This window comes from Streptomyces sp. NPDC005576 (assembly GCF_042871745.1).
GTDB lineage: Bacteria > Actinomycetota > Actinomycetes > Streptomycetales > Streptomycetaceae > Streptomyces.
The window spans coordinates 345,235-402,905 of sequence record NZ_JBIAJC010000003.1 but is presented as its reverse complement, the minus strand read 5'-3'; the positions used below and the strand labels follow the sequence as shown (position 1 = coordinate 402,905).

The 57,671-nt window shown below is 69.6% G+C and carries 38 protein-coding genes (1 of these 38 running past the window's edge); 23 read left to right on the top strand and 15 right to left on the bottom strand.

Translation table 11 applies throughout. From position 1 onward, the window contains the following. The first annotated feature begins 205 nt into the window (after positions 1 to 205). Together ACFYPN_RS07890 and ACFYPN_RS07885 are read left to right on the top strand one after the other, a co-directional pair. Entirely contained in the window at positions 206 to 1,735 is a 1,530-nt protein-coding gene (locus ACFYPN_RS07890) for a UDP-N-acetylglucosamine 1-carboxyvinyltransferase (RefSeq protein WP_358763301.1), read from the top strand. A 662-nt stretch (positions 1,736 to 2,397) separates the two neighbouring features. After that, positions 2,398 to 4,656, top strand: a complete 2,259-nt coding sequence (locus tag ACFYPN_RS07885) for a helix-turn-helix domain-containing protein (protein ID WP_358763299.1) — start codon at positions 2,398 to 2,400, stop codon at positions 4,654 to 4,656. Between the two features lie 270 nt (positions 4,657 to 4,926). Here ACFYPN_RS07885 and ACFYPN_RS07880 read toward each other — a convergent pair whose 3' ends face one another. Further along, on the bottom strand, positions 4,927 to 9,036 hold the full coding sequence (locus ACFYPN_RS07880; protein WP_389297285.1) for a carboxypeptidase regulatory-like domain-containing protein: 4,110 nt from the start codon (positions 9,034 to 9,036) through the stop codon (positions 4,927 to 4,929). Between the two features lie 1,165 nt (positions 9,037 to 10,201). Beyond that, positions 10,202 to 10,807: a hypothetical protein gene (locus tag ACFYPN_RS07875; protein WP_389297283.1), complete on the bottom strand. Its 606-nt coding sequence runs from the start codon at positions 10,805 to 10,807 to the stop codon at positions 10,202 to 10,204. A gap of 685 nt (positions 10,808 to 11,492) precedes the next feature. Between ACFYPN_RS07875 and ACFYPN_RS07870 the strand changes: the two genes are divergently transcribed. The 16 genes from ACFYPN_RS07870 to ACFYPN_RS07795 all read left to right on the top strand — a co-directional run bounded on the left by ACFYPN_RS07870 (position 11,493) and on the right by ACFYPN_RS07795 (position 33,651). Continuing rightward, the gene (locus ACFYPN_RS07870) at positions 11,493 to 12,548 is read left to right on the top strand and encodes a helix-turn-helix domain-containing protein (RefSeq protein ID WP_389297282.1); all 1,056 of its coding nucleotides are present in this window, start codon (positions 11,493 to 11,495) and stop codon (positions 12,546 to 12,548) included. Positions 12,549 to 12,568: 20 nt separating this feature from the next. After that, on the top strand, positions 12,569 to 13,534 hold the full coding sequence (locus ACFYPN_RS07865; protein WP_389297325.1) for a helix-turn-helix domain-containing protein: 966 nt from the start codon (positions 12,569 to 12,571) through the stop codon (positions 13,532 to 13,534). A gap of 802 nt (positions 13,535 to 14,336) precedes the next feature. After that, the gene (locus ACFYPN_RS07860; RefSeq protein WP_389297280.1) at positions 14,337 to 14,606 is read left to right on the top strand and encodes a WhiB family transcriptional regulator; all 270 of its coding nucleotides are present in this window, start codon (positions 14,337 to 14,339) and stop codon (positions 14,604 to 14,606) included. 397 nt (positions 14,607 to 15,003) lie between these two features. Next, on the top strand, positions 15,004 to 15,558 hold the full coding sequence (locus ACFYPN_RS07855; protein WP_389297278.1) for a DUF1275 family protein: 555 nt from the start codon (positions 15,004 to 15,006) through the stop codon (positions 15,556 to 15,558). After that, on the top strand, positions 15,555 to 17,264 hold the full coding sequence (locus ACFYPN_RS07850) for an MFS transporter (protein WP_389297276.1): 1,710 nt from the start codon (positions 15,555 to 15,557) through the stop codon (positions 17,262 to 17,264). The genes ACFYPN_RS07855 and ACFYPN_RS07850 overlap by 4 nt, the downstream gene beginning before the upstream one ends. A gap of 1,312 nt (positions 17,265 to 18,576) precedes the next feature. Then, entirely contained in the window at positions 18,577 to 19,659 is a 1,083-nt protein-coding gene (locus ACFYPN_RS07845; RefSeq protein ID WP_358764832.1) for an MBL fold metallo-hydrolase, read from the top strand. A gap of 95 nt (positions 19,660 to 19,754) precedes the next feature. After that, complete coding sequence (locus ACFYPN_RS07840) at positions 19,755 to 20,564, top strand: alpha/beta fold hydrolase (RefSeq protein WP_358764830.1); 810 nt, start codon at positions 19,755 to 19,757, stop codon at positions 20,562 to 20,564. Then, positions 20,561 to 21,391 (top strand): SDR family NAD(P)-dependent oxidoreductase, encoded by an 831-nt coding sequence (locus tag ACFYPN_RS07835; RefSeq protein WP_358764828.1) that lies wholly within the window; start codon positions 20,561 to 20,563, stop codon positions 21,389 to 21,391. Before ACFYPN_RS07840 ends, ACFYPN_RS07835 begins: the two co-directional genes overlap by 4 nt. An 87-nt stretch (positions 21,392 to 21,478) precedes the next feature. Beyond that, positions 21,479 to 22,471: an alpha/beta hydrolase gene (locus tag ACFYPN_RS07830; RefSeq protein ID WP_358764826.1), complete on the top strand. Its 993-nt coding sequence runs from the start codon at positions 21,479 to 21,481 to the stop codon at positions 22,469 to 22,471. A gap of 82 nt (positions 22,472 to 22,553) precedes the next feature. Beyond that, complete coding sequence (locus ACFYPN_RS07825; RefSeq protein ID WP_389297273.1) at positions 22,554 to 22,739, top strand: cupin domain-containing protein; 186 nt, start codon at positions 22,554 to 22,556, stop codon at positions 22,737 to 22,739. A gap of 299 nt (positions 22,740 to 23,038) precedes the next feature. Continuing rightward, on the top strand, positions 23,039 to 23,911 hold the full coding sequence (locus ACFYPN_RS07820) for an alpha/beta hydrolase (RefSeq protein ID WP_358764823.1): 873 nt from the start codon (positions 23,039 to 23,041) through the stop codon (positions 23,909 to 23,911). A 128-nt stretch (positions 23,912 to 24,039) separates the two neighbouring features. Further along, positions 24,040 to 24,231, top strand: coding sequence for a hypothetical protein (locus ACFYPN_RS07815; RefSeq protein ID WP_389297272.1), 192 nt, complete (start codon positions 24,040 to 24,042; stop codon positions 24,229 to 24,231). Between the two features lie 423 nt (positions 24,232 to 24,654). Further along, entirely contained in the window at positions 24,655 to 25,269 is a 615-nt protein-coding gene (locus tag ACFYPN_RS07810; RefSeq protein WP_389297270.1) for a sigma-70 family RNA polymerase sigma factor, read from the top strand. A 1,474-nt stretch (positions 25,270 to 26,743) separates the two neighbouring features. After that, positions 26,744 to 29,527 (top strand): AAA family ATPase, encoded by a 2,784-nt coding sequence (locus tag ACFYPN_RS07805; RefSeq protein WP_389297268.1) that lies wholly within the window; start codon positions 26,744 to 26,746, stop codon positions 29,525 to 29,527. A gap of 197 nt (positions 29,528 to 29,724) precedes the next feature. Beyond that, the gene (locus ACFYPN_RS07800) at positions 29,725 to 32,514 is read left to right on the top strand and encodes a BTAD domain-containing putative transcriptional regulator (protein ID WP_389297266.1); all 2,790 of its coding nucleotides are present in this window, start codon (positions 29,725 to 29,727) and stop codon (positions 32,512 to 32,514) included. A 570-nt stretch (positions 32,515 to 33,084) separates the two neighbouring features. Further along, positions 33,085 to 33,651: a sigma-70 family RNA polymerase sigma factor gene (locus ACFYPN_RS07795; RefSeq protein ID WP_358764815.1), complete on the top strand. Its 567-nt coding sequence runs from the start codon at positions 33,085 to 33,087 to the stop codon at positions 33,649 to 33,651. Positions 33,652 to 33,676: 25 nt separating this feature from the next. Here ACFYPN_RS07795 and ACFYPN_RS07790 read toward each other — a convergent pair whose 3' ends face one another. The 4 genes from ACFYPN_RS07790 to ACFYPN_RS07775 form a co-directional block, all read right to left on the bottom strand. Next, positions 33,677 to 34,321, bottom strand: a complete 645-nt coding sequence (locus tag ACFYPN_RS07790) for a LuxR C-terminal-related transcriptional regulator (protein ID WP_358764813.1) — start codon at positions 34,319 to 34,321, stop codon at positions 33,677 to 33,679. A gap of 252 nt (positions 34,322 to 34,573) precedes the next feature. Continuing rightward, positions 34,574 to 34,711, bottom strand: a complete 138-nt coding sequence (locus tag ACFYPN_RS07785) for a hypothetical protein (RefSeq protein ID WP_389297263.1) — start codon at positions 34,709 to 34,711, stop codon at positions 34,574 to 34,576. Positions 34,712 to 35,418: 707 nt separating this feature from the next. Continuing rightward, entirely contained in the window at positions 35,419 to 36,066 is a 648-nt protein-coding gene (locus ACFYPN_RS07780; protein ID WP_358764809.1) for a response regulator transcription factor, read from the bottom strand. Positions 36,067 to 37,383: 1,317 nt separating this feature from the next. Next, entirely contained in the window at positions 37,384 to 38,085 is a 702-nt protein-coding gene (locus ACFYPN_RS07775) for a hypothetical protein (protein ID WP_389297261.1), read from the bottom strand. A gap of 192 nt (positions 38,086 to 38,277) precedes the next feature. On the opposite strand from ACFYPN_RS07775, the gene ACFYPN_RS07770 reads away from it, so the two are divergent. Then, positions 38,278 to 38,520, top strand: a complete 243-nt coding sequence (locus tag ACFYPN_RS07770) for a hypothetical protein (RefSeq protein ID WP_389297259.1) — start codon at positions 38,278 to 38,280, stop codon at positions 38,518 to 38,520. Between the two features lie 31 nt (positions 38,521 to 38,551). Continuing rightward, positions 38,552 to 39,202, top strand: a complete 651-nt coding sequence (locus ACFYPN_RS07765; protein WP_358764803.1) for a hypothetical protein — start codon at positions 38,552 to 38,554, stop codon at positions 39,200 to 39,202. Between the two features lie 139 nt (positions 39,203 to 39,341). Here the strand turns inward: ACFYPN_RS07765 and ACFYPN_RS07760 are convergent, their stop codons facing one another. The 3 genes from ACFYPN_RS07760 to ACFYPN_RS07750 all read right to left on the bottom strand — a co-directional run bounded on the left by ACFYPN_RS07760 (position 39,342) and on the right by ACFYPN_RS07750 (position 46,558). Further along, on the bottom strand, positions 39,342 to 43,742 hold the full coding sequence (locus ACFYPN_RS07760) for an FtsK/SpoIIIE domain-containing protein (protein ID WP_389297257.1): 4,401 nt from the start codon (positions 43,740 to 43,742) through the stop codon (positions 39,342 to 39,344). 73 nt (positions 43,743 to 43,815) lie between these two features. Next, entirely contained in the window at positions 43,816 to 44,109 is a 294-nt protein-coding gene (locus tag ACFYPN_RS07755) for a WXG100 family type VII secretion target (RefSeq protein ID WP_358764265.1), read from the bottom strand. A 235-nt stretch (positions 44,110 to 44,344) separates the two neighbouring features. Beyond that, positions 44,345 to 46,558: a hypothetical protein gene (locus ACFYPN_RS07750; protein ID WP_389297256.1), complete on the bottom strand. Its 2,214-nt coding sequence runs from the start codon at positions 46,556 to 46,558 to the stop codon at positions 44,345 to 44,347. 157 nt (positions 46,559 to 46,715) lie between these two features. On the opposite strand from ACFYPN_RS07750, the gene ACFYPN_RS07745 reads away from it, so the two are divergent. The 3 genes from ACFYPN_RS07745 to ACFYPN_RS07735 all read left to right on the top strand — a co-directional run bounded on the left by ACFYPN_RS07745 (position 46,716) and on the right by ACFYPN_RS07735 (position 49,547). Continuing rightward, positions 46,716 to 48,140 carry a hypothetical protein gene (locus tag ACFYPN_RS07745; protein ID WP_358764263.1) on the top strand — a complete coding sequence of 475 codons (1,425 nt, stop codon included), beginning with the start codon at positions 46,716 to 46,718 and terminating at the stop codon, positions 48,138 to 48,140. Between the two features lie 182 nt (positions 48,141 to 48,322). Continuing rightward, positions 48,323 to 48,898, top strand: a complete 576-nt coding sequence (locus ACFYPN_RS07740) for a TetR/AcrR family transcriptional regulator (RefSeq protein WP_358764261.1) — start codon at positions 48,323 to 48,325, stop codon at positions 48,896 to 48,898. Between the two features lie 262 nt (positions 48,899 to 49,160). Next, the gene (locus tag ACFYPN_RS07735) at positions 49,161 to 49,547 is read left to right on the top strand and encodes a methyltransferase (RefSeq protein ID WP_358764259.1); all 387 of its coding nucleotides are present in this window, start codon (positions 49,161 to 49,163) and stop codon (positions 49,545 to 49,547) included. Positions 49,548 to 50,004: 457 nt separating this feature from the next. On the opposite strand, the gene ACFYPN_RS07730 is transcribed toward ACFYPN_RS07735, so the two are convergent. The 6 genes from ACFYPN_RS07730 to ACFYPN_RS07705 form a co-directional block, all read right to left on the bottom strand. Then, the gene (locus ACFYPN_RS07730; protein WP_358764257.1) at positions 50,005 to 50,634 is read right to left on the bottom strand and encodes an NAD(P)H-dependent oxidoreductase; all 630 of its coding nucleotides are present in this window, start codon (positions 50,632 to 50,634) and stop codon (positions 50,005 to 50,007) included. Positions 50,635 to 51,159: 525 nt separating this feature from the next. Next, positions 51,160 to 51,954 carry an SDR family oxidoreductase gene (locus ACFYPN_RS07725; protein ID WP_358764255.1) on the bottom strand — a complete coding sequence of 265 codons (795 nt, stop codon included), beginning with the start codon at positions 51,952 to 51,954 and terminating at the stop codon, positions 51,160 to 51,162. An 805-nt stretch (positions 51,955 to 52,759) separates the two neighbouring features. Beyond that, positions 52,760 to 53,800 carry a helix-turn-helix domain-containing protein gene (locus tag ACFYPN_RS07720; protein WP_358764253.1) on the bottom strand — a complete coding sequence of 347 codons (1,041 nt, stop codon included), beginning with the start codon at positions 53,798 to 53,800 and terminating at the stop codon, positions 52,760 to 52,762. 166 nt (positions 53,801 to 53,966) lie between these two features. After that, on the bottom strand, positions 53,967 to 55,220 hold the full coding sequence (locus tag ACFYPN_RS07715) for an extracellular solute-binding protein (protein WP_389297252.1): 1,254 nt from the start codon (positions 55,218 to 55,220) through the stop codon (positions 53,967 to 53,969). A 203-nt stretch (positions 55,221 to 55,423) separates the two neighbouring features. Further along, complete coding sequence (locus ACFYPN_RS07710) at positions 55,424 to 56,161, bottom strand: alpha/beta hydrolase (protein WP_358764249.1); 738 nt, start codon at positions 56,159 to 56,161, stop codon at positions 55,424 to 55,426. Positions 56,162 to 56,250: 89 nt separating this feature from the next. Continuing rightward, a protein-coding gene (locus ACFYPN_RS07705) for an AAA family ATPase (RefSeq protein WP_389297250.1) crosses the window boundary here: on the bottom strand, positions 56,251 to 57,671 show its 3' portion. The gene runs 1,324 nt beyond the window's last position; only the last 1,421 of its 2,745 coding nucleotides appear in the window; the start codon falls outside the window, past its right edge; its stop codon occupies positions 56,251 to 56,253.

Here is a 57,671-nt window from a genome sequence, read left to right as displayed (position 1 = left end):
TGGCCATGCGTTCATGGAGCGATCGTGCAACCCTGACGTCAGGTCACCGCCACGCCCGGGTGACCGCACCCGTGCGGCCGGACCCCGGAAACCCTGGCCCGCTCGCCCCCGTGCCACGAACGGTCGCGCGGCATCCAGGTTGCCCTTTCACCCGAACGCACCGCCCGAACGCACGCACATCTCATATGTGAGATAGCCTGCCGGTATGTCAGACGACTACCTCGTACGCATCGGCAAGCTCATCCGTGACGCCCGTCAGCACCGGGGCTGGACACAGACGCAGTTGGCCGAGGCTCTCGCGACCAGCCAGAGCGCCGTCAACCGCATCGAGCGCGGCAACCAGAACATCAGCCTTGAGATGATCGCCCGCATCGGCGAGGCCCTCGACAGCGAAATCGTGTCGCTCGGCTATGCCGGCCCCATGCACCTGCGGGTCGTCGGCGGTCGACGCCTCTCGGGCGCCATCGACGTCAAGACGAGCAAGAACGCCTGCGTCGCCCTGCTCTGCGGCTCCCTCCTCAACAAGGGCCGCACCGTGCTGCGCCGCGTCGCCCGCATCGAAGAGGTCTTCCGGCTCCTGGAGGTCCTCAACTCCATCGGTGTACGCACCCGCTGGATCAACGAGGGCGTGGACCTGGAGATCGTGCCCCCCGCACAGCTGGACATGGAGGCGATCGACGCCGACGCCGCGCGCCGCACCCGCTCGATCATCATGTTCCTGGGTCCGCTGCTGCACCGCATGGACCAGTTCAAGCTGCCGTACGCCGGCGGTTGTGACCTCGGTACGCGCACGATCGAACCCCACATGATCGCGCTGCGCCGCTTCGGCCTGGAGATCGCCGCGACGGACGGTCTCTACCACGCGCAGATCGACCACTCGGTCTCCCCCGGCCGCCCCATCGTGCTGACCGAGCGCGGCGACACGGTGACCGAGAACGCGCTGCTCGCCGCCGCCCGTCACGACGGCACCACCGTCATCCGCAACGCCTCTTCCAACTACATGGTCCAGGACCTCTGCTTCTTCCTGGAGGCCCTGGGCGTACGGGTGGACGGGGTCGGTACGACGACGCTGACCGTCCACGGCGTGCCGCAGATCGACGTGGACGTGGACTACTCCCCCTCCGAGGACCCGGTCGAGGCGATGAGCCTGCTGGCCGCGGCGGTGGTCACGGAGTCGGAGCTCACGATCCGCCGGGTGCCGATCGAGTTCCTGGAGATCGAGCTCGCCGTACTGGAGGAAATGGGCGTGGACTGCGCCCGCACCACCGAGTACGCGGCGGACAACGGCCGTACCCGGCTGGTGGACCTGACCGTGCGCCCCTCCAAGCTGGAGGCGCCGATCGACAAGATCCACCCGATGCCGTTCCCCGGCCTCAACATCGACAACGTGCCGTTCTTCGCGGCCATCGCCGCCTCCGCGCACGGCCAGACGTTGATCCACGACTGGGTCTACGACAACCGCGCCATCTACCTGACCGACCTCAACCGCCTCGGCGGCCGTCTCCAGTTGCTCGACCCGCACCGCGTCCTCGTCGAGGGCCCGACCCGCTGGCGCGCCGCCGAGATGATGTGCCCGCCGGCGCTCCGGCCGGCCGTCGTCGTCCTGCTCGCGATGATGGCGGCCGAGGGAACCTCCGTGCTCCGCAACGTCTATGTGATCAACCGCGGTTACGAGGACCTCGCGGAGCGGCTCAACTCGGTGGGCGCGCAGATCGAGATCTTCCGCGACATCTGACATGAGGATGCCGCCGCACCCATCCGACCTGCGACTTAGTGGGTCAGGGAGGGGTGCGACGGCATCTCTGGGATTTCTGTGGGCCTTTGGGCCCGCGGTGGGCTGCGAGCCACGCTCCCCAGGTCCTGCCGACCGGCCACGGCTACGCCGAAATCGCGTCGATGGCGGGACCGATGGCCGGTGGGAGGCCGACCGGGGGCCGAGCCGGTCCCCGTGCGGCTGGCGTACTCACGTGGAGCAGGAATCAGGCACCCGAAGCACCGTCGGACGCACCCTGATCGCGTACCGCGAGAGCCCGGACACCGACCCGTCGGTGCCACACCGCAACCGCGACGAAGGTTCGGGCACCCGTGTACATTCCCCTCCTTCTGCGCATACCCTGTACCCGCGTACCAGCATGATCGTTACCGCCGTCCGTCTTTCACGCCTCAGGGCCGCCCCGCAATTCCTGGCGGATCGGCGCGCGGCGTCAGATGGGGTGCATCGCCGGCGGAGAGACGTCCATGCACGGGATGCAGGACGTTCCGGCGACGCGTCGCGCGGTGCAGTAACCGTCGTCGCACGCCCGACGGAAATCGCGTAACAGCTCTGGCAGTTGTACGGGAAGCCACGTGTCACATCGAGCTGATTCAGGCGCAGAGGGACGGGACACAGGGGGTCGGGTGAGCAACGTGAACGGGGTGGGGTTCGGGGTTCTGCTCAGGCAGTTCCGTCTGGAGGCGTCGCTGACGATCGAGGCGCTGGCCGAGGTTTCGGGCGTGAGTGGTCGCGGGATCGGGGATCTCGAGCGGGGCATCCGGGCGACCCCTCAGAGAGGAACGGTCGCCGCACTGGCGAGTGGGCTGAACCTGCCCGAGGCCGAGCGGGAACGGCTGCTGGCCGCAGCCAGGATCGGACGCAACCCCCGCCACAGTCTCGCCGACACGCGCGCCTTCCCGCGAGGCATCGACGACTTCGTCGGTCGGGAGGAGGAACTCGTACAACTGGCTGCGCTGGCACAGCAGGCGTCCTTGGGACGATCACAGGTGGTATCGGTGTCCGGGCCTCCGGGGGCGGGCAAGACCACCTTGGCGCTGCACGCGGCACGCGGGCTGGCAGATCGTTTCTCCGACGGACAGCTGGTACTCGATCTGCGTGGCATGGACGACAACCCGCCCTCGCCGACAGAGCTGATGCTGCGCATACTCAAGGCTTTCGGCGTGGCTGACGTGGACTTGGCCAAGGTCGGTCCGCAGGGGCACCCGGAGCTCTACCGGCAGGTGCTGGCCGAACGTCGCTGTCTGCTGATGCTGGACAATGCCCGTGATGAGGCCCAGGTCCGCCCACTCCTGCCGAGCACCGGGGCGACGATGGTCCTGATCACCAGTCGAAGGATGCTCACAGGGCTGGAGGATGTCGAGCGCCTGCCCATCGGCGAGCTCTCCCCCGCTGAGGCCGACGTCTTCCTGGCAGGTGTGATCGGCCAGAACCGTGCGGACACGGATCCGCACGCGCTCTCCGAGGTCGCCCTGCGATGCGCGTACTTGCCCCTCGCCCTGCGGGTGGCGGGCAACTGGCTGGCGACGCGCACGGGCTGGACCGTACGCCGCCTGGCCGATCGTCTGGCTCTGGAGGAACGCCGTCTGGCCACCTTGGCCGCCGGAGATCTGCGCCTCGCCGCGGCGTTCGACCTGTCCTACCGCCAGCTCACCCCCAACGCTGCCCGGCTCTTCCGCTTCCTCTCGCTGGTCGACGGTCCGGATGCCGGCGTCGCGGCCAGTGCCCAGCTCACCGGACTGGAGTTCTTCGATGCCGAGGACACTCTGGAGGAGCTGGTCGAGAGCGGGCTGCTGGGATCCGACCGAGATCGCTACCGGCTCCACGATCTGCTGAAGCTCTACGCCCGCGATCGGCTGAAGGCCGAGGAGTCCGAGGAGGCGGCTGCGGCGGCCCAGTCCGCGCTGCACCGCTGGCTGCTGGATACCGCGGTCGTGGCCGGCCGCTGGTTCGAGCCCGACTACGGTGCGCCGCCTTCCACCTGGCAGGGGACCGTCGATCTGTCCACTGCGGAGCACGCCCGTCGATGGCTCCAGGCAGAGGGCGTCAACTGGCTCGCGGCCTTTCGTTCCGCCGCCCGCGACGAAGACCATGCCTCCGTGATCGAGGTCGCGGAAGCCCTCCACTGGTTCTCCGACCAGTGGATCTTCTGGGGACACTGGTCGGAGGTCTCCGCCACTGCCGTCAAGAGCGCTCAAGCTCTTGGCGACCCCCGTCTCGAAGCCACTCACCTGAATCTTCACGCCTGGGCTCTGCTGGTCTGCGAGGGCCGCCACCACGACAGCATGGACCGGGCGGCCGAGGCACTCGATGCCGCCCGGCGTGCCAATGATCCTGCCCAACAGGGCTGGTCCCACAGCTATATGGCCTGGGCCCTCAGCCAGCTCGGTGACTACGCCGCGGCAGCACCGCACAATCACGAAGCAGCTCGACTCTTCGAAGCGGCGGGTGACCTGCCCGGGACCCTCCACGCCATGGGCAGCCACGCCGACACCCTGCTGCGAGCGGGCCGTTACGAGGAGTCCGTAGCCGAGCACCTCCGTACGCTCGCCTTTCTCGATCGGGCCGGGGATCGCATCGAACCTCACAGTGCCGCTTTCAACCGCACCAATGCGCAGACCTCCATCGGCCAGGCCCAGACCCTCCTCAAGAACTGGGCAGAGGCTGCCGACCACCTGCGTACCGCGGTGAGCCTCGCCCGTGCGAGCGCCAACCCGGGGCTCGAGAGCCGCGCGCTGATCCACCTCGCTGAAGCCCTGGGTGCCGGCGGCCATCAGGAACAGGCCCGCGAGGCCTACACCCAGTGTCTGAACCTCGGGAAGTCCGCCAACCCCCAGCATCTGGCGACGGCCCGGGAGCGCCTGGCCGACTTCGGTCTCCGTTGAAACTTCCCTCCCTGTCCCGATCGCGCCCGTGCCGTCTCCGTTCCGGCACGTACCGCGGGACGCGCGGATCAGGTGGCAGCGGTCGAGTGGGAGGCCGGACGCGCTCCATTCCCACTCGACCACAAGGGGAACGTTAGGGGTTCGAGCCCCGTACTTCGCGTCCCTCAGTGCACCTCGAATGTTCCAGGAGTGCACTCGGCCGAAGCTCCGAGGCGCGGAGGCGATGGCCGGCCGGCCATCGCCTCCGCGCGTCGGACAGATGATCGGCGGTCACGGAGCCTTCCGCAGGGTGAAGTCGCCGAGAGTCGACTTCCCCTTGGCCGGCTTCACCCGCGTGGTCACCGGCTCGTAGCCCTCTTTCGACACGGTGACGCTGAGCGGGCCGCCACGGGCATCGAGCCACAGGGCGAAAGTGCCGTCCTCGGCGGTCGTCACGGTATGGCTCGACTTCTTACCCTCGAGCCGAACGGTGGCTCCGGCGAGGGGTACGGTGCCGCCCGTGCCGTCGGCACCACGCACGGTGCCGGTGTAATTGCCCCAGCCCTTGGGCGGTCTGACCGTCATCGTCACCGGGATTGCGGCAACATGGTAGGGCGTGTCGGTGTGCACGCCCACATGCGCGAGATAGTCGCCTGCCCGAGTGACCTCGGAGACGGTGGCATCCAGCGAGACCGTCACCGTGGCACTGGCCCCGGGAAGCAGGGTCACCTTCTGGCGGTCGAGGCCGAGCCAGATGACGTCCTCGGTGCTGTCACGCTGGTCGTATCCGGGTAGCACCTGGACGGTGGCGACCGGCGCGGCACCGACCTGGTTGCTGCGCTTGCCTCCGACGCTGTAGAAGCCGGGAGCTCCACCACCGCGCATGACCGGCAGGTCGGCGTTGGGCAGCGCCATCCACGTGCCGGCCCGGGGATCGAAGGCGAAACTCTGGTTGGTGACACCGAGCGCGACCCTGCCGCCGACGGTCAGAAGCATGTCGTTCGCCGCCGCATGGGCCGATCCCCACAGAGGGATGGGCATGTCGGCGACCGGCGCCCATGCGTCGGTCATCGGATCGTAGGCGTACGTGTGCCGTGTGGTGCCGCTTTCCGTCAGGCCGCCGGCGCAGTAGAGCACGTCGGCAATCGCACCACAGGCGGTCCAGGAGATGGATTCGGGGTACGAGGCCATCGCCGACCACTGGTCGGTGGCCGGGTCGTAGGCGTACACGTCCCTGGTGACGCAGGCCGTCGCGGTGCAGCCGCCGACGACGTACAGCTTTCCGTCCAGGACCGCGCTCCCGGAGGCCGCGTACGGCTTGGGCGAGGGCGCCCCGGTGGTCCAGGCGTCCGAAACCGGGTCGTATATCTCCAGCTTGGCATCGGGTGTGCTGTTGATGTCCCATCCACCCACGGCGTAGAGCTTGCCGTTGATGAATCCCTTGGCCGGTGCGTCGCGGCCGTCGACTGCCGAGGCCAGCTGCGACCAGGCACCACTGTCGGGGTCGTAGACGTGGAGGTCCGAGGTGTAGGTGCTGCCGTCGAAGCCGAAGGCGGAGTAGAGCTTGCCGTCGTCCACGGCGACCGCGCTGTCCATGATGCCCGTCGGCAGGTCTGCCACCGACTGCCAGGCGTCGCCGCCGACGGCGCTCGTCACAGCAGTTGGTCCCACCGACCGGGTCGTCAGTGGACCGAACTGCTCGCGCAGCGACGAGGTCGTACTGGGGGTCACCTGGAGGGGGGCGCCCTCACGTGCCTGCGTCTGAGGAAGGCCGGACTGTTCGGCGAGGGTGAACGTGGCGGGGGCCTTGCCGGTGTTTCTCACCTTCAGCGTCTTCGTACTTCTGGCGCCCCGGGCCACTGTCTTGTCGACAGCTGCCGGGGTGATGGTGAGTCTTCCCGCCTGGAGGCTGCGGTCGGCCTCGGTCACCCGGTCCGGTGCCACCCGCACTGCCTTGGTACCGGAGGCGTACCTGATCTTGCCCGCCGTGAAGGAGTGTGTACCAAGGGTGTTGGAGAAGAGCCAGTAGAAGCCGTCGTCCAGATGGGGGTCGTCCGGCGTGGGCGCCGATATGGCTGTCTGATCGGTGGCGTCCGCGTTGCGGACGGCTGCGCCGACGACTCCCTCACCGGTGTTGGCGTCGGTGACGGTACCGGCCACCAATCCGCCGCTCACGGGAACGTACGGGCGGTCGCCGATGAAGATGTTGTCCAGTTCCCACCAGTAGCCGAAGACGCCCACGAAGCGGAATCGCAGTTGGACGGCCTTGGATCCGGAGTAGGCGGCGAGCGGGATCTCCATGTGTCCCGTCTGGGAGGCGGTCCACGTCCGCAGTGTGGTCCAGGTGGCGCCGCCGTCGGTGGTGATGTCGGCTGTACCTCTCTGGCCGGAGAAACCTCTGTAATCCGTGTCGAAGGAGATCCGGGGTCTCGTGTAGTCGCTGAAGTCGTAGACCGGGCTCATCAGGGAACTGTCCTGGTATTTGCCCGCACCTATGTGGTCGCTGTCGACCATGGCGAAGCCGCCGTCGCCTCCGGTGCGATTGGTCCGGTTTCCCGGGTCCGAGAACTCCCAGCCGCCGTCGGTTCTGTCGCCGTTGACGATGCTCCAGCCGTCCGGCTGAGAATCCGTGAAGTCGAACGGTTCGGTGGGGCCGATCGTCCTCAGTTCGTAGCCCGCGGCGGTGTCCGTCTCGGCGTCGACCGGGACGGCGACCTTGACCGCTGTTGGGGAGGATCCGACAGTGACGTTCTTGGTCACCGTCCGGTACCCGGGGTACTGGGCGACGATGCTCAGTGTGTAGTCATGGCCTTCCGGCAGTCTCAGCTTGAAAGTCCCCGTGTAGGGGTCCGTGTATACCGGTACGCCAGGCACGTCTTCGACGGAGACCGAGGCGTAGAGCGGCCAGCCGTGGCCGGAGCCGTCGGTGACCTTGCCCTTGACCGTCTGGGAAGGCGCCGGGTCCAGCGAGAAGTCCTCCGTGACCGAGTCACCTTCGGCGACCTTCACCGCCGGGGTGGTCTTCCCGCGGTAGCCGTACGCCTCGACGGCCAGATCGTAACTGCCGGGCGGCAGCGTGAAGGAGTAGTGCCCGCGCGAGTCGGTGGTGACCTGGTATCCGTTGGCCTTGACGGTGGCCGTGGCCAACGCGGCTCCCTGGGCGTCGGTGACGGTGCCGCTGAGCTTGCCGTTCGGGTAGCTGCGGAAGGCGTCCAGGCCGTTGGGGCTGCCGAGTCCGGTCGGCCCGTCGTAGCCGGCCCCTGCGGTGCAGAGGTAGTCCGGCTCGCAGGTGCCGTTGGCTCCGCCGGTGACGTCGTTGAGAGCGGACGGCTTGAAATAGGGGTAGGAATTCGGGTAAGTGTCCTTGGCGGGGACGCCGGCGGACGCGTACACGCCCGTGATGATGGGAGCGGACGCGCTGGTGCCGCCCATGACCGCCCAGCCGTTGTATCCGTACGTCTGGTAGACCGCGACACCGGTGGCGGCGTCGGCGACCGCGGACACGTCCGTCACCGACCGCTTGTCGCAGCCGGTGTCCGTCTGGAAGCCAGGTTTTGGCTCGTACGCCGAACAGCCCGACCCCGGGGCGCCCAGGCTGTTGCTCCACACCGACTCGGTCCAGCCACGCGCGGTGGTCGCGTTCCGTCGGAGCGTCGTGCCGCCGACGGCGGTCACGAATTGCGAGACGGCCGGGTAGCCGACGCCATACCCGCGGTCGCCGGAGGAGGCGACCATCACGACGCCCGGATGGTTGTAGTGGGTGTCGAACTGAGTGGTCTGCTCCGGATACTCACCGCCGGCCGCGCTGCTGTAGTCGCTTCCATAGGAGTTGGAAACGTACTGGGCCCCCTGCGCGACGGCCTGATCGACGGCTGCGAACAAGTCTTCAAAGGCAGTGCTGTCCGCCTCGACCAGCAGGATGTGAGCAGCGGACGCGGACGCGGAGACCATGTCCAGGTCGAGCGAGGCCTCACCCGCCCATTCGGGATCCGGTTCGGGGTAATCGGTGCCGCCCCGCTGATCGATCTTGCGGAAACAGCCGTTGGCGGTGGTGCACTCGGGCAGACCGTACTGCGAACGGTAGACAGCCAGATCGGATTCCGCGGTCGGGTTGTCGAAGGCCACGACGACGGCTATCGTCCGGCCTTCCCCGCCGCCCGTCGGCAGGTTGTACGCGCTCTGCAGGTCCGCCGGCCCGTACCCGTCAGGTGTCTCGGCGGCCGACAGTGCCTGCTGACCGATACGGGCAGCGGGTTCGGTGCGCCGTAGGGCAAGACATCCGAACGTGCCTGGCTGCGGCAAGTCGCACACCGGCTCGGCGGACGGCTTGGTGGTCTGCACCGGCGCGGCGCCGCCGGACTCGGCCGTCGCTACCGCGGCCAGAGGCAGACCGGCACTCATCACCCCCATCACGAGGGACGCGACAACCGTCAGGCGCAGGGGTGTTGGTGTGGGTCTTGTAGTGAACAGCTTAGGTATTCGCAACGTACGACTCCTGTGCGCTTGCACCTGGGACCAGCCCTCTGAGCAGCCGGTCGACGCCGAACTCTCATTCGTCACAGATGTTTTTGCAGATGAACCGATGAATGGTCAAGTAAAATACGCTTTGACGCGTATGCCGGACATGGGTCACCTCATCGGCAGCCTCTTCGCGTGCGGGACGCACCGTCGGGCGGCGCGCACCTCTTCATCACACCCGTGAGTGGTGTGGTCTTGGCCGCCGGGGTGGCGTGCGTCGCCGGTGGCGCGGTTCACGCCATCCGTAACGCAGACGGCAGTGTCGCACACGGCCAGCGGGATGCGTGCCCCCAGACCATCGGCCCACGACATCCCTCGTGCCGTCGAGTTGGCCGGTAACCTGCTCAGCTCGGCGCCACGTCCGTCTCCGGATCCGGATCGGTCGTGACCTCCCACCGGCACACGCGGCCGCGTCGTCCCGGTCGGCAGACAACCTGCCCGCCGGGGTGCGTGTCGGCAGATCGTCGGTGCCGAGCCCGCTCGTCCCGGTCGGCCGGGCCTCGTCGGCACGGTCGTGGAAACGCTGGTCACAGACGATGCTGAGCGACGGAGCGGGCGTGGCGCATTCGTCGCCTTCACCGATGGCCGTCGGCGGTCCAGGTCCTCACCGAGCCGTGGGTGCGGTGGGGTGCGGACCCGGTCCGCACCCGTCAGCGGGCCATGCCGGTGCGGGGGATTCCGCTCCGCCGATCCCGGCTCGGCCCGGCGCCCGACCCTCCCGCTTCGCGGCACCAGGGCGGTTGCGGCCGTACGACCGATGCCGGACGGTCCTGCTGCGGCCCGGGGCGTCGGCAGCCGCCGGAACCCGCCGGCCGGTTCAGCCCGGCTGAACTCGTCTTGGCCCGTACCGCCAAGGTCACGCGGGGCCTTCAGGGCCCGCACCAGCCGGTTCGGCAACCGCGGGGAAGCCGGGGTCCGGCAGGGCCGACCCGGTCGGGCCGCGGGTGTTGACGGATCTCAGGGGAGGTCGACAACGGCTTCCGAGCGCGACCACACGTCGGGGCACCGCACCTGCGGGAAGCGTCCCGACCCCGGAGGCATCCGTCGCTCACGCCCTTGAGGGAACTCGGTCGCCAGAGTTCCGCTGTGCCATGAGAAGTGGAATCCGGCGAATTTCATCCAGTGTGAAGACCGCTCCTGCCAGGGCGCAGGCAGCACGCATGCCGATCAGACTGTCGACCTCGCCGGGTTCAAGGTCATCCCAATCGGCGATTCCGGCAGCCTCGAACGCGGTGGCCAGTTCGGCGGGCATGTCGGGAAGCCGTTCCTCAAGACTCATATCATCGATGATGACCTCTTCGAGTTCCTCGCCGTCCACCGCGTAGTGGAGGCTGGCGTGCCCGTTGATGGTGTACACCGTCGTGACGGCCGTTCGCCCCTCATCGGAAAGGGCATCCGCCGTACCGTCGAAGGTGTACCCCAAATCGTCGTAGACGAAGGTCCATTCACCGATGCGTCCGGCCAGCAGCGTTGCCGCATTTTCCGCGTTGCCTGCGAAGGCTGCACTCGGAAGCGACGTGTACGGGTCCGGCTTTTCGTCGGGCAGGACGCACGGTTGGATCGAACCGGGCTCGACGCGCAGCACCCTCAATGCCTGAACGGGATCGATGCCTTTGACGAAATGCAGGCTGTGGTTCGGATCTTCGCACGCCAAGTCACCTATCCATACCGGCAGCCCTTCCGAGTCGAGCGTATTTCGTGGAAATCCAGGCATAACCATTGCAGTCCTCTTTCCCGCTCTCTGTCACGTTCCGACTCACTCCGAATGGTGCCGCGGGTCGCCCTGGAAGAGAGGGTGCGCAGGATATTCGTGAGTAGGTTTGCTGGGGGGTATGGTCTGCAGCAATGTGATCGCGATCCTTACTCAGGTGCGGAATTCCGTCAACGCCAGGGGGCGAGATCTGCTCGAAGACGCAACCACGGTGGCTCGGGGAGCAGAAGCTGCTCCGCCTGACCATCCGCCGACCGTCCTCGGCTCCCGGGGTGCGAGCCTCTGCTCCCGATGAGGAAGTCGGCAAGGACGCCGGGGATGTGAGCGGGTCCTCCTGTACCGGTTGCGGGGCCCTGCGGAGCCTGTGGGACAGCGGTGCCGGCGCGCTCACGGGCCGGACACGCGGCGGGGGTGGACCGAGTTGACTGAAATGCCCGCAATGAAGAGCGCTCCGTCGATCCTTCCTGCATTTCTTCCTGGTACGCCCCGTGAAGCTGCGATGTGCTGGCACAGCTCGTTGTGAGCCCTCGAGCTGCTGCGTTCGTCGACAGGCCGGACGGCCTGAAACCGGCCCGCGCTCGACGGCCACGTCGGCTACGCGTCCGCACCGCCTCGTCAGGGAGTTGCCATGCCCGTGGTCCTGTCCACTGCTCTGCTACCCGTCTCGGACAGAGCCGACTTCTGGCAGAACGCCGTATCGAGAACGTTCGTCCCGCTGGATGTCGTTCTGCACGAGGAGGCGCCGACGTCAGCGACGATCGTCAGCCGGCAGGTGGGCTTCATGCAGGTCTCCACCGTCACGGCGGGGCCACAGACGGCTACCCGAAGCCCTCGGATGATCGCGAGGGACGGCAAGGAGACCCTCACTCTCACGCTCCAGCACCGCGGGGTCGCCGAACGCTCGCAGGACGGCCGGCACGCGGTCGTCCGCCCTGGGCAGTTCTCGCTCTCGGACTCCAGGCGCCCTTTCAGCAAGGCGCTGAGGCAGGAGTTCAGCCTCACCTCGTTCCAATTTCCCAGATCCGCCCTTGGAGTGACCGACGTCGAATTGCGAGGGGTGACCGCCACGGCCTTCGGGCTGGACGAGCCGCTTTCCGCCCTTCTTGCCGGGCACCTGGAGCGTCTTGACAGCGGTGCGGAATCGGTCGCTGTCGCACAGGCCCACAGACTCGCCACAGTCACCTGCGATCTGCTGGCCTGCCTGATCCAGGAAAGATATGGGCGGCTGCCCCCCCAAGAGCCGGCGGCGGTCCAGGCAATGCTCCTTCGCATCAAGGAGTACACGCTGCGGCATCTGTCGGATCCGGACTTGTCCCTCGTGGCGATCGCCTCCGCTCACCGGGTGTCGCTCAGGTATCTGCACAAGCTCTTCGAGACGGAAGGCCTCACCGCAGCGCGGTGGATCCTGCAACAGCGTCTGGAGCGATGCCGAAGAGAGCTGGTACGGACCGCGTCCTACGCACCGCCCGTGGCGACGGTGGCCCACAGCTGGGGCTTCGCCAGCGCCTCCCATTTCAGTCGCGCCTTCAGGCTCGCCTACGGAATCTCTCCCAAAGAATTCCAGGCGGCTGTCCGCGAAAAAATCGAGATGAATGAAGCCATGCGAATTCTTGCGTCAGCTCGCACGGTAAAGAAAACCAGCCCGACGACCGACAGACGGCCCATACGTCACCGCGTCCACTGATTAAGGCGCCCGGGGTGCTCATGAAAAGTCTCTGCGAAACCTCGTTGATACCTGTTGAAGAACCAGATGAATGCTGGCGTCAAGATCTGTACCGAACGCTTGGCGCGGTTGATTTCGTGGCGCCTGGAGCGCAGTACACAGGAGCCATCCAGGCGTCTCGACTGAGCCACTTGAAGCTCGCCACCATGGCGGGAAGCGCGATGCGGCTGTCGCGGGCTCACTCATCCGTCATGGAGGGTGACGAACTCCTGGTCATCATGCTGATGGTCACCGGATCCGCCACGGTCGAACAGTACAACCGCCGGATCGCCCTGAAGCCCGGGGAAATGGTCTTCTGCGACATGACACGGCCCATGTCGCTCGGATTCCCCGGCCCGTACCGCGTGAAGCTGCTCGCCTTCCCGCGCCGCCTCCTCGGTCTGCCGGAGGAGCGGCTACAACAACTCACCGCGACGCCGATCCGTCCCGACACGACCATGGCCTCGCTGGTTGCCGCACATCTGCAGCGCCTCGTCGACATTGCGGCGCGCTGCCCTTCCCCCTCCGGGGCGCCTCTGGCGAGCAGCACTCTCGATCTTCTGAGCCTCTTGGCGGAGGAGCAGGTTCCCCCGAGGCCCACGACCCCGGTCGGCCTCGACCGGCTACAGGAGATCAAGAGGTTCATCGAACAGAACATTGCCGATCCGGACCTCACACCGCAGTCAGTGGCCCACGCCAACTCGATCTCCGTCCGGTACCTCCACAAGCTCTTCCTGGCCGACAGCGGTACGGTCGGCCAGTGGATTCAGCAGTGTCGGCTACAAAAATGCCGAACTGAGCTGGCCCGGAGGGATGCTACGAAGCGCTCCATTGCCGGGGTAGCCCGTCAGTGGGGATTTACCAGTCCGTCCCACTTCAGCAGGGCGTTCCGGTCCCTCTACGGGGTCTCCCCCGCCGAGTGGCGAGGCTCCGACACAAAAGAGCCCACGAAGGCCGTCCGGGGTTGAGTCCTGCGGTGCGGTGGGGCGACCGCTTGGCCGCCGGACATCTGCCGCGGGCGCCGGCCGCGGCAGATGTCCGGCTGGAGGGCACCACCGGACGCCGGACGCCCCGAGGCGTCGATGACCACCAGGGCTCTCACCTCGTTCTGCGGTCGTGGCCGTCGGTGCCGGGCACGGATGTCGGTGACACCGATGACGAAGCTCCGTGCGCGCGCACCGAGACAGGCGACGACGCCGACGAGTGGGCGGAGCCGGATGCGCGTATGTGGTCGGGCCGGTGGTCCGCCGGCCGCTGACGAGCGCCGAACGGGCGACGTTCCTCATGTGCCCTCCACCCCCTGCCGAGGCGTGGATGCTCTGACCAGCGGCCGGAACATGCGCAGAGGTCCTGGTGCTCCGTCGTGGCCTCATGCCCTCATGCCCTCATGCCCTCATGCCCTCATGCCCTCATGCCAGGGAGTCTGGGCCAGTCTGGGCCGATCTGCAGTTCGGTGTTCGGAGAGCGGACGCGCCATACGTATCTGTGACCGCTGGGCCGTCGCAGGTGCACGCCGCACCTCGCGTCTCGCACCTCCAGGGTGCCGGTGCGAGGCGACAGCAGGGCTGGCCGAAGGTTCCGGCACCGTGACCACACCCTCCGCGGCGAGATCACCCCGTCCCGTGACCTGCGGTTACGAGGCGTCCTCTCCGGCAGACGTGCGGTGGTGCCGTTCGCCGTACGTCTCGCCGCGCCGGGCCGGCAGCCGACTGGTGCTCAGACCCACAGTTGGGAGACAGCACCTTCCAGCTCCGCCGATCTCGAGGAGACATGACCGTGAAGACTTCCATCAAGCCACTCCTTCGGATGTGGGCGTGGCAGAACGATGCCGCGTGCCGAGGCATGAACAGCTCCGTCTTCTTCTCACCTTCGAGCGAAAGAGGCCCGGCTCGCCGGCAGCGAGAAGAAAGAGCGCGAGCAGTCTGCCGGGAGTGCCCCGTGAGCGGTCCCTGCGGCCGATTCGCCCGGGCGTCACAGCAGGAGTACGGCGTTTGGGGTGGTCACACAGAGAGTGAGCGGCGTTGCTCTGCGGAAGCGTAGAAGTCGGCTGAGGACGTTTCTCCGACGGCGGGCCGTCCAGTGCGCTGCTGGGCAAGTGCCAGTGCGCTGAACAGACGTGACGGCGAAGCAGCCGTGGAACGCTCGTCGTGCACCGCGCCGCATCGCCTCGGGTCCGGACGCTGCCCGTGCATCCCACGTCGCACGCACCGCAGCAGGTTGTCGGCGCCCGCACCGCGGTCGCCGCGGGAGGCTGCCAGATCGACCCCGGCCCAGGCCGTGTCCGGCGCGGTGGTCGACCAACGCCCCGGACTGCCCGCGGGGCCTGGCTGAGTCGCCGTCGCGACGATCGTGATCGGCCCGAACAGTGGACTGCTCACTCGCAGGGTGCTGCGGCATCCCTCCGCACGCAGCGAGAAATCGAAGGAGAAAACGCCTCATGCAGAGTCTGCTGGCTGACCCCGCCCGGACCCTGGCCCCGCCGAAGGGAGACCGGCACGGGCCCCTGCCGCCGTTGCTGCTGGTGCTGACGGTGGTGACCGGGCTCCTCGATGCCGCGAGCCATCTGGCGCTCGGTCGGGTCTTCGTCGCGAACATGACCGGCAACGTCGTCTTTCTGGGCTTCGCTCCGGCGGGGGCGCCGGGCCTGTCGGTGACAGCTTCTCTGGTCGTTCTTCTGGGCCTCGCCATGGGCCTGCAGAACGCGGTCGTCCGACGTCTCAGCGTCCCGGACCTGACGACGACCGTTCTGACCCTCACCCTGACGGGCCTGGCAGCGGACTCCTCGCAGGCCGGCGGGGCGGCTCCCCGGCCCGGTCGGCGGATCCTCGCCGTTCTTGCCATGTTTCTCGGGGCCCTCGCCGGTGGCCTGCTCCTGCGGCACACCGAACTCTCCCACGTTCTCGGGGTGGAGCTGGGGCTGCTCGTCGTGATCTCGACAGCCGCCTACCGCCTGTCGGTCTCCGTCCCCGCCTGGACAGGGCCGCAGTCATGAGCTCCGTCAGCAGTTCGGCCTGGGCGCCGCTGGCAGCACGCGTCTTCCGCGCACTGTGGATCGCCCAGTTGGTGTCCAACACCGGGACCTGGATGCAGACGGTCGGCGCACAGTGGCTGCTCGTCGGTCACGGCGCTGCGCTGGTGACGCTCGTGCAGACGGCCTCCAGCCTGCCGGTGGTCCTGCTCGCCCTGCCCTCCGGGGTGCTGGCCGACCGCTACGACCGCCGGTCGGTACTGCTCGCCGCCCAGTGCGCCTTGCTCGCCGTCTCCACCGTGCTGACGGTCTGCGCTTTCCGCGGCGCGCTCACCCCCGAGCTTCTGCTTGTCCTCACCTTCCTGCTCGGCTGCGGCACCGCGCTGATGGGCCCGGCCTGGCAGGCCATTCAGCCCGAACTGGTGCAACGCGAGCAGTTGGGGCAGGCGGCCGCGCTGGGGGCGGTCAACATGAATCTGGCCCGCGCCGTGGGCCCTGCCCTCGGCGGCGTCGTGGTCGCGGCGGCGGGCGCCGGCTGGGTCTTCGCCTTCAACGCCTTGTCCTACCTCGGCATCGCCGCCGTACTGATGCTGTGGCGACGGCCGTTGACACCGCGGCCCCTGGGCAGGAGCGAAGGGCTGCTGGCGGCCGTGCAGGCGGGTCGCCGCTATGTCTGGCACGCGCCCGGTGTCCGCCGGGTTCTGCTGCGCACCGCGTTGTTCATACCCGGCGGGGCCGCGCTGTGGTCGCTGCTGCCGCTCGTCGCGAGCCGGTCGCTGGGACTGGGCTCGGGCGGCTACGGATTCCTGCTCGGCGCGGTGGGCGTCGGCGCGGTGGGCGGCGCCTTCGCCCTGCCGGCGATCCGCCGCACGCTCGGTGTCAACGGCACACTCGCCGTGGCGCCGGTGGTCTTCGCGGGAACGCTGGCGGTGCTGGCCACGACTCATCTTGCCTGGCTCGCCGGGGCAGCGCTGTTGCCTGCGGGCCTGGCATGGATCGGTGTGCTGTCCACCCTCAATGCCGCCGTCCAGCAGCGGCTGCCCGGCTGGGTCAGGGCTCGTGGACTCGCCGTCTACCTGGTGGTGTTCCAGGGAGGGCAGGCCCTGACGGCACCGCTGTGGGGCGCGTTGGCCGACGGGCTGGGCCTGACCACGTCTCTTCTGGTCGGCAGCGGCCTGTTGGTGGCCGGCGCCGTGAGTGTCCGCCGGTGGCCCCTGCACAGCGCGGACGGGATCGATTCGAGCCTTTCCGACCACTGGCCCGTGCCGCCGCTGACGTTCGAGCCCGGGCCGGCAGACGGTCCGGTCCTCGTCTCGGTCGTCTACCGGATCGCGGAGAAGGATTGGGCCGCCTTCACCGAACGCATGGCACACGTGTCCCGTTCCAGGCGACGCACCGGGGCCCTCACCTGGGGCCTGTACCAGGACGGTGGCGATCCCGGCCGGTTCGTCGAGAACTATCTGGTCGCGTCCTGGTCGGAGCATCTGGCCCAGCACCACAGCCGGCTCACGGCCACCGACCGCCGTTTCGAGAAGCGGGCCCGTCGACTGCAAGTGGCCGGTACCCAGCCGCAGGTGACTCATGCCTTCGATGCGGCTGCGGGGCCTGTGGTGACCGCCGGAGCGCCGGTTCCGGACAGCCATGGAACCGGGTCGTCACCTCGAGGACCCGTGCTGCAGCCCGACGTGAAGGATCCGGCCAGTTCCGGGCCGACACCGGCCAAGGGATGAGAGGCGGCAAGCCGAAGAGGAGTGCAGAGGTGCGGTACACAGCACGGCAGGGCCGCCCCGCTGCTTCTTCCGGTGCGTACGGCCTGCGGACGGGCCCGGGAAGAGGCGTGCCGGGCGGGGCCCACGTCCGCGCGAAAAGGGGGCGCCCCGACCGGCCCGCCGGGGGCCGACCGGCGTAGGACCGGCAGCGACCACCAGGTGGTGTGCGGCGGGAAGGGCGCCCCCGTCCAGGGTCACCCCCACGGGGCGGACGTGGACGGTGTCAGGCGGGCCCTCGCCCGTGGCGACGGCACCCCACCGGCGGTCGGGCACGCGCGCCGTCCCGACACGAGGCCGCCCCGCCCACCGGAGGGACCACCCCACTCGCCGTTCCGCCGGCTCGCACCCCAGCCCGCGACGCCCTGACCGGGCCCTGCCACGTGCTGCGGTGAAGCGTGAAGCCTGCCCGGTGCCTCACGAGCCGCCGCCGGGCGTTCCGCCGACCTTTCGCTGGGGCGGGAACGCCCACAGGGCCGTGGCCCCGAGGGCGAGGGCCCTCTTCGCGATGCCGTTCCTGCGCGCCCGCCCGCTGCGCCGGTCTCCGGCTCCGTCCTGAGACGTGGTCTGCGCGGTCCTGGCACTTCCAGGGCCTGTACCGGGAGCACGATGCCGACCGATCGATCCCGCACAGCACCCGATGGCCCAGGAGAGGGACGGGCGGGCTGCCGCCGCGAGGGACCAGTCGAGGTCGGGTGCGCCACGGCGCAGGCGCAGGCATGCCGGCAGCGGCGCGTTCCGTTCCTGCGTCGGGCGCAGGCTTGCCGGCCTTCTGCGACCCGGACGCGAGTGGTCCGGCCCCTCGGTCTCCCGGCCGCGCCACCCTCCTGGGCCAGGCCCTGATTTCGTGCAGCCTGTCATCGTCCAGCGGGAGTTGGCGCTCTGCTCCGGTGAGCGCTGCCCGGAGAAGCGCAGGTTCGACAGGTCCTCCGTCGAGGTTCACCCCAGTCCCCGGGGCAGTCGGTGGGCACATACCACTGGGGTACAGCCCCAGTGCGAACACCGCTCGTGCCGTGCTGTTCTGAAGTCGTCGGCGATGGACCGCGCCGGACACCGGCCGCTGATCCGACGCGACTTGTCAGACACGACCCAAGGGCTGCCCCGCAATTTTTCGCGGGTGCGCGACGCATTGCGGGACAGCCCCAAGCCCTTCGGGGAGTCGGGCCGCAGTCAGCGCTGAACGTTTCTGCCGTCCACGACCTCCGCGGCCCGTCCTGTCCGTCCTCTTCCGTTCTCACCACACGAAGTTCTCAAGACGAAAGGCGACCAGATCCTCATGTATCCCGAACTCCTGCCTCCGACCGGCCGCCGCAGGTTCCTCAAGGGTGCTGCCGGGGCCCTCGCCGTGCCGGCCGCCGCCGCTCTCCTCGGCACGCTGGCCGAGCCCGCCCACGCCGCCGAGGGGGATGGCCTGCCCGACTTCGCGCCGGTCCCGGCCGGCTCCGTCGGCCCCACACCGAACGAAGACGGCTACTACGTGGGCCGAATCGCCGGGAACCTCTACTGGGTCACCGACTCGTATTACCAGTCGATGTTCCTGACGACCACACGGGGCGTCGTCCTCGTGGACGCACCACCGACCATCGGGCACAACCTGCTCCGCGCGATCGACGACGTCACCCGGGCCAATGGCCGTCCGAGCAAGGTGACTCACCTGGTCTACTCGCACTCGCACGCCGACCACATCGGCGCCGCCGGTCTGTTCGGATCCGACGTCATCCGGATCTCGCACGCCGCGACGGCCCCGTTGCTGGCCCGTGCGGCGGATCCCAACCGGCCCGGGCCGACGGTCACGTTCCACGACAAGTACCAGCTCAGGTTCGGCGGAGAAACCCTGAACCTGGCCTACCACGGGCCGAACCACTCTCCCGACAACATCTTCATCTACGCGCCCGAGTACGCCACCTTGATGGTGGTCGACGTCCTGTACCCGGGCTGGGTCCCGTTCAAGGGCCTCGCGGTTTCCCAGGACATCCCCGACTGGATCGAGGCCCAGAGCATCGCGATGAGCTACCCCTGGCACTCGTTCGTCGGTGGTCACCTCGGGCGCCTCGGAGTCCGTGCGGACGGCGCCCTGCAGATTCGGTACATGGACGACCTGGAGGCCAGTACCCGCTCCGCGATCGACTCCGTCGACCCCACTCCGTACTTCGCCAAGTACGGCCCCCAGGGCAACTCGTGGGCGATCTTCAAGACCTTCCTCGACGCGGTCGCGGACACCGCGGCCGCTCCGGTGGCCGCTAAGTACGCCGGAGTCCTCGGCGCCGCCGACGTCTTCACCAAGGACAACGCGTGGGCGCTGCTGGAATCCCTGCGCATCGACGCGGGTGTCCTCGGACCGTTCGGCGTGCGCCCCTGAGACAACTGGGGTGCCACCCCGGTGCGAAAGGACCGGGGTGCGCGGTTCTGTGAGTACAGGCCGCGATGCCCCGTCCGTACGAGAAAGGCCTCATCATGAGCCTCACCCCTCCCGTGGTCTTCATCCACGGCCTCTGGCTGCACAGCAGTTCCTGGCAGCCCTGGATCGACCTGTTCCAGACCGAGGGCTACGCCCCGACCGCACTGGGGTGGCCCGGCGACGCGGACACCGTCGAGGAGGCGCGTCAGAACCCTGAGAGCGTCGCCGATTACGGCATCGACGACGTGGTCGAGCATTACGCGGCCCTGATCGCGGAGCTGCCGGCGCCGCCCATCCTGATCGGTCACTCCTTCGGCGGCATGATCGCGCAGAAGCTGCTCGGCCAGGACCGCGCCGCCGCCGCGGTCGCGATCGACGCCGCGCAGATCAAGGGCGTTCTGCCCCTGCCGCTCTCCGCGCTGAGGGCGACGTTCCCGGTCTTCAGGAACCCGGCCAACAAGCACCGGTCGGTCTCGCTGACCGCGGAGCAGTTCCGGTTCGCGTTCGGCAACGCCATCGCCGAGGAGGAGTCGGCGGACCTGTACGAGCGGTGGACGATCCCCGCGCCGGGCAAGCCGCTGTACGAGGCGGCCGCCGCGAACTTCAACCCTCATTCACCGGCGAAGGTGGACACGCACAACGGCGGGCGCGGTCCGCTGCTGCTGATCTCCGGCGGCAAGGACCACACGGTGCCCGAGACGGTCACCCGGGCAACTCTCAAGCAGTACCGACACTCCGAGGCCGTCACCGACATCCTCGGTTTCCCCGGCCGCGGGCACTCTTTGACGATCGACGGTGGCTGGCGCGAGGTCGCGGACACGGTACTCGGCTGGCTGCGGAAGCAGGATCTGGGGGGCGGCCGATGAGCTCACGTCCTCACGGGCCCGCGGCACCGGCCGGCGCCGACGCGGGTCTGGCGGGTCGGACCGTCGTGGTCACCGGGGCCGGGCGCGGCATCGGACTGGCCGTCGTGGAGGCATTCCTCGCAGCCGGCTCCCGTGTGGTCGCCGGATCGAGGGAACGTACCGAGGCGCTGGACGAGCATGTGAAGCGGGGGGCCGAACTCGCGGTGGTGGAGGTCGACCTGGCGACGCCCGGCGGTCCGGCCGCTCTGATCGCCGAGGCCGTCGCGCTCCACGGCGGTGTCGATGTCCTGGTGAACAACGTCGGGGCGGTGCGGCCGCGCGTGGGTGGATTCCTGAGTGTGACGGACGAGGACTGGGAGTGGACGTTCACGGTCAACTTCCTGGCCGCCGTCCGCGCCACCCGGGCCGCGCTGCCGCATCTGCTCGCCACCGGCGCGGGACGCATCGTCACCGTCTCGTCCGTCAATGCCCGCCTGCCCGACCCGCTGGTCATCGACTACGGCGCGGCGAAAGCGGCTCTGACCAACTTCTGCAAGGCCCTGTCCAAGGAGGTGGGGCCTCACGGTGTGCGGGTGAACACCATCGGCCCGGGTCCGGTCGAGACGGCGCTGTGGCAGGGCGCGGGCGGTGTCGCCGCGACAGTGGCCCAGTCCCGCGGCGTCGACCCGCGGGAAGTGGCCCGCGGGGCGGCGGGCCAATCCGTGACCGGCCGGTTCACCCGGCCGTCCGAGGTCGCCGACCTCGTGCTCCACCTCGCCGGTCCTTCGTCGGCGAACATCACCGGCGCCGACTTCGTCATCGACGGCGGCCTGGTCGACTCTCTCTGACCCCCAGCTACGACCCGGTGCGGCGGGCCCAGTTTCCGCCGCACTCCCCTTCCCCTCCCCTCCCCTCCCCGCTCTCATGGAGAACCTGTGAAGATCCGCTTGTCCACGTCCCACCGCATGGCAGCCGCGTTCTTCGCCCTGGCCGTCGGCCTCGGCACGACCACTCTCACGGCCTCGGCCTCCGAGCCCTCGGCCGCGGCCCAGCCCGCGGAGAAGATGCCCGCCGGTTTCAGCGAACACAAGACCCAGGCCGGCGGGATCGGCATCAACTACGTGATCGGCGGCCACGGTCCGACCCTGGTCCTCATTCACGGCTACCCGCAGACCTGGTACGAGTGGCACGACATCATGCCCGCGCTCGCCCAGCACTACACCGTCATCGCGCCCGACCTGCCCGGAGCCGGCCGCAGCGACGCCCCGGCGTCCGGTTACGACAAGAAGACCATGGCGAAGGAACTGCACGCGCTTCTGGAGAAGATCGGCAAGGCCCAGGACGTGAGAGTCGTCGGCCATGACATCGGCACGATGGTCGCCTACTCCTACGCCGCGCAGTACCCGGACAGCGTCAAGAAGCTCGTACTCAGCGAGGCGCCGATCCCGGACCGGAGCATCTACCAGTTCCCGGCCCTGTCGGCCAAGGGACCCGGGGTGTGGAACTTCGGCTTCTTCTCCGTGCAGACCGGTCTCCCCGAGAGCCTCATCCAGGGCCGCGAGTTCACCTGGACCTCGGGCTTCATGCGGAGCATCGCGGTGCATAAGGACGCCCTGCCCCAGGAGGACCTGCAGGTCTGGTCCTCCTACCTGCAGGACCCCGCCCACCTGGAAGCGAGCTTCGCCTGGTTCCGGTCGTTCCCGCAGGACATCGCCGACAACGCGAAGCTGCGGAAGACGAAGCTGACCATGCCGGTCCTCGCGATCGGCGCCGACGGCAGCCTCGGTGAATCGATCGGTACGCAGGCGAGCCGCTACGCCACCCACGTCACCCCGGTCGTCGTCCACGACTCCGGCCACTGGATCTACGAGGAGCACCCGGAGGAGATGACCGCCACGCTGCTGGACTTCCTGGCCGACCGGCGGTGACAACCGGTGCGGAACCACCCGGTTCTTCCCGGCCTTCGCCGCGACGGCCGAGCGTGAACCCTTCTGGTTCCTCGGCGGACAGGTGAGAGTCCTGTTCTCCGGGGCGGCGACCGACAACCCGCTCTCCGTGTTGGAGGTCGCCGCCCCCGCAGGACACACGCCCCCGCACCGCGTCCACGAGGACGAGGAGCAGATCGTGTTCGTCCTGGCCGGCGAGATGACGTTCTTCGTCGGCGACCGGCGCCACTACGTGGTGCCTGACAGCTAACCCACGGACCGCGCGGGGTCCCGCACAGCTGAGCAAGCGCTCTCCCCCGGGGCCCGGTTGGCGATGCTCTTCGCCCCGGCCTGCCTCGATGAGTTCTTCAGAGCCGACAGCACCCCGGTGGCAGAGGCAGGCGAGCTGCCGCCGCCATTCGATCTCTCGATGGTCATGGCCCGGCCGAAGCCTTCCACCTGCGTATCGCCCGACCGACGCGGCCGGCTGTCCGTCGTCGGTCAGGCGATGTGTACCGCACACGCCCTACCGCTCCGACAGGAGCGGCCGAGAAGTAAGGAGAAAGAGTTGTGACAGGTATCGAACGGGCCTGGTTCCGAGAGGGCGGGCACCTCCGCAGAAGGCTCGTGCTTCCGGCGCTGGTGGCCGGGACACTGTTCGCGGTCCCGGCGCTGTCCGCCGCCGCAGCCGCCGGCTCGGCGTCCGCCGACGGCACTACGAAGACGTCCAGCACCCGATCCGCGCCCAGGCCGACCGTCGTCTTGGTGCACGGGGCCTTTGCCGACTCCTCGAGCTGGGACGGGGTGACCTCTCGGCTCGAGCGCCAGGGGTACCCGGTGCTCGGTGTCGCCAACCCGCTGCGTGGTCTGAGCAGTGACTCGGCCTACGTGTCCAGTGTCCTCGACAGCATTCCCGGGCCGGTCATCCTGGTCGGCCACTCCTACGGCGGTGCCGTCATCACCGACGCCGCGGTCGGCCACTCCAATGTCAAGGCCCTCGTGTACGTCGCCGCGTTCGCACCCGGCGAGGGCGAGACGGGTCTGTCGATCCTCGACACGTACCCGGGCAGCGGGCTCCCGGCCGCGCTGACGGTCAGGGCGTTCCCGGGCGGGCAGGACGCCTACGTCGACCCGGCCGACTTCCGGCACATCTTCGCCGCCGACGTACCGGCCGGAAAGGCACGGCTCATGGCGGCCGGGCAGCGACCGGCGTCGCTGGCCGCGTTCGCGGAACCCAGCACCACGCCGGCATGGAAGACCATTCCGTCCTGGTTCCTGGTCGCGGGCGCCGACCAAGCCATCCCGCCGGCCGCCGAGAAGGCCATGGCGGACCGCGCCGGGTCCCACACGGAGGTGGTCCGGGGCGCTTCCCACGCGGTGCTCGTCTCGCACCCCGACACGACCGCGCGACTCATCGAGTCCGCTGCCCGCGCCACTTCCTGACCGGGCGTCATGCACGGTGGGTGCGGTTTCCGCCGAGTGACGCGGTACCCGGGTCAAGCAGGCCGGGCACCCGGAGCCGGCGGGTCCGCACCCCTCAGCGGCGAGCAGCTGCCGCCTCCGTCGCCGGCATGACGGGCACCATCGTGCTGTTCGTGTCCGCGGGCGCCCGGGCCGGTGGTGTCCCCTGGCAGGTGACGCTTCCAGCGGTCGGCTGCGGCCGTCCCCCGGGGCACCTCTGCGTGCCGGTCATGTCGACGAAGGCTCCGGTCACCTGCGCCGATCTGGTCGACGGGGCGCGGTTCGCCTTCCTGAACGCCTAGGCAGTGTTTTGGAAGTAGCACCGTCCGCCCGGCGGGCGGGGCCGGCGGTCTCTGGTGCGTGCGATCGCAAGGCGGAGGGTCGCCCCGATATTGGATGTATCGGGAGGATCCCGACAACGCGGCGAGCGTGCGTGCCAGACACCGCCGGACAGGCGGGACTTTCAAAACACGGCCTAGCCGCCCTGTCCGGACACTTCGGGTGCCGGTCCATGGCCCCGGTGCAGGTCCTCGCGGCTCCCCCCGCCCGACCTGCACCGGGAGTGGACCGCCGAGGCTCGCCGGAGGGGGTCGGCGGCCCCTTCCAGGCGCCGCGGGCCGGGTTGAGCGGATTCCACATGTGGGGGCGTACCGGCACCGGCCGCCCCGTCCTCGACAGCGGGGCGCCGCCTTCTGCTGCCGCCCCTTCGAGCAGAGGATCACGCCATGCCGATCGGAATCACCGAAGCCGCGGACAACGCGGCCGCCGTGGAGGGGCGTTTCGCCGCCACTGCCCCCGCCGGGCGCCTCCTGCGGGTTCTGACGGACGACCATGCCAAGCCGCTCCTGGCCTACGTCGAACGCATTCTGGGCGACCGCCACCTGGCGGAGGACATCGTGCAGGAGACCCTGATACGCGCCTGGCGCCATTCCGTCAGGCTCAGCGCCAACGAAGGCTCCACACGCGGCTGGCTGCTCACCGTGGCCCGCAACCTGGCCATCGACCGCATTCGCAGCGCCTATGTCCGTCATGAGTCCCCGGGCGCGGAACACCGCGGGCCGGTGCAGAGCGATCACGCCGACACGGTGACGAGCGCGGTCGACACCGTCAGCCTGCTGGGGCGTCTGTCACCGGAGCACCGAGAGGTTCTGCTGCACACCTACTTCTACGACAGGACCGTGCAGGAGACAGCCCGCGTCCTGGGCATACCCGCGGGTACCGTCAAGTCACGGCAGCACTACGCGCTGCTCCAGCTCCGCCGCCATGTAGGCACCCGTACGGCGTCCGGGACGGCAGCCGGGGCACATCGCCGGCTGAATCCCCGCACGCGGCAGTCGTAGTCGATGCGTCCGGAAAGCGCACCCGGTCACCGGTCCGTGCCCGCTCTCCGTTCCGTCGGAGAGGTTCCGTGGGCCGTCCGGAGCGCCCGGTTGCCGAGGCCACGATCGGGGCGCCTGCGGAGCGGCGGGACGGTTCGCTGCGGCTGTCCAGGAAGGGGAGGAAGACTTTGCCGAGTCCGTCGCCGGGACTCAGCGCTGTCGCCGTGACACTCCGGAGCTCTCCCCCGGACTGCGGGAGCGGCGTGCGGGGCACCAGCAGGACCTGTGTGCGGAATGGTGGCGGGAAGAGCAGGCGGTAGGGCGGGTGGTGTCGTACCACGCGACTTCCCCGCAGCCCAGTTCGGCACTTCTGTCGTCCTGGGTCACGTGGGAGTGACCGCTGCGCTGGAGGGCGACGTAGAGGGCGCCGGCGCCGGCGCGGGCGATCAGTCGAGGCGTTCGCCGACTCTGCCGCGATCGCAGTCGAGGGTGGTCCCCCGGAGCGCCCGCACTGGTCGCTGGTGATCGTTCGCGTGCAGGGTTCGCCTCGGGGAAGCGTGATCCGCAGGGGGACAAGGCACGGAAGACTTCTTCCTGCCCGTGCTCGAGGTCCTCGCTGCCGGGTGCTGATCCGCGCCGGGAACACACACCCATGCCACTTCCCGTGCTTCATGACGCAGGCACCCGTACGAGGTGCCCCGTCGCAGGACTTCCGCGGAGCCGGGCATCTCCGTACGAAAGTAGCGGATTTCACTGCGTGCCGATGCCGGGTTCCGCTCCGGCCGACCACGGCGAGTACACGGTGCGCACAGCCCCTGTGCACGATGGGGGGAGGCGGCCGACGCCCCGCTTCCTAGTCTGCGGTGTGTGACAGTCCGCAGACCGGGCTTCCGGGAAGGTTTGGCATGTCGTCGCACGCCGCTTCGCAAGGGATGGTCCAGGGACTCGTTTGTTTCCCTGTCGAACGGGACGGGCGCGGTCCGGCCGTCTCCTGGCCGGGGGGCAGCGGGGAGCGGGTGACGGTCCCGGTCCGCCCGCCTGCGTGCTGCCCGTCGCCGTGTGTCCGTGGGGTTCCCGGCCGGGACTTCGGCGTTGTCGTCACGCAGGACGGGCGGGTGGGGGGACCGGCGGGTGCCGGCACGGTGGTGGATGTCGCCGCCGGCGCGCGCTCGCCCGGGGCCCTCTCCCCGGTCGCGGTCGAGGAGCTCCGAGAGATCTGCCACCGGCTGTCCGGCGAGGTGGGAGACCGCCGTCCCGCCGGGATCTGGACGGTGGGCACGGAGCATGCCGTCGGAGGGGGCTGGTCGCCGTGCCGGTTCTGCCGGTCGAGGAGCTCGGCGGCGTCCGTCCCACCCGCAGGCGCCCTGACGGCAGGGTTCCTGCCGTAAAAGGGCCTGCCTCCATGCCTCGCCCTGCTGGACCGCAGCGGCTTTCGCCGGTGGGCTCGGGGCGCCATCCGTGCCGGAGCCGGCGGAACTTGACGAAGGAGAATTCCATGGCGTGGTCCGATGTTCAGCGGCCGGCCGGGCTGCCGATGGTCGGCCGGTTGGCGGAGCGGGCGGCGATCGGGCGGCTGCTGGAGTCGGTCCGTGACGGCTTCAGCGCTGTTCTGGTGCTCAACGGCGACGCGGGGGTCGGCAAGTCCCGGCTTCTGGAGTACGCGGCCGAGTCCGCCCAGGACCTCACCGTCGTGAGGCTGGTCGGTGTGGAGGCCGAGACACGGCTGGGTTACGGAGCCCTGCATCGACTCCTGAGGCCCTGTCTGAGCCGGTTGCCGACTCTGCCGAAGCGGCAACGGGATGCTCTGAGTGCCGCGTTCGGCCTCACCGATGCCCCACCGTCCGACCGTCACCTGGTCGGGCTGGCCGCATTGACGCTGCTCTCCCAGACTGCCATGGCCACGCCGATGCTCTGCCTGGTCGACGACGTGCAGTGGCTGGACCGCGAGTCGGCGGAGACGCTGGCGTTCGTGGGCCGACGCTTGTACGCGGACTGCCTGGGGCTGCTGTTCGCAGGGCGTGGGGGAACCGGGGGCCTGGAGGTCTTCGGAGACCTTCCGGCGCTCCGGCTGGACGGGCTGCCGGCGGCGGAGGCCACGGCGCTACTGACGGCCGGTGTGAGCGGACACCTCGCCCGGACGGTCGCGGAGCGGCTCGTCACCGGAACCGGAGGCAACCCGCTCGCGCTCCTGGAACTGGCGGTGACCCTGGACTCGGAGCAGTTGGGCGGGGTCGCACCGTTGCCCGAGCCGCTGCCGGTCAACCGGCAGCTGGAGAACCATTTCCAGGAGAAGGCCGCGCTGCTGCCCGCCGACACCCGAACCCTGTTGCTGCTGATGGCCATGACTCCGACGGACGATCAGGCAGCGCGGTGGCGTGCCGCCGGTGCGCTGGGGCTGTCCGTCCGGGCCGCCGCGCCCGCGGTCGCGGCCGGGATACTGCACCGGGGAACGACCGCCGATTTCCGCCATCCGCTGATCCGATCGGCCATCCATTCGGCCGCCTCTGCCGCAGAGCGGCGCCGTGTCCAGGCGGCGCTGGCCGCCACGAGCGCCCCCGAGCGCCGCGCCTGGCACCTGGCCGAGGCGACCGACGGCCCGGACAGCGACATCGCCACCGAACTCGAGGCGGCCTCCGAACTGGCCCAGGCCCGGGGCGGGTACTCCGAGCAGGCCCTGGTGCTGACCAGGGCGGCGGAAATGACCGTGCAGCCGGGCAGGCGGTCCGAGCGTTGTCCCGACGCCGCGGCGGCGCACCTCGCCTCCCGCGATCTGCCGAAGCTCCTCACGCTGCTCGAACTCGCCACCCCCGATCTGACCGGCCCCGCGGCCCGAGCGCGGGCGACACGGCTGCGGGCGTCCGTGGAGACGTTCTGCGGTCGTCATCGTGATGTGCCCGCCGTGCTGTTGGGCGCAGCGGCCGAACTCGGCTCCACCGATCCCAGGGCGAGCTGGGACCTGCTGCGCGACGCGGTCAAGGCGGCGGTCATCGGCGGCCCGGTGATCACAGGGGCATCGGTGTCCGAGGTCGCCGGGGCAGCGGCCGACGCCTGGCACGAGGTGTCCCTGTCGGGCGGTCCCGATCAGTTGATGGCGGCACTCTCGCAATCGATCGCCCACGGTTACACGGAGGGAGCTCCGGCCCTCGCGGCGGCGCTGGCACGCTTGCGCGCGGCCGACGAGCTCCATGGGCAGGACCTGTTCAGCGTCATGATCAGCCTCGCCGGCGACGAGTTGTGGGACATCGAGGCCACACGGGAGATCCTCGCAAGGCTGGTGGCCGCGGACCGCGAGCGCGGCGCGCTCCACAGTCTCAGCCTGGCGCTCCTCGCGTTCGCCAAGGTGGAGATCTGGAACGGCCGGTTCGCGGCAGCCGAGAGCTGCTATGTCGAGTCCGACCGCTGCATGGCCGCCGCCGGAGGTTTCAGGCCGGGGGACTTCCACAAGGTGTTGCTGTACGCCTGGACCGGGCGGGAGGCCGAGTTGCGGGCCGCGGTCGCGGCGATGCGCGCCATGTCCGAGGGGCAGGGCATCGGAGTGATGGACCGCCGGGCCGGTCAGGCGTTGAGCATCTTCGAGATCGGCCGCGGACACTACCGGGAGGCGCTCGACGCCCAGCTCGCGATGTTCGTCGACAACCCGGCGGTCCTGGGCGACATCAACCTCGCCGGAATGGTCGAGGCCGGACTGCGCTCCGGTGATCGAGCGGCCGCCGCCATGGCCATGGAGCGCTTGGAGGAACGCGCTCCGCTGGCCGGCACTCCGTGGGCTCTGGGGCTGCTCGCTCGCTGCCGGGCACTGATGACCGACGACGACGCGGCCGAGCGGCTCTACGAGGAATCCGTCGCGCAGCTCGAGAAGGTCCCGGTGGCTGTGGAACTGGCCTGGTCACGTCTGCTGTTCGGCGAATGGCTCCGCCGCCGCAGGCGCCGGGCCGACGCCCGGGTCCAGCTGCGGGCCGCGTTCGAATCCTTCGAGGCGTGGGGAGCCACTGCCTTCGCCAAACGGGCGAGGGTGGAACTCCTGGCCACCGGGGAGACGGCGCGCAAGCGAAGAGCGGACACGCAACTGGACCTCACGCCGCAGGAACATCACGTGGCTTCCCTGGCAGCGTCAGGCTTGACCAACGCGGAGATCGCGGGCCAGTTGTTCGTCACCATTTCGACGATCGAGTTCCATCTGAGCAGGGTGTTCCGCAAGCTCGGTATCACTTCGCGCAAGCAGATCGGGGCAAGGCTGCCCGAGTCCGACCGGTTCGGTCGACTGGCCGAGCTCAGGTGAAGAGCTCACAGGGCCTTGGACCGAGGACGCCGGTACCACGGACGCCCATGGAGCCCGGCCGGCCCGGAGGGCTCCGCGACTCCACGGGTCCCGGGCTTTCGGCACCTCCCTCCGGAAGAGCTGCGCCCGGATGGAATCATTCGGCCCTGCGCTTTCAGATCCTTGGGCCCGTCCGGGTCTGGCAGGGCATCACCGAGGTGAAGCTCGGTCCGCCCAAACAACGGGCCGTGCTGGCCCTGCTCCTGACCCACGCGGGTCGGCCGGTGGTGCTGCACACGATGGTGGACGCGCTGTGGCACGAGGATCCACCGGCCACCGCAGTGAACGTGATCCATCGCCATGTCGCCGCGCTGCGCCGGCTCCTCGAACCAGAGCTGCTCTCCGGTACCGCCTCACGCCGTCTCGTCCGCGCCGCAGGTGGCTACCGCCTCGACGTCACGGGGGACGAACTCGACCTGCTGCGGTTCCGGACGCTGCGTCAGGAAGCGTTGCGCCTGGAGCAGGGCGGTGACCAGGTGGGAGCCGTGGCGTTGCTGGTCGAGGCGCTGGAACTGTGGCAGGGGCCGGCGGCCTCCGGTATTCCGTCGGAGGTCAGGGCCCTTGCGGTTTTCACGGCAGTGGACCATGAGCGCATCGCGGCCGTGAAGGAAGCGGCCGGGTTCGTACTCGCCGGGGGCGGCGGACTCACCGAGCGTGTCCTCGTCGCCCTGCGCCGGGCCGCCTCCGAGCACCCGCTCGATGAGGGTCTGCAGGCCCGGCTCATCGAGGTGCTCGCCGGGGCGGGCCGTCAGGTCGAGGCGCTGGAGACCTATCAGGCCGTCCGTGCCCGGATCGCCGAGGAGATCGGCCTCGATCCCGGTCCCGAGTTGGAGGAGGCGCGGCGCGCCGCCCTCGGCCCGACCCCACCGCCGCGGAAGCGAGCGCTCCCGGACGGCGACGCCGGGGCAGGCTGGGACCGGGCGTCGACCCCCGCTGCCGTGCGGCCGACACACCTGCCCCGGGATCTGGATGCTTTCGTCGGCCGGCTGAGCGAACTCGACGTGCTGGAGACGTTGATTCCCGGGCCTGGGAATCTCGCGCAGACCGTCGTCATCAGCGGTATGGCCGGTGTCGGCAAGACCACGCTGGCCGTGCACTGGGCCAACCGGCTGGCCGACCGCTTCCCCGACGGACAGCTCTATGTCGACCTGCGGGGTTTTCACCTCACGGGGCCCGCCATGAGCGGCGCCGAGGCGATGCGGGGGTTGTTCGACGCGTTCGGCGTACCCGTGGGCCGTGTCCCGGCGGGATCGCAGGCGCAGGCCGCGCTGTACCGCAGCCTGCTGACCGGCCGGCGGGTCTTGGTCGTGCTGGACAACGCTCGTGACTCCGAGCAGGTGCGGCCTTTGCTTCCCGCCTCGGCCGGCTGCTTGGCCGTCGTCACCAGCCGCCACCAGCTCCAGGGGCTCATGGCCGTCGAGGGCGCACATTCCGTCACCTTGAGTCCGCTGGACGAGGACGATGCCTTCTCCCTGCTGGCCCGCCGGCTCGGCGCCACGAGGGTTGCCCAGGAGGCCGTTGCCACCGCCGAGATCATCGGCCTGTGCGGGCGGCTCCCGCTGGCCCTGGCGATCGTCAGCGCGCGGGCCGCGCTCAATCCCGGCTATCCGCTGGCCGCCATCGCGAAGGAACTGCAGACGAGCCACGGCAGCCTCGACGCCTTCACGGGCGAACCGCCGCTCGCCGACGCGCGCTGCGTCTTCTCCTGGTCGTATCGGGCCCTGTCGCCGCGGGCGGCCAGGCTCTTCCGTCTGCTGGCCCTGCATCCCGGCCCCGACTGCTCGGTCGCCGCCTGCGCGAGCCTTGTGGCCCTTTCCCTCAGGGAGGCCCGTTCCTGTCTCGCGGAGCTGGTCAGAGCTCATCTCCTCTTCGAGAACGAGCCCGGACGGTTCTCCTCTCACAGCCTGCTGAGGGCCTACGCCACGGAGCTGGTCGACGAGTTTGAGGCCGCCCCCGACAGGGAGGAGGCGAGCGCCCGGGTCCTGGACCATTACCTGCACAGCGCCCACGCTGCGGAGGCCGTCCTCGCCCCGCACCGGGAGCGGATCACGTTGCGGCCTCCGGCCGCGCACACCTTGCCCGAGCGGTTTCCCGATCAGCGCGCGGCGGCCGGCTGGTTCGACCGGGAGTGCCCGGTCCTGCTGGCCGCCGTGGCGCGGGGCGGCCGGTACGACGACGGCTCCTTCGGCTGGCAGCTCCCCGCGGTGCTGGAGCTGTATCTGGACCGCAATGGGCGCTGGCAGCAGCAGCAGACGGTGCAGAGGATCGCCATCGCCACGGCGCAGCGGGGGGGCGACGTGCTGGGCCAGGCTCACGGGCACCGGGCACTCGGTTTCGCCCTGAGCCGCCTCGGGCGGTGGGAAAGCGCGGACGCGCACCTTGAGTTGGCCCTGCGGTTGTTCCAGGAGCTCGGCGATCTGGCAGGCCAGGCACGCGTCCACCGTTACGGGGCCTTCATCGCCAACCAGCACCGGCGGCATGCCGATGCCCTGGAGCACTATCGGCACGCCCGGCGCCTGTACGAGGCGGCTGGTCTTTTCAACGGTGAGGCCAGTGTGCACAACGAAGTGGGCTGGACCCACCTGCTTCTCGGTGAGAACGAAAGGGCCATCGAGGAGTGCGGCCGCGCCCTCGCCCTGCACCGGAGGTCGGGTGACCGTAACGGCGAAGCGGCCGCGTGGGACAGTCTCGGCGTCGCCCATCTGCGAGTGGGCGACCACGAGCAGGCTCTCGACAGCTTGCGGCACGCGCTGGACCTGTATAGACGGTTGGGGGATTCCTACTTGGAGGCCGACACCCTCGTCCACATCGCGGACGTGCACATGGCCGCGGACCGGGCGGACGGTGCGGCCAAGGCCCTGCGGGAGGCACTGGACATCCTGGAAGTCATCGGTCACCCCGACGCCGAGGGGGTCCGCGCCAGAATCCTTCACCCGGCTGAACCGTGAGGCCGTCCTGCACCGGGTTCGGGGCGAGGAAGTCTGGGCGGCGCCGTGCGCGATGGGGGCGAGTAGCGCCTGCGCGTGGTTCGGGGGTGTGGAGTCGGATTGTTCCGGACGGGGTTTCGGGGATCGCGCAGCTGGTCCCACCGCCGGGGCGCGGTCGCGGAGCGGCAAGAGGACACCTCTGATTCCGGTTCCGGTGCCCCGGCCGCCTCCTACCTCGACGGCCTCGTCCGCGCATCATGGCCGCGCGGCCGTGCTCACGGACCTGACCTGCGGACACGGCCCTTTGCGACATGCTCGAGCCGAGCGCGGACGCGTTCTTCCCGCGTCAGGAAAGAGTCAGTTTTCCGGCGCCCGCCTCTGCCTACTATCTGCGGACGCGTCGCTTCCGACAGGAATCTTGCGGGAGCAGGCACGAAATGCACCGTGCCCGCCGACCATGTGCTGCACAGCAGTCCGGCCGACGCACCGCCATGCCCCGTCCTTCGGCGATCCCGCACTTGCCCGGCCTCACACGGCCGGATGCCGTGCAAACACCGCGGACGGGCACGAACTCGCCTCCATGGGATCGACATGACTTACGCAGCTGTTCCGGGCGAGCCTGCCACCGCCGGGTGCGGGCACCTTCTGCAGACGCTGACGTCCGAACACTCCAAGCCGCTCCTGGCCTATGCCGAGCGCATTCTGGGTGACCGGCACATGGCGGAGGACATCGTCCAGGAGACGATGATCCGGGCCTGGCGCCATTCCGAGCGGCTGTGCGCCAACGAAGGGTCGGTACGCGGCTGGTTGCTCACCGTGGCCCGCAATCTGGCCATCGACCGGGTCCGGAGTGCTTACTTCCGACATGAGTCCCCGGGTACGGAACATCGGGGTGTGCTGCAGAACGACCACGCCGACGGGGTCACGGCCGCGGTGGATGCCGCAGCCCTGCTCCGGCACCTGTCCGAGGAGCACCAGGAGGTTCTCGTGCACACCTACCTGCACGACAAGACGGTGCAGGAGACCGCCCGCATACTGGGCATACCCGCCGGTACCGTCAAGTCCCGGCAGCACTACGCGCTGCGTCAGCTCCGGCACCGGGTGCGCGTGCGCAGACCGGCCGAGGGTGCGGCGGAAGCCCGGCCGGCTTCCGTGTGACTCCGCTGCCGGGTGGTGGAGTCGATCACAGCACGCCCTGCCGCAGGGCGTAAGCGACGACGTGCACGCGGTTGCGCAGTCCGTGCCGCTCGGTCATCCGGTGGATGATGTATTTGACGGTCCGTTCGGAGTGGTGAAGTGCCGTCGCGATCTCCGCGGTGTTCAGTCCGGCGGCGAGTTGTCGCAGCACGTCGACCTCCCGTGCCGTGAACGCGGGCGACTCGTCGGCCTGTCCGGTGTGCCACCGGCGGCTGCGGAGCTCTTCCAGCAGCGATCCGAGCAGTGACGGTGGGAGCGACGCGGCGCCGTGGGTGACGGCGCAGAGCATCTGGGTGACGTCCTCGAGAGTCGTCCTCTCGCGCGGCATGTAGGCGACCAGTCCCATCCCGATCACTCGTAGGAGCTGCGAGACGGTGGGTTTGTTGGCGACCACGATCAGGCGGGGGCTGTCCTCGGGGTCTTCCTGGGTGAACCGCAGCAGCGATGCGATCGTCTTGTCGGTCAGTTCTCCGGTGATGACGAGCACGACGTCCGGTCTTTCCTCGGTGTCCGAAGGAAGCACCAGGACCCGGTCGTCCGCTGCCAAGTACGCTTCAATGCCCTGGGCGGCCAAGGTGTCCTCCGCGAGGACGACGATCTGTGTGGTGCGCGACGATCTGTGACCGATCACCGAGCTGCCTTTCCGGGATGACGAAATGTCTCGCGTCGCACGCGGGCGAACGCGTCACTCGGGGTGGCGGCGTCGGTGACGGCCGCCGCTCTTGAGAGCGTGGCGCGCCTGCGCGCCGCTGAGGAGCACTCACTCCGGGCGCCCCTCAGGCGGCCGGACGTATGAGATGCGTAGGACGTCCGCACATCCCCGCTGCTGCGAGGAGGCCGCTGCGGGGCGCCCTCGCCCCGCAGTGGTGTGCCCGTCGGAGTGTCAGAGGGTCTTGATCTGCCCGCCCAACGTCGGCGCCGCCGAGCCGCGGGAGTCCTTCCTCAAGGTCTCCGACGAGGACTGGCAGGCTTTGCTGGCTCCGGTGACGACGGCGACCTTGCCCTTGAGGTGCAGTTCCATGACACTCTCTTTTCTGGATTGATCAATACACAATTGGGGTACGACAGCGCCCCGCACGAACGCCGGAACCGTGGCACCGGCCAGGCGCGCCGGGGGTTGGGCTCACATCGTCGGCCTTCCCTGCGACGCGATCCGATCCCTGAGGGAAGAGTAGCAAATTTCATTTAATTTTCAACCATCTCCGGGGTGACCCCCGCCACCCCGAGCCGATCGACGTTCCACTGAGCCCGGACACGGCGACGCCTGCGACGGCATGACCGTCAGTCATGGCCCGCTGCCGGGTGGCTCTCCCGGACCGGCCGTTCGCCCGCCCCGATCACCCGCCGCCTCGCGTCCGCCGCCGATATCGGAGGATCGGTTGGTACCCCGTCGCGCACCGTCCTCGGCACGGCGGCCGGACAGGAATCCCCGCACCGGTGGACGACCACCGCGGAGCCGTTCTCCGACGTGTCGCCGTCCGCCGCGTACACCCGGTGAAAGCCGTTCTCCCCACGACGATCAGATCACGCCGTACGGCCTGTGCGGCCAGTTCGGCTGCCCCGGCCGCCGTCCGCGCGTCCCAGCGACGTGCCCCCGTCAGCACGGTGGCGAACAGACCGTCCGGGCCGCGTCCGACGGGCCGCCGTGACCGGAGACGGACCGTGTCCGGCCGGGTTCCGTAGGGGCCGTCTCATCCCCCTGCCGTCAAGACCCCCGCGCGTCCCATGTCACAGCGCGCCCACCCGCATCGCGTAGGCCACCGCATGCGTGCGGTTCCGCAGATTGAGACGTCGTGTGACAGCGAAGATGATGTTCTTGATCGTGCGCTCCGAATAGTTGAGCTTGGCCGCGATCTCGGTGGTGTCCATGCCCTCGGCGAGGAGTCTCAGCACTTCCACTTCACGGCCCTCCAAGCCACCGGGCAGGATCGATCCCCTCGGATCACGCAGCAGGGTGCGCAGCTCCTCCACGAGAGACCTGAGCAGTTCGCCCGGCATCTGCGCGCTGCCTGCCCGGCTGCTCAGCACGGCCTGCACGATCTCCGGGAAACCCGTCTCCGCGCGGGGCAGCACGCTCACGAGGCCGTGCCGGACGGCGCGGGTCAGGCGCGGTCTGCTGATGCGGTCGGCGACCAGGACGATGCGCATGTCCGGATTGACGGAGATGGAGTTCGCTTCCTCCATCCACGACATCGTCTCCTCCGCCACCTCGTTCGTCAGTACCAGGACGACATCCGCTCGTGCCGCTTGGTCGGCGGGGAGCAGGCTCGTCCCCTGCGACCTGCGCAGGAGCACTTCGGCACCCTGGAGGGACACCGGATCGGCCGCCCGGACGACTATCGATATCGGGGTAGGGGTCTTCTCTCTGTGAGCCAACGCAGGTCCTCCGGGATCGGCGCGACGTGGTCTCGACGCACGATCGCGATGATGTGGGGGTGGTTCTGAGGAGCGGCCTCGCCGTGGAACCGCCGGCCGGGCGGGAAGCAACGGCCGGATGTGCACTCCGGCACGGTGGCGGCCGCGCGGTGTGCCGCTGCAACCGTCCGTCCGGGGGGTCGTCCACCGCGCAGCGGCGGTGGTTTCGTTGTCTTCGGTTCCGCGTGTCGGCAGGTGATGGCCGTGGGCGTCTCAGCGGCCGAGGAACGGCGCCCGGGAGGGCGCCCTTGCCGTACCGGAGCGGGGCAGAGCCCGTCGATGTGGGGTCACGATCGCGGGCGCGGACCGGCAGCCCGCGCATGCTCCCGGGGAACGCCACCCGTCGCAGCGCCGCGTTCGAGCCGGACCGACGTCCTACGCATCCCGTCCCCGGTCACCGCAGCCGCTACCACGGCACGTCGGCGGCCGCGGGTCCCGCCCCGCGGGTCGGACGACCCGCGTCGGGGGCCACGCTCCGCGATGTCCCTCCGGCCTCCGTCGTACGACGGCAGCCGTGGGCGAGTCCATGCGCATCGGAGCGCCGTTGCACTACTCCGTGCGTCGCATTCCCGTACATGCCCACCGTCGTTCCGCGCGACAATTCTTGCTCGTTCCGAGGGACACTACAGCCGCTATTGGCCGACGTGACTCACAAGTCCGCTGCGGATAACGGAAGTGGCCCCTTCAGGCGATTCCGTTGCGCGATAGAACAATCGCCTGGGGCGGAGCGTGGTGCGAATTGGCAGTTCCAGGGCGGGATTCGAGGTGACAGAGACAGTGCAATCCTGACGGGCGCAAGGCTGTCCCGTGAATTCCTGGCGGGATCGGCACGGCGTCGGATACGGTGCGGCGCGGGGTGGAGGAGCGTCGGCCCATGGTCGCGGCCGGGCCCGGTTCGGTCGCGGTGTGGCCCACGGGTGCGTCGGGAGCACCGCGTCGCGCGGGCGCGCTCCTCGGGCGGGAGGTTCACCGCCCTCATGCTCCACGCACACACGCACACACGCTCACCGGCGTCGGTCGCGGTGATGCCCCCTTGTTCCTCTTGTCCCCCTTATCCCGCATGTCCCCCGTGGGTACTGAGCCGTCCGGCTCGTATCCCTCGCCGGTCGCGTCCCGCGCCGGTGCGGTGCGTGCCGTCCTCACGCCCCTCGTCACGTGAGACGGGAACCCTGGTTCCCCGAAGGGCCGTTGGGCCGCACGCAGAACACCACACCGTGGCATGCCTTGCCCCGGTGTGGTGCTGGGTGACGGGTGACTTCTCCTGAAAGGGCCGCTGTGTCAGCGCACCGCCTTCTGCCCCTTGGGGCCGACCGCGAACCACTTGCCGTCCAGACCCTGTCCGTTGAGGTCGCCCGCGCCGGCATCGCCGGAGAAGCGGTAGACGGGCCAGCCGCCGACCGTGACCTGGACCTTGCCGTCCGCCCGGCGGACGGCGGCGACGTCCTTGGGGTTCACCCCAGCCAGATAGACGTTGCCGCCCTCCTTGATGGTGACGGGCGGCCACTTGGCGGCGCAGGTGCCGTTGCAGTTCGACTGGCCCGAGTCGGCCCTGTCGCCGTCGAACCGGTACAGGACTGCCTGGTTGATGTTGATCAGATGGGGTGCCGCCAGTCCGGGTGAGGTCACCGCCGCCAGCTGCACCCACTGGGGCGGAGTCTCCTGCACCGCCGTGCCGACCACGGTGCCACCGGTGCCGTTGAGGCCGGCGTCCCGCGCGGTGGAATCGACCACCTGCAGAGCCGAGTTGCTCCCCTGCTGATCGGGGGCCGCGCTCGTGGGGGCCGCCGACGACGTGGCCGGTGCCGGTGCGGATGCGGATGCGGAGGTGGATGCGGAGGTGGGGGTGTCGCCGCTGCCGATCTGGATCGTCCTGCCGCACGCGGTCAGAGCCGCCGCAGCACACAGCGCTGTGACGGTGGCAAGAGTGGCGCGACGCGTTGCAGCGCCGAAGGTCGGCCGTCCGCTGAAATACGAGGTCATGCGAGCAACACGACACAGGGGCCGTCCGGGGTTCAACACCGTGCCCGGATCACCTCGGACGAGACGGATTGAACGTTTCTCCCCCGCGGCCTCGTGATCCTCCCGGAAACAGATCCCATCGCGCAGGAACGGGAGTCAGCAGTGGCGTCGGACGTCTACATCCCCGTCAGCGAGCTTCGACAGGCTCAGCAGATGCTGGGCTTCGTACACGACTTCATCGATATCGACCGCAACACGTTCGACTTCGACGCGGCCTTCGGTCCCGAACTGGCCCGGGGCGCGGCCCAGAATTTCGAGGACCGGTGGAACGACGGCAAGTCCCGGCTGCGGAAGCAGGTGGAAGGCATCAAGGACGCCATCGACAACATCCTGGAAACCATGGCCAAGACGGATCAGGACGCGGCGGCACATCTCAACGACGGTCACGGCAGATGATGTGCCCGACGGATGCACTGAAGGGTGACCGATGACCACGGCTGAGCGCTTCCTACTGGACATTCCCGATGGATGGCAGCAGATCGATCTGAGCGGCGAGGAGATGGCACGGGTCCGTGCTCAGGCACTCTCCTCGACCGACGACCCGCGGGAAAAGGCTCACATCAACGACATGTTCCGTCAGGGCCGCGAGGTGGCCAGAGCGGCCCGCCGCCACGGAGCGCTGCTGGCGACGGGTACGGCGACCCTGTACCCGGAGGGGCTGTTCATGGCCTACGGCATGGTCTTTGCCGTCACCACGCCGGCCGGGCAGGAGCTGACGCTGCCGGTGCTGTCCGCGCAGCTGGGTGTCTCCTCGGCCTCCGGTGCGGCACCGAAGGACCGTGTGATCACCTCGGTGAAGGTGCCTCACGTCGGCACGGTGGCCCGCGTCACGGGCACCGAAGTGACCCGGGTGACCGGTGACATCGACGTCAAGCTGCTGACGATGCACACCATGATGCCGGTGCCCGGCAGCACCCAGGATTTCCTGGTGGTCACCCTTGCCAGCCCGAACCTGCCGTTGAGGGACGAGGTGTACGACCTCTTCGACGCCATTACGGGCACCTTCAGGCTGGTCACCGCCGACGGCGTCCAGGTTCCCGCGGGAGCGGGCGGTGCCGAGGACCACTCCTCCGGCTGAACCCCGTACCGAGATCCATGGACGTGGTTGCGGGGCGGCCGTCGTGCAGACGGCCGCCCCGCATCGGCGCCGAAACCCCTCCCCCGCCCTGTCGCCGTGGGGGTGCGCCTCCCGGGGGAAGGGAGGCGCACCCCGGTCTCTACCGGTTCGTCTCCGGGTAGGGCACCTGTACGGTCCTGAGCACCCCGTCGCCCAGGTGCAGCAGCCCGCGCCCCGGTTGCGGGGCCTGTCCGACGACACCGCGGGTCAGCTTCACCCCGATGACCTCCCCATCGCTCAGTCCCTGCGGGGAGAGCAGCATGCCGGTGCGGTTGCGTTTGACCTGCCCCATCCACCCGGCCAGGCTCAGCGACAGCGATTCGGCGTTGCCGGCCGCGAGTACGCCCCAGCCGGTTCCCGCGCCGCCGCGGGCGAGCAGGGCGAGGTCGGGATCGATCTCGGCGCCCATGAAGAGTTCGGCGTCGTCGACGACGATCACTCCGTACTCCTGCGAGACGTTGTTCAGTGCCTTGCGGAAGTCGCCCACCGCCACCTCGGCGTCGGTGATGACGGTGACCACGCCGGGCCGGCCCTCGAGTCCGCGCAGAGGTGAGCGCCGCGGCGCCAGCACGATCAGGCCCGCGCCGGCCGCCAGCATGGACTCGGACGCCGTGAGCAGGGCGGTGCTGCGTCCGGTACGCGGCGGCCCGGCGATCACGAAGGTTGGTACGTCCGTGAAGTCGGGGCCCAGCGAGGTGAGGTCGTCCCCGCCGACGGCCACCAGGGGCCGCATCGGCCCGCCCGGCTTGTGCAGGGCGAGGGCCTCGCCGTACGTGATCCGGTCCGGCAGGACGTCCAGCCTGATCGCGCGACGTGCGGTGGGAACCGTGGCCTCACGCTCGGTCAGTCGTCGGCCCAGTGCGGCCAGGACCTCGGCCTGGGCGGTGCCCGCGAGGTCCTCGCCGAGTACGGCGATCTGGGCCTCACTGAGATCCTGGGGGCGGATGCCCCGGCCGGGCGCGGGGTCCGAGGGAGCGGACTTGGTGGGGATGCCGACGCTTGAGTAGTCTTGACGGTCGTTGAGCCGGAGGACGATTTTGTCCTCGGTGGTGCCGGAGAAGCGTCCGCCGCCGAGGACCCGGTCACCGGCCAGTACGACGTGGATGCCCACGCCGGCACCGTCGCGCAGCAGGCGCAGCAGGCGTTCCAGGTAGCTGCCGTTGTCGTACGCGGTGAATTCGCGTTCGAAGACCTCGAACCGGTCGACCAGCAGCACGATGTGCGCGAGGCGCTCGGGGGCGGGCTGGTCGCGGCGCAGTTCGGTCAGGTCGGCGGTGCCGCGCGAGCCGAGGATGCTCTGGCGTGCGGTGAGTTCGGCGCCGAGGCGTTCCAGCAGGCGGCCCATCCGCTCCGTCTGGGTACGGTCGACGACGGCACCGCAGTGGGGCAGCGCGGTGAGTACGTTGAGCGCGCCGTTGCCGCAGTCGATGCCGTACAGGTGGACGTCGTCGGCCCCGTGGGCCTGGGCGATCGCGGCGGCCAGGGTACGCAGTGTCTGGGAGCGTCCGCTGCGGGGTGAGCCGATGATGTGCAGGTGGCCCGTCCGGTCGAGGTCGAACGTCAGCGGCGCCCGGTTCTGCTGTGCGGGCAGGTCGACCATTCCGTAGGTGACCGGCGGCAGCGCGGCTTCGCGTTCGGGGGTGGGAAGGGGTGCGGGGGCCGCGGTCCACGGCAGCACGCTGGGCAGCGGGGGCAGCCAGGGGCTGGGCTGGCGCGGTACCGCGACGAGTGTGGAGGCTTCGGCCACGGCTTCGACGAGGACGGCGAGGTCGGTGATGGCCTCGGTCTGCGCCGCGGGGGATTTTCCGCGTCCGCGCGCACTCGGCAGGGGGCCTCCGAGGTCGTTCCAGGACACTGGCAGCGCGCTGACGGTCATCTCGGTTCCCGCAGCGGGCAGGCCGCCGGGACGGCGGCCGCCGACGCGTCCGGACTGGAAGGGCAGCAGCGCTGACGGGCCGAGGCGGGCGTAGGCACGGCCCGGGTTGGCCGGGGAGATGTCTCCGGAATCGGGGGCGTCGATGATGTCCCGGCTCTCTGCGGTGTCGGTGGTGCGCAGCGCGATCCGCAGGTTGGTGTTGGCGCGGATGTCCGGAGTGACCGCACCGCCGGGCCGTTGGGTGGCCAGTACCAGATGGATGCCCAAGGACCGGCCGCGCTGCGCGATGTTCACCAGGCCCGAGATGAAGTCGGGCAGTTCACGCGCCATGGAGGCGAACTCGTCGATGACCAGCAGCAGCCGTGGCAGCGGGGGCAGGGCGTTGCCGCCGCGCGAGCGCTTGTCGAGGTAGTCCTCGATGTCTTTGGCTCCGGTCTGCGCCAGTTGCGTCTCACGGCGGCGCAGTTCGGCGCCGAGGGAGACCAGGGCCCGTTCCACCAGCCGGGTGTCCAGGTCGGTGACCAGGCCGACGGTGTGGGGCAGGTCGGCGCATTCGGCGAAGGCGCTGCCGCCCTTGTAGTCGACGAGGACGAACGTCATCTCGTCGGGCCGGTTGACCACGGCGAGCGTGGCGACCAGTGTCTGCAGCAGCTCCGACTTGCCGGAACCGGTGGTGCCGGCGATGAGGGCGTGCGGGCCGTCGCGCACCAGGTCGACGGCGAACTCCCCGTCGTAGCCGACGCCGAGGATCGCTCGAGTGGAGCGGCCGCCCAGCGACCAGCCCGCCGCGAGGGCCTGCGCGGTGGGCGGCTCGATCTGCAACAGGTCCAGCAGCCGGACGGATCCGGGCAGCGCGCTCTCGTCGCTGTCGCCCACCCCACGCAGGGGGGCGAGTGCCCGCGCGAAGTCCTCGTACCAGGCGGGCTCCGGGAAGTCGCCGCGGACCTTCTCCAGGGCGGCGGCGGATCCGGTGCGTACCTTGGTGGTGCCGGTCTCTGCCTGGGTGACGACGACGGCACCGCATTCCTCGGGGAGCAGGCGCTCCTCCCGCTCGATGCAGATGGTGTGGACGCCCACGGCGGGGCCGTCGCGGAGCAGGGAGATCACGCCGGGCAGAGAGCGGGCCCGGCGGGCTTCCTCCAGGATGACGAGGATGTCGGGGTAGCCGTTGGCGCCGCCGCGTGTGATGTCGGGTCCGGCGGCGCCGCGGGCGGCGACGATCTGGCCGAGTTCGCCGATGCGGCGGGCCAGGGAGTCGGCGGTGCTGCCGATCAGGGCATAGGCGTCTTCGCCCTGCGCCTGGCTGTGGGGCAGCCAGCGGGTCCAGGACCAGCCGGGTTCGCCGCCGGGGCCGGCAAGGACGACGATGCGCAGGTCGGTGGGGCTGTGCAGGGCGGCGGCCTGTGCGGTCATCCAGCCTGCCAGGCGGGTGGCGTCCGGTCCTGCCACCCCGGCGACCCCCACGCGGCGCAGGGGCACGGCCACCGGCACTTGGTAGAGCCGGGGCACTGTGGTGCGGTGGTTCTCGTCCTGGTCCGGGTCGTCGACGCTGACCGACGACGGCAGATCGGCGGTGCCCGCGCGTATCGACAGGAAGTCGGGGTCGCGCCAGCGTCGTTCCCACAGCCGTTCCGACGGCTGGGCCGCCATCTGGAACAGTGCGGCCGGATCGGGCAGGGAGAGGCGGAGGTTGTGCTGTTCGTCCAGGACGGCGGCGTCGATGTCGGCGCGGACGGCGGCTGAGGACCGGTCGTACTCCTCCTTGTTCTCCAGGTACTTCAGCATCGCCTGCTTGCGCCCGCCGAACTGGGTGACCAGGGCCGCTATGGGTGAGAGAAGGGCGATGAAGACGAACGACCACCGGTGGGTGACGATGATGGCGATCGCTGCGCTGCCGGCCGGCAGCAGGAGGATCGGCAGCAGCGGGATGGGCCGCTTGTCGGGCTTCGTGGGGGGCGTGGGCAGCCGGAACCTCGCACCCGGTGCGGGTGGCAGGAATCTCGGCGGCCGGTTGAATTCCAGCCCCAGGCCGTCCTCCGCCGCGACCAGGGGTGCCCGCGCCGATCGCCCGGAGGCGATTTCGACCAGGACGTTGCCGGCGGCGAGCTGGCTGCCGTCGCGCCAAGGGGACGGGTCGAGCGGCGGTTTGCCGTCGAGCAGGGCGTTCTCGGTCTCGAGGAGTTCGGCACTGCCGTCGAGGTGGACACGTACCCGTGCCGCGAACATGGGGGCGCCCTCGGCCAGGCGTATACGGCAGCCCGGGCCGGTCCCGATGTCGTAGTCGCCCGGGACGAGTCGGTGGGTGGTGCCCGCGCCCGGCCCGGAGACGACACGGACCTCGGTGCGGCCCTCGGGCTCGGCCTCCTCGTGAACGGGAGCACCGAGCCCCAGGTCCATGCCGTCCCGCACACCCGCCGCCTGCAGGGTGCCGCGTGGGTCGACGAGCGTCGAGCCGATGTAGAGGTCCGGCTCCGGGGGTGTGGGTCCGTCGGCCCCCGCGTACCCGGCGGCCCGCGCCAGTTCGGATGCGAAGCTTCCCGCGGTGGCGGTGGGTTCCGTCTGCACGGCGACGGTGGTGGACACCCGTTCGGTCCGCGGGTCACGAACGCTGACGGTCAGTCGCACGGCTCATCGTCCTTCTCGGTAGCGGTGGGTGCGGGCCCGCACGCGCCGAGGCGGCGCGCCGGGCCGAACGGGGTCAGGACAGGGTGGAGCCGAGCTGGTTGTCGGTCTGGTCGAATGCCTCACCCACGGTCTTCACGTACTGACCGATGCCCTGCAGCCCTTGGTTGACCTGCTCGAATCCCTTGGCGAACTCGTCGAAGAAGGGCGAGAACTTCTGCTGGGCGGCCGGGGTGCTGTAGCCGTCGGCGAGCAGGTTGGTGATCTTGCCCCTGACCTCGTTCAACTTGTCCTGAAGCTGGGAGAAGTCGTTGAGGAGAGCCTGCGACGTCGATGCGGTGGTGTCGGAGTTGACGCTGTAGTTGGGCATGGGGGTACTCCTTGTTGGTTGGTGCCGTCCATCCGTTCAGGGATGGAGAACTGAAGGTGCGAGGGTGCCGGTTCGTGTCTGGCCCTTCGCGTCGGAGGGGCGGGCGGTGTCCCGGTGCGGGTGCGTCGTGAGGCGGGAGGATCGCCCGTGTTCGGGATGTGCTCGGGCGGTCCGACAACGTCGCGAGGTGCCGTACCGGGTGCTGTTGGCCCGGAGGGGCTGGTCGGGACAGCCCTTAGGCCGCGGGTGGCGGGGAGTCGGGTCGTGCCGGGGGTGTGTCCGGGAGAGTGGGTGATGGCGGAAGGGGGATGTCGGCAGGGTTCGCCGGCACCGGCGGTGTCACGGGCCGGGCATCCACCGGCGAAGCAGGTGGCAGGTCCACGGGGGTGGCGGGCCGGGTGTCCACCGGCGACCCAGGCGGCAGGTCCGCCGGGGTGGCGGGCCGGGTGTCCACCGGCGACCCCGGCGACCCATCCACCGGGGTGGCGGGCCGAGTGTCCACCGGCGACCCAGGCGGCAGGTCCACCGGGGTGGCGGGCCGGGTGTCCACCGGCGACCCAGGCGACCCATCCACCGGGGTGGCGGGCCGAGTGTCCACCGGGGTGGCGGGCCGGGTGTCCACCGGCGACCCCGGCGACCCATCCACCGGGGTGGCGGGCCGAGTGTCCACCGGCGACCCCGGCGACCCATCCACCGGCGGTGTCACGGGCCGGGCATCCACCGGCGACCCAGGCGGCAGGTCCACCGGGGTGGCGGGCCGGGCATCCACCGGCGACCCAGGCGGCAGGTCCACCGGGGTGGCGGGCCGAGTGTCCACCGGCGACCCAGGCGGCAGGTCCACCGGGGTGGCGGGCCGGGTGTCCACCGGCGACCCAGGCGGCAGGTCCACCGGGGTGGCGGGCCGGGTGTCCACCGGCGACGCGGGCGACCCATCCACCGGGGTCACAGGCCGGGCATCCACCGGCGACGCGGGCCGGGGGGGTGTAGGGGGCGGAGGTGTCACGTCGGACGGAGCCGGCGCCGGCCGCGGGCCGCCCTTGAACGGGATTCTGTCGGTGAGGTTGTCGACGTGGTGGCCCAGACCGGCTTTGCCGATCGCTCCGGTGCCGAGCTTCGAGGCGGAGTTGGCGATCTCACCGGCCGCTACTTCCTTGGGGTCGCCCCCCTGGGCCACTCCGACCCCGATCTTCGTACCGAGGGTGGCGCCCTCTTCGAAGAAGCTGCCCAGTTGGTCGGATGCCCGCTTCCCCGGCGGAGCGCTGATCGAGGGTTCGGTGGTGTCGCCGAAACGTCCACTCTGGCCTTCCCCGACCGGCGGGTTGCCCCGCCCCTTTCCGATGGCACCCACTCCCGACTTGAACAGGCCCCCGGCCACGGCACCCGCCGCGGCTCCGGCGAAGACACCGGCCGCTGTGACTGGGTCATGGTTGGCGGTCTTGGACACCGCCTCGATCGCGGAATTTCCCAGGAAGTTGCCCGTGACCTCCGCTCCCGTCTTGACCACGGGACTACGCAGAAAGGCTCCGACGACCTTGTGGTTGGTCAGCGTCTCGCCGACCTTTCCTATGAAGCCGTTGGACTTGGTGATCAGGCTGGAGTTCTTCACCAGGGACGTCAGAGCCGGACTGATGGCCTGCACCGCCCGGCCTCCGAGCTTGAGCAACGCACCACCCGGGACGATGCCGAGCAGACCGGTGAGGAAGTCACCTGCCTTGACGCCGCCGGTCTGACTCGCCACGACTTGGTTGAACAAGAACAGCGCACCGCCGAGCAGCGCTCCGACCAGCGGGAAGAACACCGCCACCACCGCGATCAGGATCGACAGCAGGATCTGCACGAAGGGAAATTCCTTGAAGAAGTCGGCGATCTTCTGGAACACGTTCCGCTCCGGGATCGCCTCCTCCGCGGCCCGGTCCAGGACTTCGGCGCACCGGCGCTGTGCACTCTCGCGCATGGTTTTCGCCTGCTCCGCCAGACTCCTGGCCGCGCTCATCTCGGCCTGACTCGCGTCGATCGAGTTCTGGAGCGTGCGCGCCTGTGCCCTCTCCTCGTCGGTCGGGTCGGCACCGACCTGCCGAGGAGTCTGGTTCGCCTGGGGCGCGGCGGCTCGCGCCCGGTCCACGGCACGGTCGAAGGTGCTCTGCGCCTCCTGCAGCCGGGGGATGTATTCGCGGTAGGCGTCGGCCGCGTCGTGGTACGACGTCTTCGTCGTCAGCAGCTTGTCCGGCAGATCGTCACCGATCTTCGCCGTGAGCTGGCTCATCGCCGAACCCGTGCCCTTGGCTATTCCTCCGTCTTTCTTCACCATGTTCTGCGCCCGCTCCGCGGCGTCGCCGATGTCCCGGTAGCGCTTCTCGATCTCCTGGATGCGATCGGGGGTGCCCGGTGTCGGGTCCGCATCCATGCCAAGCAGTTGGAAGTCCTCGGGGCTCGAGTGCCGACGTGCCATTTCGATCCCCCGGTCCGGTGCCTGTGACATGCGATCCACAGATACACGGAGCCGTGCTCCGGGAAGGTTCAACGAATTTTGCCGACTTCGAACGTTTCTGCCTCGCGGCGCCGTGTAGTCGATGCAAGTAAGTTCCGGACGACCATGGGCGGACACGATGAGCAACGGCGTGGGCAAGGTGCCCGAGCACCGGCCGGGGACTGCCACGGCACACCACATCCCGCACACACTGCTGTGTGCGCTGACAGCGCTGCTGACGGCGTGTCTGGTGGCCTTCGGCACGACTCGCCCGGCGGAGGCGGCGCCCGACGACGACCTGGTCAAGGTGTTCGTGGTGCCGGACCCCGCGCAGGCCGGCGGACAGCTCGCCACGCTGGGTTCGATCGCCGGCGCCACGCTGGGTGACCCGGGCCGGGCCGATGAGATCTTCACGTTGAACCGCGGTCTGGCCCAGAAGGACGGGGTGGCACTCGACAGTCCCGATGACCAGCTCCGTCCGGGCTGGATCCTGCGGCTGCCGCAGGATGCCGCGGGCCCCGCTGTGCAGCTGGCCCGGGACGCCGGCGGCCGGGGCAGCGCCGCCGCACCGCCCGGCCCCGGCTCGACGCCCGCCCCGGCACCGGGCGGGCAGTACACCGTGCTCACCATCCCCTTGGCCGCCGCACTCGCACTGCTGGGCGCGGTGCTGCTGGCACTGATCACCGCGAGCATCGTGGGCCGACGCAAGGTGCGGGCCGGGTACACGGCAGTGCGGCGCGGTGTCCACCGGCTGAACGAGCCCGTTCGCCGGCGCCGTAGTCAGGCGCGACGGCGGAGCACCAGCCGCTGGTTCGACACGGACCTGGAATCCGTCCGGCGCGCGTACGGCACGCTCGACGAGTTCGCCGCCACGGACCGCGAGCCCGCGAAGGCGGTCCACGCCGTGTGCGTGGAAGAGGCCGGGCTGACGGTGTGGCTGCCGGCGTCCGAGACGGCGGCCGCTCCGTGGTCGGGCATCGGCACCACACGCTGGCGACGCCCCGACCCTGCTCCGACACGGGCGAGCGGCTCGGCCTCCCGGACCCTCCCGGCCGACGCCTTCCTGGTGCGAGCGGGCACGAATACCGAGGGCCGTCCCGTCTTCGTGGATCTCAGCCGACTGGACGGTGTCCTGAGTGTCGGTGGCGACAAGACGGTGGCCCGTGACGTCGTGCAGAACCTGCTGGCGGAGATCGCCCGCACCCGCCCGAACACACCGGTGACCGTGCTGCACGGACCGGCCGGCACTCTGCCGCTCACCGTGCCGCCGAACCTCCGGCAACGGCCCGCGCTCCCCTCGACGGCGGCGGCCAGTCCTTTGGCCGCCCACGTAACGGTGAGCGCGGGCGCGTCGCGTCGTCCGGTCAAAGGGCTCGTCGTGGTCGCGGGCCCGCCCGGCCCCGAGGAGAGGGCCGAGCTGGCCGCCCTGTGCGGACCGGGCGGTGCGGGCTGGACGGGACTGGTCTGCGGCGAAACCCAGGACGCGCACTGGCGCTGGTACGCGGACGGCGCCGGTCACGTCGACATCCCGGTGCTGGACCTGCGTCTCACGGTTCCGGCGTGACGTGCGGGCCCGGTTGCCGGACCGCACGCTCCCGCCGCACAGTGCCGGCTGTTCAGCGGGGATCGCGACGGTGCAAAGGCGCCGAGGGTCCGGAGCAGCTCCGCTGCGCCCGTACGACACTTCGCGGGAGCGCCCGCGACCCTGCTTGATCGACTGATCCAGAAAGCGGCTAGTCTGCCCCTGTGGCACGGATCAGGGAGTTCGACATCGACCAGGCGGTTGACCGCGCCATGGACCTGTTCTGGCGCCGCGGCTACGCCGAGACCTCCTTGCAGGACCTTCTGAAGGAGCTGTCGATCGGCAGTGGCAGCTTCTACGCGGCCTTCGGCTCGAAGGAGCAGCTCTACATCCGCTCCCTGGAACGCTATGTCTCGCTGCAGCACGGCGACCTGGAGAAGATCCTGGACGAGACGCCGGAGATCCGGTCGGCCGTCCGCAAGGTGCTGGTTTCCCTGATCGAGAGGGACCTGGCCGACCCCACGCGCGGCTGTCTGGTGGTCAACACGGTCACGCAGTGCGGCAACCAGTCCGTCGCGGCGGACCGCGTCAACGCTGCGCTCGGGCACTTCGACTCCTTGCTCGCCGGTGCCCTGGAGCGGGCGCGGGTCCGGGGCGAGATCTCTGCCGGAAAGGACCCGAAGGAACTGGCTCGGTTCCTGACGACGTTCGTCCAGGGCATCAGGGTCGTCGGCCAGGCGCGGATGGGCAGAGACTTCGTCGAGGACGCCGTCTCCACGGCGATGCGCGCGCTCGATTGAGGACCTGCGGGAATCCGGCGCGTTAAAGCCTGTATGGGGTTGGCTCGCGACGTCGCGGGGCTGAGCACGCGCAACAACTTCATACACGCCCCAGCGCCCGTGCTCGCCAGGGTCCAGCGTCCTTTTCGTATCGGCTGATCCGTGACGCTGTCGTGAGACCGGAACTCGCGGACGAGGCCGGCGGACAGCCGCACGCCACCCCGGAGCGGCCACCGCCGGAGATCCTCCGGCCGTCGGCGGATTTCCGGATCGGTCCCCTCCGGTGCCGTCCGCACCAGCCCTGCCGATCAGTCGCCTGGAGCAACTTCCTCAACGGCATGAACGGCGTCAGCACCCCCTGGCCGCTGCGCCGGCCGCCGACTTCGGCTGGAGCAGCAGGCACCACGTCATCGACCTCGGCGGCGCCCTCGGTGCCGTTCCGGCCGCCGTGCTGGGTACCCACCCGCACATGACCGGAGCCGTCTTCGAACTGCCCCCCGTGAAGCCGGTTTTCGAGGCGTTCGTCGCCGCGACCGGGCTGAGCGAGCGACTCACCTTCCACGGCCGTGACTTCTTCACCGACGCTCTTCCCCAGGTCGACGTCTACGTCGTAAGGCCAGATCCTCCACGACGGGAACCTGGAACCTGGAACAGCGCCAGTTCCTCCTGAAGAAGGTCTAGGACCCGCTGCCCGAAGGCGGAGCCCTCATCGCCTACGACGCCGTGATCGACGACGAGCGCCGCCACAACGCCTACGGGCTCATGCTGTCGCTGAACATGCTCATCGACACCGAGGACGGCTCCGAGTACACGGTCCTGGATGCCACCAAGTGGCTCCGGACCGCCGGCTTCACCACGGTGGAGGCCCGCCACCTCACCGGCTGCTTCACCACCCCAACCGCAGCAGCGGAGTCGCGGAAAGGGGCATGCGCCCACTCGGACGCACACCCCCACCGGCCACCGAACCACCCGCACATCAAGCTCATCGACCGAACATCAACGCGGAACACCCCGCCGGCACGGTCGACACCGACGGGGCACCCCGGGGCAGCGCCCCTCACTCCGGGGCGGACAGATCCGCCCGCCGGAAGCGACGCCGCGCTCCAGCACTGCGCACGACCGTCGGATCAGACAGCCACAACGGCGTTCCCGGCCGAGGCGGAGGCAGCCAGAGCGCCATCGGTCCGACGAATGGCCGCTTCCAGCTGCTCCGGGGTGTAGCCGTGGACCGCGATGACTTCAACGTCCGTGATGCCGATCCAGCCGAGGACACCGCGGATGTACGGAGCATGGAAATCCATCGAGGCAAAGGCCGGGTTGTCGAAGTCGCTGCCGGACGCTCGCAGGACGACGGCCTTCTTGTCCTTCAGTAGCCCCTCGGGGCCGTTCTCACCGAAGGCAAAGGTGCGCCCGCCCCTGACGACCTGGTCGATCCACGCCTTGAAGGTGGCCGGGACGCCGAAGTTGTACATCGGCACGCCCAGGACCAGGACGTCCGCGGCTTCGATCTCGCGGATCAGACGGTCGGACGCCTCCAGGGCGGCCTTGGTGCCCTCGTTCGCCGCCTCGGACGGGCCGAAGACACCCGTGATCCACTCCGGGGAGACGAAGGCAGGAGTGTCCACGGTGAGGTCGCGGTAGGTGACCGTCCCTTGCGGATTGCCGGCCTTCCACGCTTCAACGTACTGGGCAGACAGCTGACGGCTCGCGGAGCCTTCGCCGCGAGCGCTGGAGTCGATGTGCAACAGGTGAGTCATGGGTGTACCTCAGATCTTTCTGTATCAATCAATCCACATTTTGGGCCACCGAATCACGCCCGTCAGCGGCCTGGATGCCAATCTACGAAACGTTTGTTGAATCGTCAACTATCAAGCTGGATCGCTTGCCTGACGGCCCAAGAACGGAGCAGGCGGCCTCCGCCAGGCAACCGGTGTCAGTCGGCCCAATCGAGAGCGACGTGGTGATCCCGGGCCGGCCCTCGACACCTGCGCGGCCCTACCGCGCGGACTCCTGGCTGGAGCGCACGCCGGTGCGTAAGCAGAGTTACGTGTGGTCGCACCCGGAGGCGGAAGCGCACCGCCAGGCCGACGACGCGACACCTCCCCGGACCGGCGACCCGAACTCGGCCTTCGCCGCACGCCGTCCGCCCGTAGAGGCAAACCGTCTCGTCCACACGGAATCCCAGAATCGGAACACCAGTGGCACCTTCGCGGTGAGGTGGTGACACCACCCCACCGCACATTCAGCAAAACTCACGTTCGACACGGGGCAGCGGAGGTCGGTCAGGGCAGGATCGAGTCGACATAGCCACCGTCGACACGCACCGCCCCTCCCGTCGTGGCGGATGCCTTGTCCGAGCTGAGATAGACCACGAGGTTCGCGACTTCCTCAGGTTCGATCAGCCGCTGGAGCAGGGACTGGGGACGGTACTCGCGCATGAAGGTGCGCTCTGCCTCGTCCCAGGGCAGATCACGTCCCACGAGATCGTAAACGAAGTCCTCAACGCCACCCGTATGGGTCGGCCCGGCGAGGACGGAGTTGACCGTCACGCCCGTGCCCGCCGCTTCCTTGGCGAACCCCCTGCTCACGGCCAGCAACGCCGTCTTGGACATGCCGTAGTGAATCATCTCGCTCGGGATGACCAGGGCCGATTCGCTGGACATGTACTGGACGCGGCCGAAGCCCCGGGTCATCATGCCCGGCAGGTACAGCTTGGTGAGCCGGACGGCGGCGAGGACGTTGATCTCGAAGTAGCGCCGCCACTCGTCGTCACTGATCTCCAGAGCCGGCTTGGCGCCGAAGATGCCGAGGTTGTTGATCAGGATGTCCACCTCCGACAGAACCTCCAGGGCACGGCCGGCGCCCTCCTCCGTGCCGAGGTCAGCGGGCACGGCGACCAGTTCTGCCTCTGGCGCTTCCTTCTGCACCTTTGCCATGGCCTCCTCAACCCGTCCGGGGTCACGCCCGTTGATTCCGACGCGGGCGCCGGCGCGGGCGAGCCCGAGAGCAATCGCCGCCCCGATGCCCTGCGTCGAGCCGGTCACAAGCGCCGTACGCCCTTCGAGATTCAGTTCCATCAGATCGCCATCCCGTTGACTGCGTGTCGGATCGGCTCATCGTCGTGACGAGTCGGGGCCTTCCCAAGGCCTCCTGAATCATTACGGATCGGCCGGATACCCGCGCGGCGTCCCACGCGCGCCAAGGGCTGCCGGTGCCGGAGTTACTCGACAACGGAGTAAGTCCGATGCCCGACCCGACAACTGAACGACCGGGCATCAAGAGGCGACTGGCCAGCAAGCGCCACACCCTCGCCGGCCCTCGGTCCACGCCGGCAAAGGCCGTGCTGACCAGCGGAATTGGAAACAGCAGCACACAATCGCCGCCGCTGATCGAAGGAGGCTGCGGCAGTCGCAACCCTCCCGGGCGGCGGTACCGACCTACTGGAAACCCGCACGTCGATCTCCCCCGGCGGGACAACCCGCGAGTGCACTCACAGACCATTTCCTGTGCACTGGCCGGAATTCGGGAAATGCGGCCGGTCCTCCGTTCGTGGCCACGGATGCGGCGGCATCTCCGGGACTTCTCTTCTCCGGGACTTTGGGCCTCGCGGCGGGCTACCCGGCCGCGCTCCAGGGGGTCTGCCGACTCGCCGTTGTTACGCGGAGATCGCGTCGATGGCGGTACTGCTCCGCGCGCCCGCGCGCGAAAGGGAGAGTGCTGCCGGGCGGTGCTCCGGACGGCGGGGATGGACACCGCCGACGAGACGGTCCTGGCCGACGGGGGCAGTTCCGTCATGTGTGGTGGATCAGTGCGCGGCGTCGGATGCGGTGCACCATGCGCGGTGATGTCGGCTGCCGATGCCCCTTCTCGCGGCTGAACGGATCACCGTACGAGAGCGAAGCGCTCGTCGGTTTCGTACAGCGGTGAGTCATGCGGATGACGGGACTCGCTGCGCCGAGTAGCGCGCCATTCGCGGGGGGTCATGCCGTAGTTGAGCCGGAACACCCGGCTGAAGTGGGCGGCGCTGGTGAATCCCCATCGGTGCGCGACCGCGGCGATCGTGACGTTTCCGTGGATTCCCAGGTCACGGCGGCACTCCTCCAGACGACGCCGCTGGGTCCACCGGCCGACCGTGACGTCCTCGCTCTCGAACAGCTTGTGCAGGTAGCGCAGGGATATGTGATGGGCCTGGGCGATCGCCTGCGGGGTCAGATCGGGGTCGGCGAGATGAGAGTCGATGAAGGCCTGGATCCGGAGCACCAGTGCCCGGTTCCCGCCCGGCGTGTCCGCCGCCGACCGCCCGAGGACCTCGCCGGCCAGCACACCGACCAGGTCCACGACGTTGCGGGCCATCAACTCGTTGGTGTGGGGCTGGTAGTTGCCGGCCCCGTCCACGAGCCCGGCCAGAAAGGGGGAGAGCAGACCGCCGAGTGATGTGCCGGGGCCGAGTGGGCAGGCGGTGATCCGCGCCATGTCGGACTCCCCCAGGCCGAGGAGATCTCTCGGCAGAACGAGGGACTTGGTCCGGAAGGGCTGGGGAAGGTGCAACGTGAGGGGGCGCGCCATGTCGTACAGGAAGATGTCCCCGACGCCGAGGAGCGCTTCACGGCCATCCTGTTCCAGGCGGCCCACTCCTTTTTCGAGCAACTTGACGACGACGTAGTCGATCTGGTCGTCCTGGCTGACGAGTTGGCGCGTGCGCACGGCGGAGAGGCCGTCGCCGTCCACCGTGACGGCCTGGAGCCGGCCCAGCGGTGTTGCGCGGATCGCTCCGGAGTACACCTCGTCGGGGACGGTCATGTTCACGGCACCGAAAGTCTGGGACAGGGCCTCACGCCAGTACGGCCGCCTCTCTTGGGTGGGCAGTGAATCAGTGGTGTGGAAGCTGCCCGGGGCGCTCCCCTCCTCGACGTACGGCGCCATGCTCTCTGCCCTTCGACCGGTGTTGTGCCTACTGCAACACCGTGCCAGCCGACCCTGGGGCGGCACATCGCGTGAACCCGCTAGATCAGCGACGTAGCCGAGGGAGGACGAGCAGCGGGCGGCCAAGGACGGATGCCCATGACCGTGCTCCAGGGGTGGGGACGGCTCAGTCGCTGGTCGCGACGTGCTGTGCGTCCCTGAGGGCTTCGTCCGGTGTCTGCTCCCCCGCCAGCGCCGACTGGATGGCGGTGTAGATGCCGGTCGCCGCTCTGGGCCACCTGACGCCGAGTACGCCGGTCCGGACGCGCGCTGTTCTCACGCTCTCGGCGAAGACCGTCATGGACGGGTTCCGCGCGGCGTACCGGGCGGCTACCGCCGCGCGGGAGGGCACGGTGAAGTGCTGCTCGGCCAGGGTGAGCATGTTCGGGGACTCGTTCAGGCAGGCGAGGACCTGGGCGGCCTTCTCCTGCCGAGCCTCGGAAGACGTCTGCGGGACTGTCCACACCTCACCGCCGAGTGGCGTGACCAGGGTCTGTCCCGCCCGGGGCACGGGCACCGGGGCCACTCCCCAGTGCAGGTTCTCGTCCTTGTTCAGCTCCGGAATCCGCCAGGGGCCGTTGATCATCATGGCCGTCCTCTTGGCGGCGAACTGGTCGTGGACGTCGGCCTGCGTCCAGTTCAGCACCGACTTCGACATGGATCCGCTCTTCACGAGGTCCACCCACAGCTGGAGCGCCTGGGCGGCCCGGGGGGAGTCCAACTGGTTCTCGTGTCCGCCGTTGGACCACAGAAAGGGCAGGAACTGCCACGTGCTCTCGAAAGTGGCGCTCGCGTCGACCGCGATGCCGTAACGCCCCGGGCCGGTCAGGCGCGCCGCCGCGGCCTTGAGTTCGGCCCAGGTTCTGGGTACGGCGACGCCGGCCTCGGCGAGCATGTCCTTGTTGTAGAAGAGGGCGACCGTACTCACGTAGGGGGCCAGCCCGTAGACCTTTCCCTGGTAAGTGCCCGCGGACAGGATTCCCTCGGCGAAGCCGCTGGTGTCGATGGCGTACCGGTCCAGCGGAGTCAGGGCGCCGGTCTGCGCGATCTGCTGCAGGTCGGGGTTGTCCAGCATCAACAGGTCGGGGAGGGTCCGTGAGGATGCCTGTCGCAGGACCCTGGGGACGAGCGACGCCGGCGGAACGCTCATGTGCTCGACCCTGACACCGGCCCTCCTGCCGCAAGCAGCGAGCACCTCGTTCCACTGGGTGTGCTCGGGTTCGTCGGTGTAGTAGTCGAGCACCGAGATGGAGTCGGCCTTGCCCCGGTCGGGTCCGGCACCGGTTCCATCGACACACCCGGTGATGGCCAGTGCCAGCGCCATGGCCCCGGCCCAGCGGACGGCCATGCGCCGGGGCGGTCGTCGGGCTGATGAGAACATGCGGGCGCCTTACCGAGTGATGTCTGTGGTGGAGGTGGATGTCGCGGACCGGCGAGGACCGGCGGCCCTCGGTAGGCCGTGGAAGTGGCCTGAATCGTCTTCCGTTCGCGTAAATCGTACGCACCCGGGTCGGCCCTTTGCCGGGAGGCCGTCGGAAGGGTACCCACCCGCCCAGGAGCCCGGCCTCGTGCAGCTCGTTGTCGCTACGGTCGCTGCCCCTGCCAGGACGCTTCGCGGATCATCGCCGCCACGCCGTCGGGCTGCGACAGCGCGACCGCGTGGGAACCGTCCAGCACGTGCTCGGTGGCCGCCATGCGTTGCGCCATGAAACGCTGAGCGGCGGGGCTGAGCATCCGGTCGGCGGTCGCGATGCCGTACCAGGACGGTTTCGACGCCCACACCGGCGCGCCCGATCTGCTGGTCAGCGCGGTGCAGGTGATCGGGCGTTGCGTCACCGAGAGCACCTCTCCGAGGCTGGGTGGAAGGTCGGCGGCGTACACCTGCGCGAATCGTTCCCTCCGGATGTACAGCTCGTGCTCCGGGCCGCCCGGCATCCCGGTGGGCACAGGGGTGGTGAAGGTCGCGTCGGCCATGGGAGTGGGGGCGAAGCGGTTCATGACGTCCAGAACGCATTCGCCCGCGTCAAGACCGAACGCCGCGACGAAGCACAGTGCCACGACGTTGTCGGCGTCGGCGGCGGCCTGGGTGATGACCGAGCCACCGTAGCCGTGGCCGACCAGCACGACGGGGACGTCCAGGGCACGCACCGTACTCCCGATGTACGCGGCGTCGTGCGCCAGACCCCGCAGTGGGTTCGCCGGGGCGCGCACGGTCAGTCCGGCGGCCTGGAGGAGTCTGATGACCGCCGCCCACGACGAGGCATCCGAGAACGCACCGTGCACGAGCACGATGGTCGGCGGTGCGAAGCGGGACGCGTACATGCCGGTGACCTCCGACTGGGTGGGGGAACGGCCCAGCCAAGCGCGTCGAGGTGGGGCGGGGCATCGCGTGAACGTACCAACGCGGCCCCTCAGTCGTCGGGCAGGGCCATGACCAGGTTGGCGAGCTGCACCCGGGAATTGATCGACAGCTTGCGGAAGACGGACGTCAGGTGGGTATTGACCGTGTGGGGGGAGACCACGAGCAGGTCCGCGGCCGACCGATTGGTGTGCCCCTCGGCCACAAGACGCGCGATCTTCTCCTCCGAGAGCGTCAGGGCCCCCCATCCGGCAACGGGGCGCTCCGCGGTCGCTTCCCGGCGACTGCCCGCCCCCACGCTGTGCAGAGCATGCTGCACACGCGCCGCTTCGGCGTGAGCACCCACCTCGGCGAACTCGTCACGGGCCTGCGTCAGTGCGCTCACCGCCTGATGTCTCCGGCCTGCTGTCAGGAGCGCCTGTCCGAGATCCGCGTACGCGGCGGCCCGGGCCAGCGGGCGGGGACCTGCGCCGAGAAGCTGCACGGAGCGCTCGAGCTCAGCCACATCGCTCTTCACCAGCCCGGCGGCTTGCGCCGCGATGCCGGTGGCGGTCGGCACGGCGGGGTTGCGCTCGGCGTGGGCCTCGGCCTGTTCGGCCAAGTGCGCGGCGAGCTCGTGCGCCCCGCCCCGCAGGGCCATCCGTACCGCGGAATCGACCCAGTTGCGCAGAAGCCGCCAGCGCATGAAGGGAGCTTCCCGCTGCACGTGCCGGATCTTTTCGACGGCGAGGCCGATGTCCCCGTCGGCCCCGGCGTGGACCGCCTCCAGGAAACGCACGGCGGCTGTGTTGCCCGGACTCGGTTTGGCCGCCAGCCGTTCCCGGGCCGCCTCCAGGTGTTCCCTCGCCCCTTCGCGGTCACCGCGCATCAGTGCGATCCGGGAACGGATCACGCGGCCGTTCACCTGCTGGACGGACACCCGCACCTCGTCTTCCAGCCGCTCCATGGTCACGAGGTCGGCGTCGAGGTCGTCGAGCCGGCCAAGTCCCAGGTCGTACTGTCCCTGGGCCCACAGCAGCATTGCCGGGCGGCTCGTCCCGGCGTCCGTCGCTTGCCGGACGAGCCGTTCACCGGACGCGAAGTCGTCGACGTGCAGGTGCGCGACGATCTCTTCGGGGAGGAAGGCGGAATCGATGGCGCTCAGCGCGGCGAAGCGCTCCAGCGCGACCGCGTTCTCCCCTGCGTTCTGCGCGATCTCTCCGAGCCCGGAGAGGGCCAGGACGTGTGCCTCCCGGTCACCGACGGCGGTGACCGCACGCAGCGCGGCCTCGCCGGCTTCACGCGCCGTGACCAGATCGGGCTCCCGGGACATGGCCAGGGTGCGGAGGCCGGCCAGCCTCGCCCCGATCTCCGGGGCGGCGCCTCCCGTGGCAAGAGCGGCCTCGACCCTCCGACGCAATTCGCCGGTGAGGTCCATGTTCCAGAGCGTGCCGCCCAGGGCGGCCTGCAGTCGGCTGAACGCTTCCAGGGGTG

Excerpts from the sequence above, each read along its gene's own strand:
- ACFYPN_RS07730 (WP_358764257.1), bottom strand. The coding sequence starts at position 50,634 with ATGACTCACCTGTTGCACATCGACTCCAGCGCTCGCGGCGAAGGCTCC.
- ACFYPN_RS07745 (WP_358764263.1), top strand. The coding sequence starts at position 46,716 with ATGAGCAACGGCGTGGGCAAGGTGCCCGAGCACCGGCCGGGGACTGCC.
- ACFYPN_RS07860 (WP_389297280.1), top strand. The coding sequence starts at position 14,337 with ATGACCGTGAAGACTTCCATCAAGCCACTCCTTCGGATGTGGGCGTGG.
- ACFYPN_RS07835 (WP_358764828.1), top strand. The coding sequence starts at position 20,561 with ATGAGCTCACGTCCTCACGGGCCCGCGGCACCGGCCGGCGCCGACGCG.
- ACFYPN_RS07840 (WP_358764830.1), top strand. The coding sequence starts at position 19,755 with ATGAGCCTCACCCCTCCCGTGGTCTTCATCCACGGCCTCTGGCTGCAC.
- ACFYPN_RS07815 (WP_389297272.1), top strand. The coding sequence starts at position 24,040 with ATGACGGGCACCATCGTGCTGTTCGTGTCCGCGGGCGCCCGGGCCGGT.
- ACFYPN_RS07785 (WP_389297263.1), bottom strand. The coding sequence starts at position 34,711 with ATGGAACTGCACCTCAAGGGCAAGGTCGCCGTCGTCACCGGAGCCAGC.
- ACFYPN_RS07865 (WP_389297325.1), top strand. The coding sequence starts at position 12,569 with ATGAAAAGTCTCTGCGAAACCTCGTTGATACCTGTTGAAGAACCAGAT.
- ACFYPN_RS07765 (WP_358764803.1), top strand. The coding sequence starts at position 38,552 with ATGACCACGGCTGAGCGCTTCCTACTGGACATTCCCGATGGATGGCAG.
- ACFYPN_RS07725 (WP_358764255.1), bottom strand. The coding sequence starts at position 51,954 with ATGGAACTGAATCTCGAAGGGCGTACGGCGCTTGTGACCGGCTCGACG.
- ACFYPN_RS07880 (WP_389297285.1), bottom strand. The coding sequence starts at position 9,036 with ATGAGTGCCGGTCTGCCTCTGGCCGCGGTAGCGACGGCCGAGTCCGGC.
- ACFYPN_RS07890 (WP_358763301.1), top strand. The coding sequence starts at position 206 with ATGTCAGACGACTACCTCGTACGCATCGGCAAGCTCATCCGTGACGCC.
- ACFYPN_RS07750 (WP_389297256.1), bottom strand. The coding sequence starts at position 46,558 with ATGGCACGTCGGCACTCGAGCCCCGAGGACTTCCAACTGCTTGGCATG.
- ACFYPN_RS07870 (WP_389297282.1), top strand. The coding sequence starts at position 11,493 with ATGCCCGTGGTCCTGTCCACTGCTCTGCTACCCGTCTCGGACAGAGCC.
- ACFYPN_RS07755 (WP_358764265.1), bottom strand. The coding sequence starts at position 44,109 with ATGCCCAACTACAGCGTCAACTCCGACACCACCGCATCGACGTCGCAG.
- ACFYPN_RS07775 (WP_389297261.1), bottom strand. The coding sequence starts at position 38,085 with ATGACCTCGTATTTCAGCGGACGGCCGACCTTCGGCGCTGCAACGCGT.
- ACFYPN_RS07855 (WP_389297278.1), top strand. The coding sequence starts at position 15,004 with ATGCAGAGTCTGCTGGCTGACCCCGCCCGGACCCTGGCCCCGCCGAAG.
- ACFYPN_RS07795 (WP_358764815.1), top strand. The coding sequence starts at position 33,085 with ATGACTTACGCAGCTGTTCCGGGCGAGCCTGCCACCGCCGGGTGCGGG.
- ACFYPN_RS07715 (WP_389297252.1), bottom strand. The coding sequence starts at position 55,220 with ATGTTCTCATCAGCCCGACGACCGCCCCGGCGCATGGCCGTCCGCTGG.
- ACFYPN_RS07850 (WP_389297276.1), top strand. The coding sequence starts at position 15,555 with ATGAGCTCCGTCAGCAGTTCGGCCTGGGCGCCGCTGGCAGCACGCGTC.
- ACFYPN_RS07845 (WP_358764832.1), top strand. The coding sequence starts at position 18,577 with ATGTATCCCGAACTCCTGCCTCCGACCGGCCGCCGCAGGTTCCTCAAG.
- ACFYPN_RS07710 (WP_358764249.1), bottom strand. The coding sequence starts at position 56,161 with ATGTACGCGTCCCGCTTCGCACCGCCGACCATCGTGCTCGTGCACGGT.
- ACFYPN_RS07805 (WP_389297268.1), top strand. The coding sequence starts at position 26,744 with ATGGCGTGGTCCGATGTTCAGCGGCCGGCCGGGCTGCCGATGGTCGGC.
- ACFYPN_RS07720 (WP_358764253.1), bottom strand. The coding sequence starts at position 53,800 with ATGGCGCCGTACGTCGAGGAGGGGAGCGCCCCGGGCAGCTTCCACACC.
- ACFYPN_RS07810 (WP_389297270.1), top strand. The coding sequence starts at position 24,655 with ATGCCGATCGGAATCACCGAAGCCGCGGACAACGCGGCCGCCGTGGAG.
- ACFYPN_RS07770 (WP_389297259.1), top strand. The coding sequence starts at position 38,278 with ATGCTGGGCTTCGTACACGACTTCATCGATATCGACCGCAACACGTTC.